This is a genomic window from Kitasatospora sp. Xyl93 (genome assembly GCF_055383135.1).
Map to the genome: position 1 here is coordinate 2,962,501 of NZ_AP029185.1, position 56,913 is coordinate 3,019,413.

Consider the following 56,913-nt stretch of genomic DNA (forward strand, 5'->3'; position numbering starts at 1 on the left):
CGTCCGCAACCCTCCCAGGAGCCGAGGACCAGGCCGGCCACCCCGTCGAGGGCGCCGGAGCGCAGGAGCTGGGTGAGCAGCCGGTCGAGTTGGTAGGGGTGTTCGTTCACGTCCTCGAGCAGCAGTATGTCGCCCTCGTACGAGGGCCGGGCCGCCGGCGTGCCGCGCTCGGCGGTGAGGACGTGGAGGCAGCCGCCGGCCGTGACGCCGCGGGCCCGGCCGGGGATCAGCGGGGCGGCGGTGGGTGAGGTGAGGACGGTGACGGCGGCGGGGTCGAAGAGGGTGCGGCGCAGGTGCTCGGCGGTCGGGCCGTCGGAGACGAAGGAGGCCCCGGCGGCCAGCGGTCCGTACAGGGTGGCGAGGCCGAGCCGCTGGGCGAAGGCCTCGTGCAGGGAGCTGACGTCGCTGAAGCCGATGAAGGGCTTGGGCCGGGCGGTGCGCATCGCGGTCCAGTCGAGCAGGTCGACGATGCGGTGCACGCCGTACCCGCCGCGGGCGCAGATGACGGCGTCGACGGTGGGGTCGACCCAGGCGGACCGGAGGTCGTCGGCACGGTCGGCGTCGGTGCCGGCCAGGTAGCCGAGGGCGGGGTGGGTGTCGAGGACGTGCGGGGCGACGGTGACGCGCAGTCCCCAGGAGCGGAGGATCGCGCACCCGGCGGCGAGGCGTTCGGCGTCGACGGGGCCGCTGGGGGCGACGACGGCGATGTGGTCGCCGGGGCTCAGGTGCGACGGGCGGGTCAGCCCCTGGCCGAGTGTGGTCGGGTGCTGGTCCATGGCCGGGCCGCCTTTCGGGCGCGGGAGCGGGATGCGGGCGGTCGCGCCGTGGCCGCGACCGCCCGGTGACGATATGCCCCTGGGTCGACCGGCCGATGTGCGCGGGTGGCGGTCCGCTGTTCGGCCGGTTCCCGCGGGAGGCGTCCTGCAGGAGCGCGGGAAACGCGGCAGGGCCGTCCGGGATGGACGGCCCTGCGCAGGCCCGTGCTGGTGGCCGTTCCGGGACGGCCGGCAGCACAGGCCGACAACCGCTTCACGCGCCCGCCGGTCGTGGCGTCACTCCTCCACGACCAGCGCCTGGGTGTCCTTGCGCAGCGTCTCGCCGCGGAAGAACTCCGGCCGGACGAAGCCGTACCAGGTCATCAGCCCGGCGCCGAGCAGCAGGATGCCGACGCCGATCACGAAGACCGAGCCGATGCCGAGGACCGAACCGCTGCCGTAGTCGGGGGACCAGGCATCGGTGAGGGTCTGCAGGAAGACCGCGCTGAGCAGCACACCGCCGAGGAGCGGGGCGACGCCCTTGAGCAGCAGGTCGCGGGCACCGGTGCGCAGCGACCGGCGGAAGTGCCAGACGCAGGCGAAGGCGGTCAGCGCGTAGTAGAAGCAGATCATCAGACCGAGCGCCAGGATGGTGTCCTGGACGACGTTCTCGCTGATCAGACTCATGCCGACGTAGAAGACCGCGGTGGCGATGCCCGCCGCGACGGTGGCGTAGCCGGGGGTGCGGTAGCGCGGGTGGACCGCGCCGAAGCGCGGCGGCACGGCGCGGTAGGCGCTCATCGCGAGCAGGGTGCGGGCCACCGGGATGAAGGTGGTCTGCAGGCTGGCGGCGGCGCTGGCGACGACGGCCAGGAAGAGCAGGATGCTCCACGGCGAGCCGAGCACCGGGCGGGCCAGCGCGGCGAAGACGTTGTCGGCGGTGGCCGGGTTGCCGAGGCCGTTGCCGGTGCTGCCGACGCCCGCGAACATCTGGGAGGCGATCGCGACCAGCAGGTACGAGCCGACCAGGGTGACCATGGAGATCATCGCGGCGCGGCCGGGCGTCTTGGCGCTGCCCTGGGTCTCCTCGTTCATGGTCAGGCAGGTGTCCCAGCCCCAGTACATGAAGATCGACAGCGACAGTCCGGCGGTGAACGCGCTGAACGAGCTGACCTCGAGCGGATTGAGCCAGGAGAAGGAGAAGCCGACCGAGTCGGGCAGGTCGCCGGCGGCCGCCTTGCCGATGGCGATGACGGAGAAGAGCACCAGGACGGCCAGCTGGAGGCCGACCAGGCCGTACTGGAACCACTTGGTGGCGGTCATCCCCCGGTAGCTCATCGCGGTGGCGCCGGCGATCAGCAGGACCACCGTGAGCAGGTGGACGGCCTTGTTCTGGTCGAGTTCGGTGACCCAGTCGCTGCCGGTCATCTCCCCGAGCATCAGGTACAGGAAGTCGGTCGCGACCCCGGCCAGGTTGGAGAGCACGATGATGGTCGCCACCGTCAGGCCCCAGCCGGCCATCCAGCCGACCCGGGGGCCGAAGGCCCGGACGCCCCAGGTGAAGGACGTGCCGCAGTCCGGGAAGTCCTTGTTCAGCTCCTTGTACGCGAACGCGACGAGCAGCATGGGCAGGAAGCCCGCGAGGAACACCGCGGGCATCTGGACGCCGACCGCGGTGACGGTCGGGCCGAGTGTGGCGGTCAGGCAGTAGACCGGGGCGACCGTCGAGACGCCCAGCACCACACTGCTCAACAGGCCGACGGAACCGCCCCGTAGGCCCTTGTCCCCCGCTCCCCCAGCGGTCCCCTGATCCGCGGGGACTCCACCACTGGTGCCACTGACCGGGGCACCCTGCGGAGCGCCGGGCGCCATTGCCCGGCCGCTGCTCGTGTGCTCTGAGAGCTGCTGATCAAACACCAGCGCACCCTAGATGCGGGTACGGAAGGTTGAGTAGACCAACCCTTGGTGATCTGAGCCACGTGCTTCGATTCCTCCCCATGGAGGGCGAGCCGGCTGACGTATTAGCGGCCGCTCAACGCAGGTACCTTTGTTTCAAAGGGGTCGGGTCAAGAGAATTTCTCCGTTTTGCCAAGGTTCGACACGGTTTGCCCTTGCGCCGCGGGCAGGGCCGGCAGTTCACCACCGCCGGAATCGGATAGGTTTGCCTAACCTAATCTCAACCCGTGAACGGAGCGTCGCGTGTCCCCCACCTCCGACGACCTGGCCCTCTCATCCCGCACCTCCGGCCGCCGCCGGTTCCTCACCACGGCGATCGCCGGCGGGGCGGTGCTCGGCCTGGGCGGACTGCTCACCGCCTGCGGCAGCTCGGGCGGATCCGGTGGATCCGGCGGCGGCGGCGGTTCGACCCCGGCCGGCGGCGGCGCCTCGCCGAACCAGAAGTCGGTCAAGCAGGGCGGCGACGACTACGCGACCGTGGTCGAGAAGATGAAGGGCTTCGGCACCGACGCCGCCCCCGGCGTCTACCCGCGCACCCTCAGGCACGCGATGGGCGAGACCGTCATCCCGGCCAGGCCCACCCGGGTCGTGGTGCTGGACACCGGCGAGCTCGACAACGTCGTCGCCCTCGGCGTCCAGCCGGTCGGGGTCGTGCACACCGACGGTTCCAAGTCCCTGCCGTCGTACCTCAAGGACAAGGCCGGCAGCCCCGCCGCCGTCGGCACCATCAACAGCCTCAACCTGGAGGCCATCGCCGCGCTCAAGCCGGACCTGATCCTCGGCAGCCAGCTGCGCGCCCAGGACCAGTACGCGCAGCTTTCCAAGATCGCGCCGACCGTCTTCTCGCTGCGCCCCGGCTACCCCTGGAAGCAGAACTTCCTGCTCAACGCGAGCGTGTTCGGCCTGGAGGCGGAGGCCAAGGCGCAGCTCGACGCGTACCAGGCGGCGGCCGCGGCGATCGGCGCGAAGCTCGGCGACAAGCGGCCCACCATCACGCCGCTGCGCTTCATGCCGGGCCGGACCCGGCTCTACGCCGAGCTCTCCTTCATCGGGACCATCCTCACCGACGTGCCGCTGCCGCAGCCCAAGATCGAGCAGGTCCAGGAGCTCGCGGTGGAGGTCAGCCCGGAACAGATCGACAAGGCCGACGCCGACTGGATCTTCTACGGCGTGTACGGCAGCCCCAGCTCGACCAACCAGGACGCGGTGCTGGGCGGCGCGCTCTGGAAGACCCTCGGTGCGGTCAAGTCCGGTCAGGCCCGGCCGGTTTCGGACGAGACCTGGTTCCTCGGGCTCGGTGTCATGGCGGCGAACGCGGTGCTCTCCGACCTCAAGGGCTTCGTCGCGCCCGGTAGTTGATCCCACCCGGCGGCGTGGGGCCGGTGTTGAGGGCGGGGTCGACGGGCGGTACCGGGCGTCGACCCCCGCCGGGGGCAACGGTGTTCGCCGGACGCTGTCCTGGACGATCCGGGGGTGGTTCCGCGAGGGTCCCGCAGGGGTGTCGCAGCCTTCTCGCGGTGGTATCGCGCACTCCGTCGGGTCCGACGCTTGGAGCTGATCGCCTGGTGCGGGAGGATCGTCGGGACCATTCCCCGAAGGGCCCGCAGATGACCTCGCTCCATCCCGCCGTAACCGACCCGTCCCTGCCCGGTCCGCCCGGGGACAGCGCCGGATCGTCGCCCCCGTCCGCCGCGACCGGCCCGATGTGCTCGATCGCGACCGCCGCCGAGCCCGGTGCGGCCGCACCCGCCGCCCCGGACGGGGCGGCGCGCCAGGGCGGTGCGACGCGCCACGACTCGGTGCCGCGGCCGCGCAGCCGGTACGACGCGGAGGCGCCGCCCGTCCTGCCCGCGCCCGGCCCGGAGGCCGACGGCGACCCGGCCGACGGCGATCCGACCACCGAGCGGCTGCGGGCGGCGTTCGCCGACCGGCTGCGGACCGCGCGCGCCCAGGGCCGATCCGTCGCCGAGCTGGCGGAGGCGTGCCACCGACCGGTCGCCGAGGTGCGGGCCCTGCTCGGCGCGGACGTGGACACGGAGGAAGGCACGGACGCGGAGGCCGAGGAGGCCGAGGACGGTCCCGCCGCGCCCGGTGCTTCCACCGACCGCGCTGCCGCGGCACCCGAGGCCCTCGACGGACCGACCGGGAGCGGGGCCAGGGCCGGGTTCGTCCGGTTCGGGTCCGTCGCCGCGCCGGCCGAGGGCTCCCTGTCCGTGCCGGGCCCGCGTCCGGTGCGCGAGGAGCCGCGGATCCTGGTGTCCCGGCGGCCGTCGCCCTCACGGCGACTGCGCCGGATGCACCCGCAGGCCGACCAGACCGGGCAGGGGGCGACCGCACGGGAGACGGCCGCGTCCGGCCCGACCGGAACGGGCCTGCCGGGTGCCGCCGGCTGGACGGACGGACCCGGCGGCGCGGCGGGAGCGGTGGCGCAGGTGCCGCCGCTCGGAGCCGGAGTTCGAGCCGATGCCGGGGGCTCCGGCGCGGCCGGCTCCTTCGTCGTCGGTCCCGGTGCCGGTCCCGCTACCGGTCCCGGTGCCAGTCCCGCCGCCCGCCCGTCCGCCGGGGCCTCGTGGGCCGAACCGCCGCTCGGCATCCTGATCGGCGGCAGCCCCGGGCCCGCCGAGGCGCCCGGTCGGCCGGAGGAACGCGAGCCGGTCCGGGTGGCGGCCCGGCCGATCCGGGTCGGCCTCGGCACCTGCCTGGTCGTGCTGCCGTCCTGGCGGCCCGCCATCGCCGTCTCGGTGTCGACCGACCAGCTGCTGTCCGCCACCGGGCTCGGCTTCGAGCAACTGGCCGACGCCCGGCTGACGGTGCTGATGAACCCGGCCGCGCTGCACGACCGGGAACTTGAACTGCACGGCTGGGAGCCCGCTCCGGCCGGGCGGGCCCGGCGCGGCGGGCGCGCGTAGTCCTGCTCCGCCGGGCCCCGTTCAGCCCCGCTCAGCCCCGTTCAGCCGCGTTCGGCCACGTCCAAGCGCGGTCAGCGGCGTTCAGCCGTCCTCGGACGAGCGGGCCGGGCGGGCCTGGCGGGTGACCGGGGCGTTCGGGACGTACCCGAGGTCCACGGGCACCGGCGGCCGCCCGTCCACGGCCCAGCCGGCGCGGACCGCGTCCAGCAGTTCCGGCAGCGCGGGCGGCCAGAGCGCGTCGGCGTTCTCGTCGGCGAGGTCGGCCGGGGTCCACCAGCGCCAGTCCAGGATCCGGTCGAGGGCGTGCACCGCGCTGACGTCGCCGACCGGGCCGCGGTGCGGTCCGCCGGTGAGGTAGATGTGCTCGTGCTGGCGGACCGGAGTGCCGTGCCAGGTGAAGTCGTGCTCCCAGGTGCAGAGCAACGGGCCGGGTTCGAGGTCGGTCCAGCCCGTCTCCTCCCACAGCTCGCGCCGGGCGCCGTCCCACGGCGTCTCGCCCGGTTCCAGTCCGCCTCCCGGCATGGTCCAGTGCACGCCGATCTCGTCGTTGTCCGAACGGAGCAGGAAGACCGAGCCGTCCTCGTCCAGGACCACCGTGCGGGCGGCCTGCCTCGGCCGGCGTCTGGGGGAACGCAGCAGATTTCGCATCGGGTCACTCTCGCAGCGGTCGCCCGGAGGCGTCGAGCGGATTCGGCACTCCGGTCGGGTGCTCGATCCGGCCGGTCCGTCGTGGCGGGCGCGGGACCCGCCGGGCGGCCGTACTCTGACGGCCATGCCCGTACCCGCGATCATCTTTCCCGCCGATCCGCTCAACCCGCGCCGGCCCGACCCGCATTTCGCCTGGGAGGCCAGGATGCTGCGGGAGTTGGGCGGCGACCACCACCTGGTCGACCACGACGGGCTGCTCGCCGGCCGGGCCGAGGAGGCCGTCCGGCGGGTGCCGCGGGACAGCGGCCCGCTCTGGTACCGGGGTTGGATGCTGCCCTCCGCCCGGTACGCCGACTTCGCCGCCGCGCTCGCCGCCCGTGGCGGCAACCTGCTGACCAGCGCGCCCGGTTACGCGACGGCCCACGAACTGCCCGGCTGGTACGACGTGTTCGAGGGCGCGACGCCGGCCAGTGCGTGGATCCCGTCCGCCGGACCGGTGGTGCCCGGCCCGGCCGAGCTGGCGCAGGCCGCGGCCCGGCTCGGCGGGCAGGGGCCGGCGATCGTCAAGGACTACGTGAAGTCGCGCAAGCACGAGTGGCACGAGGCCTGCTACGTGCCCGAGTTGGCCGACCTCGCGGCCGTCGGCCGGGTGGTGGAACGGTTCGTCGAACTGCAGGGCGAGTTCCTGGCGGGCGGCGTGGTGCTGCGGCGGTACGAGGAGTTCGAAGGCGCGGGCGTCCCAGCGGAAGGGCCGGTCATGGAACCGGACACGGCACCGGACACGGCACCGGTCATGGACGGCGCTGACCGCGTTGCCGGCGCTGACGCCGTTGCCGGCGACGAACGGGCCGTGGAGGCCCGGGTGTGGTGGCTCGACGGCCGGCCCGTCCTGGTCGGGCCGCACCCGGACGCCCCGCGCCGGGCCGTCGAGCCCGACCTCACCGACGTCCCGGCGCTGGTCCGCAGGCTCGGCTGCCGCTTCGTCACCACCGACCTCGCCAGCCGGGCGGACGGCTCCGGCTGGCGGGTGGTCGAGGTCGGGGACGGCCAGGTGAGCGACCTGCCGCGCGGGATCGACGCCTCGGGTCTGCTGGCCGCGCTGATCGCCGCCTGACGGCCCGTGCGTGACGGGCCGCCAGGCGGTTCGCAGGCCGGCGGTGGGAGGGTCTATCCGGCGGCGACGGCCTTGACCGCCGGGTGGCCGTCGGCGATGAACGCCTGCCAGAGCCGGGCGTAGGTGCCGCCCCGGGCGAGCAGTTCGGTGTGGGTGCCGTCCTCGACCACCCGGCCGTGGTCCAGCACGATCACCCGGTCGGCGCGCTCGGCGGTGGTGAGGCGGTGGGCGATGACCAGGGTGGTCCGGCCGCCGCTGAGCCGGTCCGCGGCCTGGTTGACCATCGCCTCGGTGGCCAGGTCGAGGGCCGCGGTGGCCTCGTCGAGCAGCAGGATGTCCGGGTCGACCAGCTCGGCCCGGGCCAGCGCGATCAGCTGGCGCTGGCCTGCCGAGAGGTTGCGCCCGCGGCCGGCCACCTCGTGGTCGTAGCCGCCCGAGAGCCGGACGATCATGTCGTGCGCGCCGACCGCCCGGGCCGCCGCCTCGACCTCGGCCGCCGAGGCGTCCGGCCGGCCGTACGCGATCGCCTCGCGGACCGTGCCCGCGAACAGGTACGCCTCCTGCGGCACCACGCCCAGGCGGTGGCGGTACTGCGCCAGGTCGTAGCGGGTGAGGTCGACCCCGTCCACCCGGACGGTGCCCTCCGTCGCGTCGTAGAACCGGGCGACCAGCTTCACCAGCGTCGACTTGCCGGCTCCGGTCTCACCGACCAGCGCCACCGTCTGCCCCGCCGGGATGCGCAGGTCCACGCCGCTCAGCACCGTCGGGGCGCCGTCCGCACCGCCGTTGTAGGCGAAGCCGACCCCCTCGAAGGAGATCTCGCCGCGCAGCCCCTTGGCCACCGGCACCGGGTCGGCCGCCTCGGCGGTGGTGGTCCGGGTGCGCAGCAGCTCGCGGATGCGGCCGAGGCCCACCGAGGCCTGCTGGTAGCCGTCGAAGACCTGGGACAGCTGGTTGACCGGCGCGAAGAACAGGTCGATGTACAGCAGGTACGCGACCAGCGCACCGACCGTCAGCGTCCCGGCGTCGACCCGGGCGGCGCCGACTATCAGCACCAGCGCGGCGGCCAGGCTGGAGAGGAACTGGACGAACGGGAAGTACAGCGAGATGTAGAGCTGGGCCCGGACCCGGGCGTCGCGGTAGGCGATGCCGCGGGCCACGAAACGGTCGGTGTTGGTGTCCAGGCGGCGGAAGGCCTGGACGATCCGCATGCCGGCCACGTTCTCCTGGAGGTCGGCGTTGACGGCGCTGATCAGGTCGCGGGAGCGCTCGTACTGGTCCCTGGACTTCTTGCGGAACACCAGGGTGGCGATCACCAGCAGCGGCAGGACGGCGAAGACCACCAGGGCCAGGCCGGCGTCGATGATCAGCAGGGCGGCGAAGATCCCGGCGAAGGTCAGCAGGCTGACCACGGCGGTGACCATGCCGGTCTGGAGGAAGGAGGTCAGCGAGTCCAGGTCGGTGGTCATCCGGGTCATGATCCGGCCGGTCAGCTCGCGCTCGTAGTAGTCCAGGCCGAGCCGGTTGAGGTGGGCGAAGATCTTGAGCCGGAGCGTGTAGAGGACGCGCTCGCCGGTACGGCCGCTGACCCGGTTCTCGGCGCCCTGCACCGCCCAGTCCAGCAGGACCACGACGAGGGCGGTGAGCGAGGCCACCGCGACGCCGCCCATCAGGCCCTTGCGGACGCCCTCGTCGATGCCGTGCCGGATCAGCACCGGCAGCACCAGCCCGGCGGCCGCGTCCAGGGCGACCAGCAGGAGGGCGATGAGCAGCGGGGCGCGGAAGGCGCGCAGCAGGCGCCAGAGGGTGAAGTCGGGGTCGCCGGCCTCGGCCTCGGCGCGGGGCACGGCCGGGGTGTCGGAGGCGGGCGGGAGGGCCGCGACCTTGTCCAGCAGGTCGGCGTCGGCGGTGCGGGCGGCCTTGGCCAGGGCGGGGGTGGGGAGGGTGGGGGCGGCCTGGGTTCCGCCGGTTCCGGCGGCGGCCTGCTGCTCGGTTTCCCGCCCGGACGCCGTTGCGGACGCCGTTGCGGACGCCGTTGCGGGCTCCGTTGCGGGCTCCGTAGCGGGCGCCGCTTCGTCGGCTGCCTCCTCGGGGGCTGCCTCTTCGGAGGTGGACTGCCGGCCGGTGCGACCGGCCTCGGGGTCGGTGATCAGGGCCCGGTACTGGGGACATCGGGCTTCGAGTTCCTCGTGGGTTCCGAGGTCCAGCAGCCGGCCGCGTTCCAGGACGGCGATCCGGTCGGCGAGTTGGAGGGTCGAACGGCGGTGGGCGATCAGCAGCGTGGTGCGGCCGGTCATCACCGAGCGCAGCGCGTCGTGGATCTCCGCCTCGATCTGCGGGTCCACCGCCGAGGTGGCGTCGTCCAGCAGCAGGATCCGGGGGTCGGTGAGGATCGCCCGGGCCAGTGCGATGCGCTGGCGCTGACCGCCGGAGAGGGTCAGGCCCTGCTCGCCGACCTTGGTGTCGTAGCCGTCCGGCAGCGCACGGACGAACTCGTCGGCCTGGGCGGCGCGGGCAGCGGCGAACACCTGCTCGTCCGTGGCGTCCGGGCGGCCGTAGGCGATGTTGGTGCGGACCGACTCGGAGAAGAGGAAGCTCTCCTCGGGGACGATGCCGACCGTCGCGCGGACCGAGTCCAGGGTGAGGTCGCGCAGGTCGTGGCCGTACAGGCGGACGGTGCCGGCGGCGGGGTCGTAGAAGCGGGGCACCAGCTGGGCCACCGTCGACTTGCCGGAGCCGGAGGCGCCGACCAGGGCGAGGGTCTCGCCGGGGGCCAGCTTCAGGCTGAGGCCGTGCAGGACGGGGGCGGGGTGCTCGGGGTCGTAGCGGAACTCGACCTGGTCGAACTCCAGGGCGACGTCGGGGGTCAGGGCTCCGACGGGGGTCAGGGCTCCGACGGGGGTGCCGCTCGCCGAGGTGGCGCCGCTCGCCGGGCTGTCGCCGTGCGCGAGGTCCAGGGTGCGGGCGTCCGGGCGCTCCTGGACCAGGGGGCGCTCGTCGACCAGCTGCAGCACGCGCTCGACGCCGGCCCGGGCCTGCTGGCCGACGGTGATGACCATGGTCAGCATCCGCACCGGGCCGGTCATCTGGGCGACGTAGGTGGAGAAGGCGACGAAGGTCCCGAGCGTGATCCGGCCGTCGACGGCCAGCCAGCCGCCGAAGGCCAGGACGCCGACCTGGGCGAGCGCCGGGATCGCCTGCATCGCCGGGTTGTAGCGGGCGTTCAGCCGGATCGACCGGAGCCGGGCCGCGAAGAGGTTGCGGGAGGCCGTCTCCAGCTTGTCGAGCTCCTGCGCCTCCTGGCCGAAGCCCTTGACCACGCGGACGCCGCCGATCGCGCCGTCCACCACGCCCGCGACGGCGGCCGCCTCCTGCTGGGCGGCCCAGGTGGCGGGGAAGAGACGCTTGCGGCTGAGCACCGAGACCCACCACAGCGCGGGGGCCATGACCAGGGCGATCAGGGTGAGCGGCGGGGACAGCCAGACCATCACGACCAGCGACATGACGAACATCAGCAGGTAGCCGGTCATCATCGGCAGCATCGAGAGCAGGCCGTTGACCAACTGGAGGTCGGAGGTCGCGCGCCCGACCACCTGGCCGGTGTCCAGCCGGTCCTGGCGGTGGCCGTCGAGCCGGCCGAGCGAGCGGAACAGGTCGCTGCGCATGTCGTGCTGGACGTCGAGCGCGAGCTGGCCGCCGTAGTAGCGGCGGACCTGGGTGCAGCCGAAGACCACGAGGGCGGCGAGCAGCAGCACCACCGCCCAGGGGGCCAGCGAACGGGTGTGGGCGACGATGACGTCGTCGATGATCAGCTTGGTGACCAGCGGCACCAGCGCGGTGACGGCCATGCCGAGGAGCGAGGCACCGAAGGCGAGCAGCAGGCTGCGACGGGATCGCCAGCTGTAGCCGACCAGGCGGCGCAGCCAGCCGGCCGACTCGGTGTTCTCGGCGGCGGGCTCGGCGTCTTCGGCGGCCGCTCCGGCGTTCTCGGCGGCGCCCTGCGGACTGGCGACGGGGACCTCCGGGGTCGGGCCGGGGGCCGGGGGGCCGCTCGGGGATTGCTCCACCGTGGATCCGTGAGTCTCAGGCATATTTAGGGATGCTAACCATTTCGTCGGGTGGCCGCCACGCCGCTTCCGATCCGGGCGAGGTCGGGGCGGGCCGGGGCAGCCCGGATCGTCCGGTCCGGCGGACAGGCCAACAGCCTGCGGCCTGCGCTGATTCCCGATCGAACACGCGCAGGGCCGGTTCGCCTCCCGGCCGCTTCCAGGGTCACCGACGGCACGCACCGCGCCCAGCGGCCCGGGGACGGGCGGGCGCCATCCCTTGGGACTAGGCCTAGGGACGGGCCGCCTGCCGAGGCGCGCGGGGTCCACAGGACTCAGGACCCGGCGGGCGCCGCATCGTCGCGAGGGCCGTCGCCGGGGCCGGCGGCGGAGTCCGCGGCCGCCGCGAACGCGCCGTGGGCGAGGGTGTGGAGCAGCGCGGCCATGCCGTCCCGCTGGAGGGCGGTGCGCTCCCCCTGGTCCGGGTTCGAGCCGAGGCTGTGCGGGGTGGAGTTGATCAGGCCGAAGACGGCGTGCACGGTGGCGCGCGCCACCGGCTCGGCGGCGGGGTCGGCCAGTGGCGGGTAGGCCTGCCGGACCACGTCCACCCACAGTTCGACGTAGCCGCGCTGGAGGCGGCGGACGGTGCGCCGGTCCTCCTCCTTGAGGTTCAGCAGCTCGCGGTCGTGCAGGGTGATCAGGTCCCGGTCGTCCAGGGCGAAGTCGACGTGGCCGCCGATCAGCGCGTCCAGTGCGGCGACCGGGCCTTCGCCGCCGCCCGCCCGGCGGCGCCCTTCGTCCAGCAGGCGCTCGCTGATGCCGATCAGCAGGTCCGCGAGCATCGCGTCCTTGCCGGCGAAGTGGCGGTAGAGGCCCGGCCCGCTGATCCCGACGGCCTTGCCGATCTCGTCCACGCCCACCCCGAGGAAGCCGCGGGCGGCGAACAGCCTCGCCGCCTCCCGGCGGATCTGGTCGCGGCGGGGGAGCGCGGAGGCGGCGGGGACGTTCGGCATGCCGCCCATCGTAGACAGTCGGGTTATCGGCCGTTAACCTGGCCGCGTAAGTTAACGTTAATTAACGTGGCGATCACGGGCGGACCGCACCCGGCTGCCCACCTGGTGCCGAGGGCAAGGGAGCTCTTGGGAATGGTCATCTCAACCACCGGTACACCCCCCGGTGTCCGGCTCAGCGCAGCGACCGGCACGGCGGCGCCCGGCGCCGCACCGTCCGCGGCCGCCGCACCGGCCCCCCGGCTCGGCAGCTCGGTCGACCCCGGCTCGGAGGCCTACCGCGCCAACACCGAGGCGCACCGGGCCCTGGTCGCCGAGCTGCGCGCGAAGCTCGACGCGGCCGCCCTGGGCGGCGGTGCCAAGGCCCGCGCCCGGCACACCGCCCGCGGCAAGCTGCTGCCCCGCGACCGGGTGGACACCCTGCTCGACCCGGCGTCCCCCTTCCTGGAGCTGGCCCCGCTGGCCGCCGACGGGATGTACGACGGCGCCGCCCCCGCGGCCGGTGTGATCGCCGGCATCGGCCGGGTCGCCGGACGCGAGGTGGTGGTGGTCGCCAACGACGCCACCGTCAAGGGCGGCACCTACTACCCGATGACGGTGAAGAAGCACCTGCGCGCCCAGGAGGTCGCGCTGGAGAACCGGCTGCCCTGCGTCTACCTGGTGGACTCCGGCGGCGCCTTCCTCCCGATGCAGGACGAGGTCTTCCCGGACCGCGACCACTTCGGCCGGATCTTCTACAACCAGGCCAGGCTCTCCGCCGCGGGCATCCCGCAGATCGCCGCCGTGCTCGGCTCGTGCACGGCCGGCGGCGCCTACGTCCCGGCGATGAGCGACCAGGCCGTGATCGTCCGCAACCAGGGCACGATCTTCCTGGGCGGGCCGCCGCTGGTGAAGGCCGCCACCGGCGAGGTGGTCACCGCCGAGGAGCTGGGCGGCGGCGACCTGCACTCCCGAACTTCGGGCGTGACGGACCACCTGGCCGAGGACGACGCCCACGCCCTCTCCATCGTCCGCAACATCGTCGCCGGGCTCGGCCCGCGCGAGGCCAGGCCGTGGCCGCTCACCCCGGTCGAGCCGCCGGCCGTCGACCCGGCGGGCCTGTACGGGGCCGTGCCGGTCGACCCGCGCACGCCCTACGACGTGCGCGAGGTGATCGCCCGCCTGGTGGACGGCAGCCGGTTCGCCGAGTTCAAGGCCGAGTACGGCTCGACCCTGGTCACCGGCTTCGCTCGGATCCACGGCCACCCGGTCGGCATCGTCGCCAACAACGGCGTGCTGTTCTCCGAGTCGGCCCTCAAGGGCGCCCACTTCATCGAGTTGTGCGACCAGCGCGGTATCCCCCTCCTCTTCCTCCAGAACATCACCGGGTTCATGGTCGGCCGGCAGTACGAGGCGGGCGGCATCGCCAAGAACGGCGCCAAGATGGTCAACGCCGTCGCCTGCACCCGCGTCCCGAAGCTGACCGTGGTGATCGGCGGCTCGTACGGAGCCGGCAACTACTCGATGTGCGGCCGGGCCTACTCACCCCGCTTCCTGTGGATGTGGCCGGGCGCCAAGATCTCCGTGATGGGCGGCGAGCAGGCGGCCTCCGTCCTCGCCACCGTCCGCCGCGACCAGCTGGAGGCGCACGGCGAGCAGTGGCCGGCCGAGGCGGAGGAGGAGTTCAAGCGCCCCGTCCGCGAGCAGTACGAGCGCCAGGGCAACGCCTACTACGCCACCGCCCGGCTCTGGGACGACGGCGTGATCGACCCGATGGACACCCGCACCGTCGTCGGTCTCGCCCTCACCGCCTGCGCCAACGCCCCGCTGGCACCGCCCGCTCCGTACGGGGTCTTCCGCATGTGACCCCGTCCCGTCCGGCTCGTGTCACCCCTGCGTCCGTGATCCCTCCCTTCCGGGTGTGACTCCCCGCAGCGCCGGCCCACCCGGGCCGGCGCCCCGACCGCCCACCGCCACCTCCTTCGTACGGCTCCCCTCGACCCGGAGGAACGCCTCCCATGTTCGACACAGTTCTGGTCGCCAACCGCGGCGAGATCGCCCTGCGGGTGATCCGCACCCTGCGGCGACTCGGCGTCCGCTCGGTCGCCGTGTTCAGCGACGCGGACGCCGACGCGCCGCACGTCCGCGAGGCCGACGTCGCGGTCCGGCTCGGCCCGACCGACCGCAGCGACAGCTCGGCGGCCGAGACCTACCTGCGGACCGACCAGATCCTCGCCGCCGCCCGCCGCACCGGCGCCCAGGCCGTCCACCCCGGCTACGGCTTCCTCGCCGAGAACCCCGGCTTCGCCCGCGCCTGCGCCGACGCGGGCCTCGTCTTCATCGGACCACCTCCCGGTGCGGTCGAGCTGATGGGTGACAAGATCAACGCCAAGGAGGCCGTCCGGGCCGCCGGTGTCCCGGTGGTCCCCGGCAGCCAGGCCACCGCCCCCACCGACGAGCAACTCGTCGCCGCCGCCGCCGAGATCGGCTACCCGGTGCTGCTCAAGCCGTCCGCCGGTGGCGGCGGCAAGGGCATGCGCCTGGTACGGGACCCCGCCGACCTGCCCACCGAGATCGCCGCGGCCCGCCGCGTCGCCCGCACCGCCTTCGGCGACGACACCCTGCTGCTGGAGCGCTGGATCGACCGGCCGCGCCACATCGAGGTGCAGGTGCTCGCCGACGCCCACGGCACCACCGTCCACCTCGGCGAGCGCGAGTGCAGCCTCCAGCGCCGCCACCAGAAACTGATCGAAGAGGCTCCCTCCGTTCTCCTCAATGCCGAGACCCGCGCCGCGATGGGCGCCGCGGCCGTCCGCGCCGCGGAGTCCTGCGGCTACACCGGCGCCGGCACCGTGGAGTTCATCGTCCCCGGCATCGACCCGGACGCCCCCGCCTCCGCCGCCGAGGGGGTGCGGGACTTCTTCTTCATGGAGATGAACACCCGTCTCCAGGTGGAACACCCCGTCACCGAACTCGCCGTCGCGGTCGGCGCGGACTCGGCCAGGCTCGACCTGGTCGAGTGGCAGCTGCGCGTCGCCGCCGGTGAATCGCTCTCATTCGCCCAGTCGGACATCTCCTTCCAGGGCCACGCCATCGAGGCCCGCATCTGCGCCGAGGACCCGGAACGGGACTTCCTGCCCACCGGCGGCCGCATCCTCACCCTGGACGAGCCCCGGGGCGAGGGCATCCGGGTCGACTCCGGGGTGGCCCCCGGAACCGTCGTCACCAGCGCCTACGACCCCATGCTCGCCAAGGTCATCGCGTACGGGCCCGACCGCCCGACCGCACTGCGTCGGCTCCGCGCGGCGCTGGCCGACACCCGCATCCTGGGTGTCACCACCAACACCGGCTTCCTGCGCCGACTGCTCGCACACCCCGAGGTCGCCGCCGGCCGGCTGGACACCGGCCTGGTGGAGCGGACGGCGCAGGAGCAGCCGGCCCTGCTCACCGCGCCGTACTCCCCCACGAACGCGACCACCCCGGACGCGCCCGCAGCGGCCGAACCGCCGGCTCCCGCTCACCTCCTCTACTACGCGGCCGCGCTGGCGCGGCACCTGGAACTCGCCCCGGCCGCCGACCCCGATGGCTGGACCGACCCGTTCTCCCTTCCCTCCGGCTGGCGCCTGGGCGGCACCCCCGCCTGGACCACCCACCGACTCCGGACCCCCGGCCAGGACCCGATGGCGGTGCGCATCCGTCCGATCACTGCGGGCAACGTAGCCGATGCCACTGACAATTCCGCCGGCCCCACCCGCGAGGTGGAACTCCGGCTCGGCGACGGCCCCGCGCACCGCGCCCGCGCGACCCTGGCCGGGGACCGGCTGCACCTGACCGTCGACGGCCTCCGGACCACGTTCTCGCTGGCCACCGACGCCACCCCCGGCCTCGCCGCCGGACCGGTGACCTGGCTCGGCACCGAAGGCGACGCCTGGCCGCTGCACGTCTACGACCCCGTCGTCGAGAGCGCCGCCGGGGCCGGCGCGCACCACGGCGCCCTGACCGCCCCGATGCCCGGCACCGTCACCGTCGTCAAGACCACGACGGGCGAGACGGTCCGCAAGGGACAGCCGCTGCTCGTGCTGGAGGCCATGAAGATGGAGCACGTGATCGCCGCGCCGCACGACGGCGTGGTGGCCGAACTGCGGGCCACGGCCGGCGCCACCGTCGCGATGGAGGACCTGCTCGTCGTGGTCGCCCCGGTCGAGGACCCGGCGGCCGGGGACGCCCCGGCCGAGCCGGCGGCCGCCCCCGCCGAGCCCGCGGAGGTCCGGTCGTGACCGCCCCCGCCCGCGAGCCCGACGCCCTCGACCTGGGCCTGCCCGCCCCGGTCCGCGCCCCCGGCCTGCCCGAGGAGGTCCGGATCCACGAGGTCGGACCGCGCGACGGCCTGCAGAACGAGAAGTCCCTGGTGCCGGTCGAGGTGAAGGCCGAGTTCATCGCCCGGCTCGCCGCCGCCGGTCTGCGCACCGTCGAGGCCACCAGCTTCGTTCACCCGAAATGGGTACCTCAGCTGGCCGACGCCGAGGAGCTGGTCCCCAGGATCGCCGACCTGCCGGAGCGCCACCCCGGCCTGCGGCTGCCGGTGCTGGTGCCCAACGAGCGCGGCCTGGACCGCGCGCTCGCCCACCGCACCGCCGACATCGCGGTGTTCGCCAGCGCCACCGAGACCTTCGCCCGCCGCAACCTCAACCGCTCGGCGGACGAGGCCATGGCGATGTTCCGCCCGGTCGTGGCCCGGGCCACCGAGGCCGGGGTCGCGGTCCGCGGCTACCTGTCGATGTGCTTCGGCGACCCGTGGGAGGGCCCGGTCCCGGTCGACCAGGTGGTCCGGTACGGCGCGCAGCTGCTGGAGCTGGGCTGTGCGGAGCTGAGCCTCGGCGACACCATCGGCGTCGCCACCCCGGGCCAGGTCGGCGCCCTGCTGGCGGGCTTCGCCCGGGCCGGCGTCCCGGTCGACCGGCTCGCCGTGCACTTCCACGACACCTACGGCCAGGCGCTCAGCAACACCCTGGCGGCGCTGCGCGAGGGCGTCACCACGGTGGACGCCTCCGCGGGCGGCCTCGGCGGCTGCCCGTACGCGAAGAGCGCCACCGGCAACCTGGCCACCGAGGACCTGGTCTGGATGCTGCACGGCCTCGGCATCCGGACCGGCGTCGACCTGCGCTCCCTCGTCGCGACCAGCGGCTGGATGGCCGAGCGCCTCGGCCGCCCGAGCCCGTCCCGCACCGTCCAGGCACTGCTCGGCTCCACCGGGGGCTGACCTTCCGCCCCGTCCCGGCGCCGGCCGTCCGCACCACCCGGCCGGCGCCGCGCTCCATCCGCACCGCTCGACATCCGTCCGTCCATCACATCGTGCGTCCGTCACACCGTCCGACGGACGCCGGTCACCCCGCTCACGTCCGCGGCCGACCCGGCCGGGCGCCAGGAGGATCACCATGCTCGACCACAGGCTCAGCAGCGAGTACGAGGAACTGCGGCGCACGGTCGCCGAGTTCGCCCAGGACGTGGTGGCGCCGAAGATCGGCGAGTTCTACGAGCGCGAGGAGTTCCCCTACGAGATCGTCCGGGAGATGGGGCGGATGGGGCTCTTCGGCCTGCCCTTCCCGGAGGAGTACGGCGGCATGGGCGGCGACTACTTCGCCCTCGGCCTCGCCCTGGAGGAACTCGCCCGCGTCGACTCCTCGGTGGCGATCACCCTGGAGGCCGCCGTCTCGCTCGGCGCGATGCCGATCCACCGCTTCGGCACCGAGGAGCAGAAGCGCGAGTGGCTGCCCCGGCTGACCTCGGGCGAACTCCTCGGCGCCTTCGGCCTCACCGAGCCGGAGGGCGGCTCGGACGCGGGGGCCACCCGCACCACGGCGCGCTACGACGAGGCCACCGACGAGTGGGTCATCAACGGCACCAAGTGCTTCATCACCAACTCCGGCACCGACATCACCGGACTGGTCACCGTCACCGCGCTCACCGAACCGATCGCTCGTTCGAGTGAAGAGGGCGAATTCCGCTCGCCAGTGCGGGAGATCTCGTCCATCATCGTGCCCACCGGGACCCCCGGCTTCCAGGTCTCGAAGAAGTACTCGAAGGTCGGGTGGAACGCATCCGACACCCGCGAACTGTCCTTTACCGACTGCCGCGTTCCCGCGGCCAACCTGCTGGGCGAGCGTGGCCGAGGCTACGCCCAGTTCCTGCGGATCCTCGACGAGGGCCGCATCGCGATCGCGGCCCTGGCCACCGGCCTGGCCCAGGGCTGCGTCGACGAGTCCGTGAAGTACTCCGGCGAGCGCCGGGCCTTCGGCCGGCCGATCGGCGCCAACCAGGCCATCCAGTTCAAGCTTGCCGACATGGAGCTGCGCGCCCACACCTCCCGCCTGGCCTGGCGGGACGCCGCTTCCCGGCTGCTGCACGGCGAACCGTTCAAGAAGGAGGCCGCGATCGCGAAGCTGTACTCGTCCGAGGCCGCCGTCGACAACGCCCGCGAGGCGACCCAGATCCACGGCGGGTACGGCTTCATGAACGAATTCCCGGTCGCCCGTTTCTGGCGCGACTGCAAGATCCTGGAAATCGGGGAGGGCACGTCTGAGGTCCAGCGCATGCTCATCGCCCGGGAGCTCGGCGTCGGTTCGTGACGACCATGTCCTGATCGTCACCTCCTGAGCCCCGCCCACCGGGTCTGAACACCACTCAACATGCGGCGCCACGGCGGGAGTCGGTGTACCCGAACAGTGGAGGAGGCATCAGGAGGAGACCGGGGAGAGGCGTCGGGAGGCGCCTCGCCGACGAGGCCTCAGGGGATCACGATCACCGGGCGGTTGGCCCGCCGCGCCAGCCGCCCGGAGACCGAGCCGAAGATCTTGCCGAGCAGGCCGTGCGTCGTGCCGACGACGATCGCGTCGGCGGCGTACTCACGGCCGACCTCCTCGATCTCGTGGCAGATGTCCCCGCCGCGCTCGACCAGGATCCACGGCACCCCGGCGAGGAAGTCCGCACAGGCGAGTTCCAGGCCGAGCACCTCCGTCCGGTGGTCGGGGAGGTCGACGAAGACGGGCGGCTCGCAGCCAGCCCAGACCGTGGCGGGCAGGCGGTTGGCGACGTGCACGATCACCAGGCCGCACTGCGAACGGCGGGCCATGCCGACGGCGTAGGCGAGGGCGCGCTCGCTCGACAGCGAGCCGTCGAAGCCGACCACCACGCCGTGCTGGAACACCGGGTCGAGGGACGGTGCCGACGCGTCCTGCCCGGACGGCTCGGCGTGTCCGCCCAGCGGGTCGGCCGAACCGAAGGGCGCCTGCGGGCGCTCTGCGCCCGGGCCCGGGCGGCCCGTCACCGGAGACCCCGCGGGGTCGGCCGGGGGCCCGCCACGCCGCTGGCGAGGCCCTGGGCGGTCACGGCGGGCGAGGCTGCCCCGACGGGCGAGGCCGCGCAGAGCGCGCGCGAAGCCCGGAGAACCGTCGCGCCCCGGGGCGGGCTCCCCTGGCTCCGTCGGTGGCGCGGCGTCGGCCGACCGGGCCTCGCCGGCCGCTCCGGACGTCCCGGCCTCCTCGGCGGCGTCGGCCGGCTCGCGCTCCGTCCGCCCGCCCGGGACGCGGCCCGAGGCCTCGGTGGGTTGCGCGTCGGCTCGTCCGGGGGCACGTCCGTCGGCAGGCCCGCCCGCGCGGTCGCCGCCCGCGCTGCGGTCACCTCCACTGCCGCCGTGCCGACTGCCGTCCCGGCCGCCGTCGTGGTCGTCCCGGAGGTGGTCGACGCGGTCGTCATCGCGGTGGTCGACGCGGTCGTCACCGCGCTGGTCGGCACGCACCTCGGCCCGGCCGTCGGAGCGGTCGGAGGCAGGCCCGCCGTCCGGGCCCACGCTGCGGGGCGTGTCCGGTTCAACCGGTCGGGGAGGCTCAAAACCAGCCATGGCTCACGGCTCTTCGATGGAGAGGGGCCGACAGGAGAGGAGGACAACGCTGCCCGGGCAGCAGGCCCGCCCACGGGATGACGTCGGTCTGCGCCGCGCAGCACCGTATGTGACCTGTTCCTTTCAGAGTACGACGGGCAGGGGGCCCCGCCCAACGGGGAAGCCCCGGAGCGGCGTTGTTCCCGCGAAAGGGGGATGCGCCCGCCGAGGCAGTGCGCCCCGCCGAGAGGCGATCGCGCCCCCTCCGGAAAGGAGGTTCCCTGGAGCTTGACTGAGCGGACCGGGCGGCGCAACAGCCCCACGGGACACCGTGACCGGACTGTCATGGATCGGCGACGATCCGTTGCGGCGCGTCGCGAACCGTGACGTCAGACCTGCCCCGACAGCCCCGGCCGCCCCACAGGCCACCACCCGCCACGGGCCCTCGGAGGCCGTTTCGGCCACTCCGTACGGCTTCGCGACGCCGTCTGGCATTTGCCAGGTGCATAGGCGTGGGCGCTGGCACCATGCTTGGCATGCCCCTGCTCCTGTTCGACCTCGACAACACCCTGCTGCCCCGGGACGCCGCGTACCGGGCCTGGGCGCAGGACCTCCTGTCCGAACACGATCTCCCACCGGGCGACCTCGACTGGTTCGTCACCCTCGACGGCGGCGGCTACGTACCGCGCAGCACCGTACTGTCGGCGGTCCGGCGCCGCTACGGGCTGGACGTCTCCGCCGACTTCCTGATTGCCCACTACCGACGCGGCATCAACTCCCACATCCACTGCCCGCCCCGGCACATCGAGGCGCTGCGTGCCGCCCGGGCCGCCGGGTGGACGCTAGGGATCGTCAGCAACGGCGGCACCCGGCCGCAGTTGGAGAAGATCCGGCGGACCGGACTGGGCCCGCTGGTCGACGGCTGGGTGATCTCCGAGGAGGCCGACTGCGTCAAGCCGGATCCGTTGATCTTCGAGCTGGCCGCCCAACGGTGCGGCATCGCCCCCACCGGGGACTGGGCCGAACACACCTGGATGATCGGGGACCACGCGCCCGCCGACATCGCCGGTGCCGAACTGGCCGGGCTGCGCAGCGTCTGGCTGCACCACGGCCGGCCGTGGGCGGAGAGCGGCTACCGGCCGACGCTGAAGGCGGCCGGTCTGCCGGAGGCCGTCGGCCAGGTGCTGGCCGCGCGGAACGCGCCATCGCCCCGGCCGGGCGTCCGCTCCGACGGGCCGCTCCGGAAGGCGGCAGCGGGGATGCCGGTACGCGCGACGGCGCTGGTCGGCGCACGGTCCGGCGCACGTCCCGCGGTGGCCGCTCAGGAGGGTCCGAGTGCATCCGTCCCCGCCACCGCCGGGACGGTCGGCGAACCCGTCGCCGCAGGCGGGCCGGGTGTCCGAAACCGATCCAGCGGGTTTGCCGTGATCGCCGAAGCCCGCACGGAGGCCGGAGCGGGTGCCGGCTGCCGAGCGGGTGGCGGACCGGGCCGGGCCGCGGACGCCCTCCGCCCCGCACCGGTCCCGGCCGCAGCCATCCGCCCGACGCCCCTCGTCCCCCGTTCCGGGGCCGGTAGCGCCGCATCCGCCGCCACACCCGCCACACCCGCCACCGTGGCGGCCGCCCAGTAGCGCCCCGCCCCTCCCCTCCCCGTCCCCGAGGCCTAGCCCACCCCGCCCGCCAGCCGTCGGCCGCCGTCGTCAGCCGCCGCCTGCCCCGCCCGCTCCCCTTGCCCCACCCGCCCCGGCTGCTCCGTCGGCTCCACCGACGTACTGGTCCACCAGCAGGTGCGGGCCCGCTCGACGAACCCGAGCTTGCGGTAGAGCGGTTCGCCGAGCGAGGTGGCGACCAGGGTGGCCGGGCGGTCGGGGTGCGCGTGGGCCAGGGCGGTCTGGAGGACGGCGCGGGCCACCCCCCGGCCGCGCCAGTCGGGCAGGGTGGTGACCCAGTACACGCCGGTGGCCCGGCCGTCGTCGTAGGTGAGGCAGGTGCCCGCCACCGCGCCGTCGACGCGGCCGAGCCAGCCCCGCCAGCCGGGCACGTCCAGCAGTCGTTCCGGGAGCGCCTCGCCCCGGACCCAGGGCTGTCGGGCGGGCAGCGGGAAGCCCTCCACCACCGCCCGCTCGACCATCGCGAAGCCGTCGCCGTCCCTCGCCTCATCGACCGTCAGCACCCCGCCCCCGTGGGCCTCCGAGACCGCGGGCAGGACGGCGGTGGCTCCCTCGACCGGTCCGGGGTCCCGGACCATCACCGGCATGACCGGCATCCGGGTGGCCCCGAGGCCGCTGAGGTCGAGCCCGTCGTACGGGTCCTCCACGGTGCAGCGCATGGTCGACCACTCGGTCATCAGGTCCGCCAACTCCTGCTCCAGTGCGCCCGGTTCGGCGTAGGGCCGGGTCACCACGAAGCGGTGGGCGTCGTCCGGGGTGCGGGCGCACCGGACCGCGGTCAGCCCCGGACGGGTGCGGGACCGCCAGCCGTGGACGCGGGCTTGGGCGAGCCAGAAGGCGGCGGCGTTGTCGTTGGCCCGTTCGAGCCGGCTGTCGGTGTTCACGGCAGGACCGTAACCCGGCGGTCCGGTTGCCGGTTCCGCCGTCCTGGGCTTGGCCGGATGAAGCCTGGGAGGCGCACGACTTCTCCCCGTGCGCCCCCTCGTGCACCGCCGATTTTCGGTCAATTTCGCGCCGATCCCTCCCGCTTGGGCAAATCCGCAGCCCAGACCTGCCGGCCGGGCGCACCGGAGCCGGACGCCCCAGGAACCGTCCCGCGACAACCAGCCACCGTTACCCCGGCCCTCTTCCCAGAAAGGTCGACGGGTGCCACGCTTCGTGATCGAATGCATCACGCCAAATTGCCATGTCGACATAGCGTCGGATGGTGAACTTGTCACAACGGCAATGGTCCGCCCGATAGATTTCGATCTTGGCTAGCAGTGCCGCACCACCCACACCACACCACCGAGGGGGCTTGAGCGCCTTGAGCAGGGTGAGCAGGAGCGACGCGGGTCCTGACAGCGGCCAGGAGGCGGCGGGGAACGCGGGTCGGTCCGCGAGAAGCACCGGCACCGCCTCGATCGCCACCACCCGCACCTCCGGCACTCCGGGCAGCTCGGGCGCCGCCTCGCACTCCCCGTACTCCGCGGTGCCCTCCCCCGGGACGGGCGGTGGCATCGGCCCCGGTGCGGCGCCGGGCGCCGCGGACCACGGCGCGACGGCGCCCTACGGCGGCCAACCCGCCTTCGGCGGCCAGTCGTCCTTCGGTGGACCGCCCTACGGCGGACAGCCCGTCAGCCGAGGATCCGTCAATCCCGGCCCGGCCTACGGCAGCGAACACCCGAACCATTCCGGCCATCCCGGACACCTCGCCCACCCGGGCCACCCCAACCATTCCGGCCACCCCGGCTACGGCGGCCACCCCGGCTACTCCGGCTACGGCGGCGGCACCCCGAGCCCGAACGGCGCCTCCGCCGCGGCCCCCGGCCCGGGCGGCGCCCCGCTCGGCGGCCTCGCGCTCGGCGCCGGCTCCGGCCACGGCTCCGGCCACGGACACGGGCACGCCCCGCTGGGGCACGGCGGCCCCGGTGCGAACGGCTCCCCGACCTCCGTGACGGCCTCCGCCCCGCGCAAGCTGTCCGGCCGGCGCCGCCGGGAGACCGTCGCGGTGCTGATCTTCGGCGGCGCCCCGATCTTCGAGAGCTCCATCCCGCTCTCCGTCTTCGGTGTGGACCGCCAGGACGCCGGGGTGCCCCGCTACCGCCTGCTGGTCTGCGCCGGGGAGGAGGGCCCGCTGGCCACCACCGGCGGCCTGACCCTCTCCGCCCCGTACGGCCTGGAGGCGCTCGCCCGGGCCGGCACGATCGTCGTACCGGCCTGGCGCTCGATCTCCCAGCCCCCGCCGGTCGAGGCGATCACCGCCCTGCGCAAGGCCCACCACGAGGGCGCCCGGATCATCGGGCTCTGCACCGGCGCCTTCGTCCTGGCCGCCGCCGGCCTGCTCGACGGCCGCCCGGCGACCACCCACTGGATGTACGCGCCGACGCTCGCCAAGCGCTACCCGCGGGTCCACGTCGACCCGCGCGAGCTGTTCGTCGACGACGGCGACGTGCTCACCTCGGCCGGCACCGCCGCCGGCATCGACCTCTGCCTGCACGTGGTGCGCAGCGACCACGGCGCCGAGGCGGCCAACGCGCTGGCCCGCCGACTGGTGGTGCCGAGCCGCCGCGGCGGCGGAGGACAGGCCCAGTACATCGATCAGTCTTTACCGGAGGAGATCGGCAACGACCCGCTGGCCGAGGTGGTCACGTGGGCGCTGGAGAACCTCAACCAGCAGTTCGACGTCGAAGTGCTGGCGGCTCGCGCGTACATGAGCCGGCGCACCTTCGACCGGCGGTTCCGCACGCTCACCGGCAGCGCGCCGTTGCAGTGGCTGATCACCCAGCGGGTGCTCCAGGCGCAGCGGCTGCTGGAGACCTCGGAACTGTCGGTGGACGACGTCGCGCGCCGGTGCGGGTTCCGTTCGCCGGTGGCGCTGCGCGGACACTTCCGCCGCCAGCTCGGGGTCTCCCCGGCCGCGTACCGGACCAGCTACCGGGCCCGTCGGCCCGGTCAGCAGCCGTCCGCGTCGACCGGTCCGCTCGGCGACCTCCGGCTGCCCGGAGCGCTGCCCCATCCGGCGGGCGCGGTCGCCCCGGCGGGCGGGCCGGTGTTCGGCGGGGCGCACGGCGTGCCGTCGGCGCAGCCGTACCCGGCCGGGCCGGGGGCGCCGGTGCCGGTCGGTCCGCACGGCCAGCAGGTGGCCCACGGCCAGCAGCTCGGGCACGGGCAGTCGGGAGCGCACGGCCAGCCCGGCGGGTTCGGTCCGGGCCAGGTCGGGACGCCGGCCGGCCAGCCCTTCCACGCCCGCGCCGGTCAGCCGTACCCGCACCAGCAGTCCGCGCAGCAGCCGCACCCCGGGCAGCAGGGTGCGGCGGGCCGCGGCCCGCTGCGGCCTCCGGTCGTGCCGCCGCAGGCCGGACCGGGCGCGGGGACCGGACGTCCGCCGCGCACCGCCGAACACGCTGCGGCGGAGGACGGCCTCCCGCAGCCGGGGGCCCGCGGCCAGGGCCAGGGGCACCGCAGCGCGGCCGAGCGGCCCGCGGACGAGCCCGGTGCGGCCGGGCGCGGTCACGGCGCGGCCGCCGGACGGATGCCGGCCCCGGCCGGGCAGCCGGGCTCCGGGGCGGGCGAGCTCCGCGGTCGCCAGGCCCGGGCTCCGCAGGCCCGTGGCCAGGCCGGCCGGCCCGCGGCCGAGGGTGCCCGGGCGGCGCGCGAGGCCCGGACCGGACGGGACGGCCATGCGGTCCGGACCGGCCGGGAGGGCGAGCACCCGGACGGCCACGGCGCGCACGACGGGCCGGAGGAGCACCAGGCCGAGGCGCCCCGCTCGGCTCCATCGGTCCCCGCGGCGCGTGATCGCGCCGTAGGGTGAGTTGCGTGAATGACCGTTTGGTATGGATCGACTGTGAAATGACCGGCCTCGACCTCGTCCAGGACGCCCTGGTCGAGGTCGCGGTGCTGGTGACGGACTCCGAGCTGAACATCCTCGGCGAGGGCGTGGACGTCATCATCCGGCCGCCGGCGGAGGCGCTGGCGAACATGCCCGAGGTGGTGCGCACGATGCACACCGCCTCCGGGCTGCTGGAGGAGCTGGAGCAGGGCGTGACCCTGGCCGAGGCCGAGGCCCGGGTGCTCGCCTACGTGCGCGCGCACGTGCCGGAGGCCGGGAAGACCCCGCTGTGCGGCAACTCGGTGGCCACCGACCGCGGCTTCCTGGCCCGGGACATGCCGACCCTGGAGAAGCACCTGCACTACCGGATCGTGGACGTCTCCTCGATCAAGGAGCTGGCCCGCCGCTGGTACCCGAAGGCGTACTACAACAGCCCGCGGAAGGGCGGCAACCACCGGGCGCTCGCCGACATCCGGGAGAGCATCAACGAACTGCGGTACTACCGCGAGGCGGTGTTCGTCCCGCAGCCCGGCCCGGACGCCGACACCGCGCGGGCGATCGCCGGGAAGTACCAGGCCCCGGCGGGCTGAGCCCGGGCCCGCCCGGCAGGCCGAGCCAGGGTCCCGCCCGGCGAACTGGGCCCGGAACCGTCCGGCGAGCCGGGCCCGGCCGCCCGGCGGAACCCCGCCGGAGGGCCGGAGAGGGTGCCCGCGTCCGTCCGAACGGAACCCTGGCGCGAGCACCCTCTCGGATCCTGTAGAGTTCTTCCTGTCGGAACGGGAACGCGAGAGCGGGAACGGACCGGACAGATGGTGGGTGTAGCTCAGTTGGTAGAGCACCTGGTTGTGGTCCAGGTGGCCGCGGGTTCGAGTCCCGTCACTCACCCCAGAGCCTGAGGGGCCGATCTCTTCAAGAGATCGGCCCCTCAGGCGTTTTCGCGCCCCCTCAGCCGTGCACGGCCTCAGTTGCCCGCTCCCCCACCGGTATGTGCGCCCCGTCACACCCGTCCCACGGGTCGAGTTCCGCCCGGCCCCTGCCGCCGGTAGCTACTGACTAGTAACATCGCGGCCATGACCACACCGACGATCGGCAAGATGCTCGACGACACCGTGCCGATGGCGCACACCCTGAACCTGAAGTACCTGGAGACCTCCCCGGAGCGCGCCGTGCTCCAACTCCCGGACCAGCCCGCGTACCACAACCACCTCGGCGGCCCGCACGCCGGCGCGATGTTCACGCTGGCCGAGTCCGCCAGCGGCTGCATCGTGCTCGCCGCCTTCGGCGCCCAGCTGTCCCGGGCCGTGCCGCTCGCCGTGAACGCCGAGATCGCGTACAAGAAGCTCGCCATGGGCGAGGTCACCGCCACCGCCGTGCTCGGCCGCCCGGCCGCCGAGGTCGTCGCCGAGCTGGACGCCGGCGGCCGCCCCGAGTTCCCGGTCACCGTCGAGATCACCCGCGCCGACGGCGCCGTCACCGGAGTGATGACGGTCACCTGGACCCTGCGTCCCAACTCCTGACCGCCACGCGGTCGGTGGCCCCGGGAGCGCCGGCCCCGGGGCCACTCGTACGATGACTGTCCGTGACGGCGGGCGTGACCTCACCGCCCGGCCGCTCGTTCTCGACTCACGTGCGAGCCAATCACGCGACCGAGCCCCCGGCACCCGCCCCCCGCGGCGTCGCGGGTGCCCGCCTCGGGATCGCCCGGTGGCTGCCCCGCCCCCGTGCCGTCGCGGCCGCCGGGGCCCTGCTCGCACAGCTCTGGGGCTTCGGCGCCCCCGGCGCGTACGCGGCCGCCGTCGACCCGCCCCCGGATCCGACCCGGCCCGCCGTCCGCCGCGCGCTTCCCGGCGCCCCGGTGCTCGACCGCCCGGTGCTCGACGGGCAGTCAGCCGAACGTCCCGTCGGGTCCGGACCGTCGGCGGCCGGGCCGCCGGACCGCTGCCCCGGACCCGCCGGGGAACCGGCCGGCGACGGCCCGACCGACGGGACCACCGGGGCTGCCGGTGCGGTCGGCGGCGCCCTCCGGGAACGCATCCGGGCCGGCGGACTGCCCCTGCCCGGTCAGCGGGCGGCCGTCCCCGACGCCTTCGCACTCGCCTCCGGCCTGCTCGGCACCGCCCCCGCCCGGCCCCGGCCCGGCGGATCGCACGCCTCCCGCGAGGGCGGTCCCGCCGACCCGCCCGCCGCCGCCCGGCGCCGCGCCGACGCCGCCCGCCCCGACGTTCCCCGGCACCGCGAGGCGGCGGGGGAACCGCTGCTCCAGGAGGCGGCGGCCACCACCGCCGACGGGGCCGGGCCCGCCACCGCGCTCGGCAGGACGGCGGTCTCCGCCGCTCCCCCCGCATCGGACGACGGCAGGACGCCCGACCCGGTGGCCATCGCCGACACCGCCGCGGCGACCACCTCCGGCGACGGTTCCGCCACCCTGACCGCCGTCCTCGCCCCCATCGCCGCCGGGTTGCTGCTCACCGGTGCCGCCATGTGCAAGCACCGCGGACTGCCGCGCGGCCACTGAGCCGGACCGGGCGGGCCCGGGCCTCCGACCGCACCGCGAGCACGGCCGGAACAAGCAGCGGCGCTCCGATCCCCGCCTAGGCCGCGGCCGGCTCCAGGACCAGCTGCGGGAGTTCGCGCCCCGGGATCGAGCCGGACGGGACGCTGCCGATCCGGATCGCCCCCATCGCCAGGTAGAACGGCTCCGCGTTCGGGTCGGAGTCGATGGTGAGCCGGCGCAGACCTAGCGCCACGGCGAGGGTCCGGGCCCGTTCGAACAGCGCGCGGCCGACCCCGCGGCCGATCCACTCGGGCTCGACGAAGAGCTGGTCCAGCGATCCGGTCGGCGGCACTCCGGAGAGCGAGACGAACCCCAGCACCCGCCCGCCGTCCTCGGCCACCACGGTGGCCGAGCGCTCGATCACGCCGGCGTCCATGGTCAGCTCCTCCCGGCAGGCGTCCATGAACGCCTCGTCGTAGCCCCAGTACGCCTTGGACCGCAGCGCGATGCCGGTGAGCAGCGCGGCGTCCTCCGGCCGGGCCGGTCTGATCCGCATGGCGCTCCCCGAGGTCGACGGCCGGACGGCAGCGTCATTGTCGGCCCCGGTTCGGTCGTCCGCCAACGGTTTTACGGTCGGCGGCGCGGCGCGGAGGAGGACGGCGGTACGCACACGGCTGCGCAGGCCGGGCGCCGACGAGCGGGCCGTCAGCGGAAGACCCCCGGCGGGGGTTCCGGGGACGGGGCCGCCGTGGCGTCCGTGGCCGGGGTGGCGCCGGCGGCGAAGTCGGTGAGGGCGCGGCCGTGTTCGACCCGGGCGTGGGCGGAGTCGGAGGCGGCGCGGCGGGTGAGGTCGGCGATCGGGAGCGGGGTGTGGGCCGCGGCCAGGACGAGGTTGCCGAAGCGCTTGCCGCGCAGCACGGCGGGGTCGGCGATCAGGCACAGCTCGGGGAAGACCGCCCCGAGGGTGGCGACCTGGGAGCGGGCGAAGGGCAGGGCGCCGCCGTCGGCGATGTTGGCGGCGTACCAGCCGCCGGGGGCGAGGGTCCGGGCGGCGAGGGTGGTGAACTCGACGGTGGTGCAGTGGGCCGGGGTGCGGGCACCGGAGAAGACGTCGGTGATCACCAAATCGACGCCGCCCTCGGGGGTGCGCTCCAGCACGCTACGGGCGTCCGCGCCGCGCACCTTGATCTGCCAGCCGCGTTCCAACGGCAGTTCGGCGCGGACGAGTTCGGTGAGCGCGGTGTCGATCTCGGCGACCTGCTGGCGGGAGCGCGGCCGGGTCGCCGCGGTGTAGCGGGCGAGGGTGAGGGCGCCGCCGCCGAGGTGCAGGACGGTGATCGGGCGGCCGGGCGGGGCGACCAGGTCGATCAGGTGGCCGAGCCGGCGCTGGTACTCGAAGCCGAGGTGGGTGGGGTCGGCGAGGTCGACCAGGGACTGCGGGGCGCCGTCGATCAGCAGCGACCAGGCGGCGGGGCGGTCGCGGTCGGGGCGCAGCTCGGCGAGGCCGGAGCCGACGGGACGGCTGAGCGGGCCCTGGGCGTGGGTGCGTCCGCCCGGTCCGGTGGTGGCCGCCGGTTCCGGGGTGCGCGCGGCTCTGCTGCTTCGTCCCATGGCGGCCATTATCGCCGCCGGGGCGGCACACCCACAGGGCAGGGGCGTGTCGCGGGGGCTCCACCGGAGGCTGACGGGCCCGGCGGGATCCGCGCGGCACGCCCGCTAGAACGGGCCGAGGCCGCCGGCGGTGAGCGTGCAGGCGGCCTCGCAGAGGGCGGAACGGAGCACCCAGGCGTCGGTGGGGCGGGCGGTGCGGCCGACGCCGGAGGGCGGGATCACCCAGCGCGGGTCGGTGGCGGCGGGCACGAACGCGCCCGCGGTACAGGTGCTGCCGGGCAGGTGCCAGGTCTCCCAGGTGCCGGCCGGGACGAGGAAGGAGACGGTGCTGCCGTTGCGGCTCTGCAGGACGGCTCCGCAGGCGCGGCGCAGTCTCAGGATGTCGACGGCCTCCAGACCGTGCCGCAGCGCGACGGTCACGGTGTCGCAGGTGCCGGCGAGCACTCCCCCGGGGACGGGTCGGTGCTGCGGCAGTCCGGTGGCCGTCATGGGACCTCCTGTACCTCGTCGGGTCCGGAAGCACAGCCGCTGGGAGGGGTCGCCGGGCTTGGGACGGGCCGGGCGACGGCATGGGCTTTCCGCGTACCAGGAGAACGCGGCGGGTGCGGCGCAGGCCACGGGGCGCATTACAGCAAGGCATGGCATTTCATGGCGGATATCCCGCAACATCGCCCCTTTTGCCCCGGATTGATGACCGATGCCCCACCAACCGAATGTGTCCGACCGGTGACTCCGAGTACTCTCGGCGCCATGGCAGCCACCCCACCGGCCGAGCCGAACCGACCGTCCCCCAACCTCGTGATGCGCGCACTGCGCGGCGACCGCTCTCCCGGCGAGTTCGCCACGGCCGTCCGCAGAGCCGCCCGCGAGATCGGCGAGCACGTGTCCTGCGACGCCCGCTACGTCGGACGGGTCGAGTCCGGTGAGATCCGCTGCCCCAACTACGCCTACGAGCGGGTGTTCCGGCACATGTGGCCGGACCGCACGCTCACCGACCTCGGCTTCGCCTCCCGGACCTCCGTCCGCCGCCGCTCGGCGGACGGGCCCGGCGGGCGGAGCGAACCGCCTCCGCTCCACCCGACGTTCCCGCCCCTGCCCGCCCCGCGCTCACCACTCTCCACTCAACTCCCGTACGCTGCCTCGCCGTACGCGGATCCAACCGCACCGGACGGGCCCGCGTGGCCGAGTCCCGGCACGGTGCCCCGGGGGCCCGATGGATCGCCCTATCTCGACGAGGAGAACGACGACGTGCGTCGCCGTACGTTCCTGGCCGGCGGCACCACCGCGCTGGCCGCCGTGGTCGGCATCGACCGACCGGCCGCGGCCGCCGGCCGGCAGGCCGGCGCCGACCACGCCTCCCGTGCGCCCGCCGGCCGAACCGCCCTCCCCGGTACGGAGTTCACCGCGCCGTCGCTGCTCGGCGGCGAACCGCCGGTGCCCGGCCGACCGGGGCCGGTGGCGCCGCTGCGCCGGGTCGGCACCGCCGAGGTGCTCCGCGTCGAACAGGCCGTCCGGGAGATCCGGCTGGCCGACGACGCGCACGGCGCCGACGCCCTGTACGAGCTCGCCGGGCAGTCGCTGCGCAACGCGTACGTGCTGCTCAACGAGTGCGACCACAGCGCCGAGACGGAGCGCCGGCTCCAGGCCGGGGCCGGCGAACTCGCCATCTCCGTCGGCTGGTTGGCCCATGACTCGAACCGGCTCGCGGACGCCCGCTCGTTCTACTCCGAGGCGCTCGCCACCGCCCGGATGGCCGGGGACTCCGCCCTGGAGGCGCACGTCTTCTGCAACAGCGCCTTCCTCGCCCGGGACGCCGGCCGTCCGCGCGAGGCGCTGCGCGCCGCCCAGGCCGGGCAGGCCGCCGCCCGGGAGCTGGACTCCGACCGGCTGCTCGCCCTGCTGGCCATGCGCGAGGCCGGTGCCTGGGCCCTGCTGCAGGACCGCGCCTCCTGCGAGCGGGCGCTCGGCCGGGCGTACACCCTGTTCGACCGCGGCCCCGGCGAGCAGGACCCGGAGTGGATGTCCTTCTTCAGCGAGGCCGAGATCGCCGGCCTCGAGTCGCAGTGCTGGTCGGCGCTCGGCGACTGGGACCGCGCCAGCGAGCAGGCCGGGCTGGCGATAACGCTCCAGAAGCCGCACTTCGTCCGCAACCGGGTGCTGTACACCGCCGAACTGGCCCACGACCGGCTCGGCCGCGGGGACCTGGCGGGCGCGGCGCACCACGGATCGGCCGCCGTCGCGCTGTTCGGCGACGTGCGCTCGGCCCGGATCCGGAGCATGCTCGCGGACACCGCCGGACGGCTGCGCCCGCACGTCGCGGTACCCGAGGTGCGCCGGTTCCTGGCCGACTACGACCGGGCGGCGGCCGCCTAGCGGAAGGAGGCCGGCCCTCGCCCGGACCGCGGCCGGCCCGGGCGCACCGGCGCCGCCCGACGGGGCCGGGAAGTGCGCGGAGCCCGGAGCGGTGACCGGCAGCGGAGCCGGGAGCAACCGGCAGCGGTCCGGCGGTCAGGGCGTCAGTGCCCGGCGGTCAGGCCCTCCAGGTGGGACAGGTCGTTCCAGACCTCCACCGCCGGAGCCCCGTACTCCCACGACAGCACGCAGAGCGCGGCCGTACCGAGCTTGAACCGCTGGGCGAACTCCGGCGGCAGGCCCAGCCAGCGGGCGGTCAGGATGCGCAGCAGGTGGCCGTGCGCGAACAGGACGACGTCCTGGTCGGCGCAGTGCATCACGGTGGTGTCCTGCTCCGGGACGCCGTGCTCCTCGTTGAGGCCCGCCAGGAAGGCGTCCACCCGGGCGGCCACCTCGGAGAGCTTCTCGCCGCCCGGCACCCCGTCGCGCCAGATCAGCCAGCCGGGGTGGTCGGTGGCCCGGATGTCCGCGCCGGTGCGGCCCTCGTACTGGCCGTAGTCCCACTCCAGCAGCTCCGGGCGTTCCACCGCGCGGTCGCCGAAGCCGGCCAGCTCGCAGGTCTCCTTGGCCCGGCCGAGCGGGCTGGTGTAGACGAGCGCGTCCGGCAGCCCGTTCCAGGGGGCCTTGGCGAGGCGGGCGCCGAGGGCCCGGGCCATCGCCCGGCCCTCCTCGGTCAGCGGGATGTCGGTGCGGCCGGTGTGGCGGCCGGTGGCGGACCACTCGGTCTCGCCGTGGCGGACCAGCACGATTCGGGCGGGCATGGGGGCTCCTCGGAACGGGGCGGTGGCAACGGTCGGTCTCACCCTTGAGCACCGGGCTCCATGATCCCCCACCCGGACGGCGGCCACGATCGCGGGGGCCGTCGCCGGCGGTGACGGTCGCCGGGGCCGGCGGCCCGCGACGTGCCGGGCATCCGGCCAGGGCCGCCCGGCAGGTCGCGAACGGCCCGTCCGCGCCGCGTTGTCGGACCCGGATGCGACACTGGGCCGCACCATGAACGTCTCGACGAACGTCCCGCCCCGCGGGCACGCTGAGCCGCTCGCCCAGCGGCTCGCGGAGCTGCGCGGACCGGCCCCGCAGCGCAGTCTGAACGCCCGCTCCCTCGCCGCGCTCGCCGCCAACCCGGGCTGCCACCGCCGCGCCGTGCTCGACGCGGCCGGGGTGGACAAGTCGGCGCTGGCGGCCCGGCTCGGCCGCCCCGCCCCCTTCGGCCAGTCCCCCTTCGCCATCGCCCGCGGCGTGATCTTCGAGTCCCGGCTGAAGGCCGACGGCTACGCGCCGCTGCTGGAGCCGCTCCGCCACCACCTCGGCGTCCCGGCGGACGGCCACGCCCCGCTCCACGTGCCGGACCTGCTGCACCGCTCCGGCCCGGCCGTGCGCGCCGACCGGACGGCCGAGGCACTGGCCCGGGCGGCCGCCGACCCGGAGGCCTGGACGCTGCTGGACCACCCGATGCTGCGCCTGGGGGTGGCCGGCAGCACCGCCTACCTGGAACCGGACGCGCTGGTGGTGCACGGCGGGCGGTGCACGGTGGTCGAGATCAAGTCCTTCCCGGTGCTGGACGGCAGCGCGGACCCGGCCAAGGTCGGCGCGGCCGCCCGGCAGGCGGCCGTGTACGTGCTGGCGCTCCAGCAGGCCGCCGCCGCGGCGGCCGGGCAGCCGCTCGCCGAGGACCCGTACACCGAGCAGCGGCTTCCGGGCAGTCCGCGCACCAGCGTGCTGCTGGTCTGCCCGAAGGACTTCGGCAACCGGCCGACCGCGGTCGCCGTGGACGTCCGCCGCGAACTGGCCACCACCCGCCGCCAGCTGAGCCGGATGACCGGCATCGGCCGGCTGCTGGCGGTGCTGCCGCCGGACGCCGACTTCGACCTGGCCGCCGACGAGGACGGCACGCCGGCCCGGACCGCCGAACAGCTGACCGCCTCGGTCGAGGCGGTGCCCGCCGCCTACAGCCCGGACTGCCTCTCCACCTGCGAACTCGGCTTCCACTGCCGTGCCCGGGCCCGCTGCGACGACCGGGTCGAGCAGCTCGGCCGGGGGGTGCGCGGCGAGCTGGGCAGCATCCGTACGGTCGCCGAGGCGCTGGCCGCCGCCGGCACGAAGAGCGGCGACCTGGACGGCGCGGACGAAGCCGCCGAGCGCCTGGCCTACGCGGCCGCCCTGCGCGCCGAAGCGCTGGGGACGGGCGCATGAGCGAGCGAACCGTCGAGAGGCGCGTGTGGGCGAATGCCCCTGCCGAGCGGAGCGGGGCGGGCGCATGAGCGAGCGCAGCGAGCGAATCATCGAGAGGCGCGTGTGGGCGAATGCCCCTGCCGAGCGGAGCGAGGCGGGCGCATGAGTCTTCTCACCACCCTCGCCCGGCTGGAGGCCGTCCGCAGCGGCCGGGCCGAGCCGCTGGCCACCGTCCGGCACCGGCACCTGTCGGACCGCCCGATGGTGCTGGTCCCGCTGACCGCCGCCGGCGAGTCCGGCGCGCCGCTCGCGGTGATGCTCGGCACCGACCGGGACGCGCCCCGGCTGCACCTGGTGCCGCAGCCGCTCAACCGCACCCTGCGGTTCGACTTCCTGGCCGAGCTGGCCGCCGACCTGCTGCCCTACCTGGAGTCCTTCGCCGAGGACGTCGAGCAGATCGAGGGCTCCGAGAAGGACCCGGAGACCGGCGAGAAGACCCAGGTGTTCCGCGAGCTGTGCGCGGACGCCCCGCAGCTGATCGTGCCGAACAGCGCGGGCGTGCACCACCTCGCCCTGATCGGCCGCTCGACCCGCTTCCGCCGCACCGCCGAGGACGAGGAGCCGGGCCCGTACCCGGCGCCGGCCCGGGTGCCGCTGCTCGGCCGCTGGCTGACCCACCTCACCGACCGTGCCCAGGTGCCCGGCTCCTCGCTGCTGCTGCCGATGACCGGGCTGCTGGCCCGGCACTGGGCGACCGGCCAGAGCCACCTGGAGGACCAGCACCTGGCGGCCCGGCTCGCCTGGCACCGCCCGCCGCCCGGCCTGACCGGCGCGCAGGCGGCCGAGCTGGCCGAGTCCGCCCGGGACGACCGGGGGCAGCTGCTGCACCCGCCGGCCGGCCCGGCCACCGACCCCCGCTTCGACGAGGTCGTGCTCGCCCCGGCGATCGCCCGCTACGACTCCGCCGTGAGCGCCCTGCGGCACAGCACCGAGCAGCGCGACGAGGCCGCCGCCGCGCGCGCCCGGACGGCCGTACGGGCCGCGGTGACGGCGCTGGAAGAGGCGCTGACGTCCGTCCTGCTGCCCACCTGGCGAGACGTCTGGCACGGCCTGGACCTGCTGCGCGCCCTGCCGCCGGCGGGCCACCTGGCGGAGCGCTGGACCGGCGACCGCTGGTCCTACACCGGCCACCGGGACCGGCTGGCGGCCGGCGAGCCGCCGCAGCCCCGGCAGGACGACGCCGTCACCGCCGCCCGCAAGCTCGCCCAGCGCGAGCGCGAGCAGGCCCGGCTCGACGTCCAGGAGGCGCTGGACGACCCGCTGGCGATGGCCGAGCACCGGCTGGCCGGCGAGGCGTTCAGCGGGGTGGTCACGGAGGTGGTGCCGGACTGGGACACCACCGGGCGCTCCCCCAAGCCGCGCCCGCTGGTCACCCTGCGCACCGTCGACCGTCCGCACGCGGACCTCGGCCGGGAGGTGCACCGGGTCTGGGCGTCCCCCCGGCCGGAGGGCGGGGCGGCGCCGTCGGCGCAGAAGGCCGAGATCGTGGCGGTGGACACCGCCGAGGGCACCCTCACCCTGCGGGTGCTCTCCGGCATGGGCCGCAGGAAGGAGCCGGAGCCGGGCAGCCTGCCCGAGCCCGGCGAGTCGGTCACCTTCACCCTGTTCGAGCTGACCGTGCGCCAGTCCGCGCCGCTGCCCGAGCCGGACGACACCCCGTGGACCCACGGCGGCCCGCCCGGCGCCGCTCCCGTGCCCGCCCCGTCCGCCTCCGAGGAGTGGGAATGAGCCGTCCGACGACCCCCGACCAGGCCCCGGGCGCGGCCGCCGACGCCGCGGTGGCCCGGATCCTGGCGGCCACCGTCCACCCGCCCGCCGGCGCCCCGCGCGGCGTGGTGGTGGACTCCCCGCCCGGCGCCGGGAAGTCGACGCTCGTGGTGCGGGCCGCCCGCGAGCTGGTCGGGGCCGGCGAGCGGCTGATGATCGTCGCCCAGACCAACGGCCAGGTGGACGACCTGGTCGGCCGACTGGCCGAGAAGGCGCCGGACCTGACGATCGGCCGGCTGCACGCCGCGGACTCCCGGCCCGCCCCGGAGGTGCTGAAGCACGCCAACGTCACGCCCTCCGACAAGGTCGCCGACCTGGTCGAGCAGGACGTGGTGATCTCCACCTCGGCCAAGTGGCAGTGGGTGCGGGCCGAGGCCCCGTGGCGGCACGCGATCGTCGACGAGGCGTACCAGATGCGCTCGGACGCCCTGCTCGCGGTGGCCCGGCTGTTCGAGCGGGCGCTGTTCGTCGGCGACCCGGGCCAGCTGGACCCGTTCACCGTGGTCGGCACCGAGCAGTGGGCCGGGCTGTCGTACGACCCGTCCAGCAGCGCGGTGGTCACCATGCTGGCGCACAACCCGGAGATCGAGCCGCACCGGCTGCCGGTCTCCTGGCGGCTGCCCGCCAGCGCCGCGCCGCTGATCTCGCGCGCCTTCTACCCGTACACGCCGTTCCGCTCCGGCACCGGCCCGGCGGACCGCCGGCTGACGGCCGCCGTGCGCCCGGACGGCTCGGCCCTGGACGCGGCGATCGACCGGGCCGCCGAGCACGGCTGGGCCCTGCTGGAGCTGCCCGCCCGGCACACCGTACGGACCGACCCGCAGGCCGTGGCGGCCGTCGCGGCGGCCGTCCGCCGGCTGCTGGAGCGCGGGCTGACCGCCCACTCCGAACAGGGCGAGGCCCCGCTCACCGCGGACCGGATCGCCGTCGGCACCGCTCACCGGGACCAGGCGGCGGCCGTGCGCGCGGCACTGCTCAGGGCGGGCGTGCCGGTGGACGGGGCGGCCGGCCCGGCCGTCACGGTGGACACCGCCAACCGTCTGCAGGGCCGCGAGTACGACGTCACCGTGGTGCTGCACCCGCTCTCCGGGCGGCCCGACGCGACCGCCTTCCACCTGGAGACCGGCCGGCTCTGCGTGCTCGCCTCCCGGCACCGCCACGCCTGCATCGTGGTGGCCCGGGCCGGGATCGCCGAGCTGCTGGACGAGCACCCCGCGACCGAGCCGGTGCAGCTGGGCGTGCCGGTGGCCTTCCCGGACGGCTGGGAGGCCAACCACCAGGTGCTGCACCACCTGAGCGGCCACCGGGTGCACCTGCGGTAGGGCTCGGTCCTCGGTAGGGGTCGGTCCTCGGTAGGGCTCAGTCCTCGGTCTCGCAGACGGCGAAGGCCCGGACGGACTCGTTCTTGGCCCGCACCCACCAGGTGGTCGGGGGCTCCTGGTCGGGCGCGGGCCCGTTGTAGACCACGGTGGTGGGCTCCTCGTGCATGAGGACGTACCCGCCACCGGTCAGGTGGGTACCGCTCGGACAGGTCGCCGACGACCAGCCGTCCGGGGCGCTCGGCTCTCCGACCACCACCTTCGCCGTCTCCGCGGCGACCGCCGGCGTCGCCGCGGCCAGGCCGAGCAGGGCGGAGGCGGCCGGCAGGACGCCGACGGAGCGGATCTTTCGCCTGTACATGGGGATCTCCCGGTTCTGTGACTGGTCGGTACGTCCGCGACGCCCTGCCAACCGGTTCGCATGCGACCAGGACACTGGGAGCGCGATGCGCACGCCCGGCGCGCGCCGGGGAATAGCGCTTGCGTGCGCACCGTTCCGCTACCGGCCACCGCCGCGAGACAATGGACGGCGGCCACGACCGGGCGGCGCAGCCCGGAGCAGATTCCCCTCCCCCACCCGAGACCCGGAGGTGTCCGTCCATGCCCGACTCCCCAGAGTCGTCCGAGCCCACCAGGCGCGTACGTCCGGTGCAGCTGCTGTTCGAGCCGCAGTCCGCCGAACCCGAGCCGGAACGATTCTTCGACCTGGAGTCGATCGAGGACCCGGCGGAGCTGCTGCGCCGCTCCACGGAACTGGCCCTGGCCTTCCGGGCCGCCGCCGAGCGGGCCACGGACTTCCAGGCGGTCGCCGCCGCGCAGCTCGCCGACCCGCGCCGGTTCGACGCGCTGTCCGACGCCGAGGTCGGCCGGCGGGCCGACTGGACCCCGGACTACGCCGCCAAGATGATCGAGTACGGCCGCACCCTGCTCCAGCCGCGCCGGCACGAGGACTGAGCCCCCGCGCGTAGTCCCGGGCAAGGGCCCCTGGCATATGCGCGGCGGGGAAGGGTACGCCGTCCCCCGCCGCGCTGTCCGGCGAACCGCGCTTTCCGTCCCGCCGGGGGCACCCGCCGCGCAGGCTGCTCCCGTGGAGATCTGGACACAGCAGTCGGTGACGCGGCAGTCGGTGGTGTACCCCTCGGTGGTGCACCCGTCGGTGGAGTACGTCGGCGCGGCCGGGGAGGCCTGGCTCGCCTCCGCCAGCGAGTACCCGCGCAGCATGCGCGCCCTGTGGGAGAGCCGCCCCTGGGCGGCCTCGGTGCTGCCCTGCGGGCGCGCCTTCGACGTGATCAGCATGCCGGCGCTGTTCGGCCGCCGGGTGCTGGACGAGCTGTGGGCGTCCGGGCCGGGCTGCGGGCCGGTGGCCGCCCACCGCGGGCGGCTGCTGCTGTTCGTCCAGCCGGGCGCGGCGCCCCGGCTGCGCCGGCTGCTGGCCTGGGAGGAGTGGGCCCGGGACGTGCCGCCGCTGCTGTGCCACGGCAAGGGCGACGCGGTGACCGTGCCGCCCCTGCAGCGGATGGTGAACAGCCCGGACTCCCCGGGGCAGGGCGCCGGCCGGTGGATCGTCGCGCCGGAGGGGCGGGAGCCCCGGCTGCCCGGCGCCGCGGTGGTGCTCTGGGCCTGCGTACGGGCGGCGCGCGAGCCGGTCCCGGCCGGGGCGGCCCCGGTGACCGGGGAGTGAACGCGGGGCGACCGGTATTCGATTTTGGCTCGGCCGCACGGCGCTGCTAGAGTCTTCTCTGTCAGCAGGCGCCGCTAGCTCAGTTGGTTAGAGCAGCTGACTCTTAATCAGCGGGTCCGGGGTTCGAGTCCCTGGCGGCGCACAGACAGCCGGAAGGCCCTTCGCGAGAGCGAGGGGCCTTCCGGCGTTTTCCGGTCCGGGCCTTCGAGGACCGACGCAACGGGGCTCCGGCCCCGGGTGCCGGGCCGCCCGCCGGAGCGGACGGCCCGGTCGGGCCCGGCTCAGCGGCCGCGCAGCGCTCGGTAGCGGGCCACCAGCTCGGCGGTGGAGCTGTCCAGTTGCTCGGCGCCCTCACCGGTGAGCAGCACCGGCTCGATCCGCTTGGCGAGCACCTTGCCCAGCTCGACGCCCCACTGGTCGAAGGAGTCGATGTTCCAGACCGCGCCCTGGACGAACACCTTGTGCTCGTAGAGCGCGACCAGCTGGCCGAGCACCGAGGGGGTCAGCTCGCCGGCCAGGATGGTGGTGGTCGGGTGGTTGCCCTTGAAGGTCTTGTGCGGGACGAGCTCGGCGGGCACGCCCTCGGCGACGACCTCCTCCGGGGTCTTGCCGAAGGCCAGCGCCTGGGTCTGGGCGAAGAAGTTGGCCAGCAGCAGGTCGTGCTGGGCGACCAGGCCGGGGAGCAGGTCGGCGACCGGCTTGGCGAAGCCGATGAAGTCGGCCGGGATGACCTTGGTGCCCTGGTGCAGCAGCTGGTAGTAGGCGTGCTGGCCGTTGGTGCCGGGGGTGCCCCAGACCACCGGGCCGGTCTGCCAGTCCACCGGGGTGCCGTCGCGGGTCACCGACTTGCCGTTGGACTCCATGTCCAGCTGCTGGAGGTAGGCGGTGAACTTGGACAGGTAGTGCGAGTAGGGCAGCACCGCGTGCGCCTGGGCGTCGAAGAACGCGCCGTACCAGATGCCGAGCAGGCCGAGCAGCAGCGGGACGTTCCGCTCCGCCGGGGCGGTGCGGAAGTGCTCGTCGACCAGGTGGAAGCCGTCCAGCATCTCGCGGAAGGCGTCCGGTCCGATGGCGATCATCAGCGAGAGGCCGATCGCCGAGTCGTAGGAGTAGCGGCCGCCGACCCAGTCCCAGAACTCGAACATGTTGGCGGTGTCGATGCCGAAGTCCTGCACGCCCTGGGCGTTGGTGGACAGCGCGACGAAGTGCTTGGCGACCGCGTCGTTGCCGGCGCGCAGCCCGGTGAGCAGCCAGTCGCGGGCGGAGACCGCGTTGGTGATGGTCTCGATGGTGGTGAAGGTCTTCGAGGCGACGATGAACAGCGTCTCGGCCGGGTCGAGGTCGCGGACCGCCTCGTGCAGGTCGGCGCCGTCCACGTTGGAGACGAAGCGGACGTCGAGGTCGCGCTTGGCGTACGAGCGGAGCACCTCGTAGGCCATCGCCGGGCCGAGGTCGGAGCCGCCGATGCCGATGTTGACGACGGTGCGGATCGGCTTGCCGGTGTGGCCCTTCCACTCGCCGCCGCGGACCCGGTCGGCGAAGTCGGCCATCCTGTCGAGGACGGCGTGCACCGCGGGCACCACGTTCTCGCCGTCGACCTCGATCACGGCGTCGCGCGGGGCGCGCAGCGCGGTGTGCAGGACGGCCCGGTGCTCGGTGTTGTTGATCTTCTCGCCGCGGAACATCGCGTCCCGCAGCTCGGCGACGCCGGTGGCGGCGGCCAGCTCGCGCAGCAGCTCCAGCGTCTCGTCGGTGACCAGGTGCTTGGCGTAGTCCACGTGCAGGTCGCCGACCTGCAGGGTGTAGCGGCGGCCGCGCTCCGGGTCGGCGGCGAACAGCTCACGCAGGTGGGTGTCGCCCAGTTCGGCCCGGTGCTTGGCCAGGGCGGCCCACTGCGGGGTGCGGTCCAGCGGGGTACGGGCGTCGGCGCGGGTCTCCGACATCGGTGGGTCCTCGATTCATCTGGGTGCAGAAACCGGCAGGGCCAGGCGTGAGGGTTCGCCGAGGTCGTGCGGGTACTGGTGGTGCGCCGACTCCGTTGACGGCCTGCCCGGGTTCAGCCTATGCAACCCCGGGGCCGGTCACGCACATTCCGCCCGGCGGGGGCGGACAGTCCGTCACTTCCGTTCGGAGCGCAGGTCCAGTCCGCGCAGCACCTGGTCGACCAGCTCCGGATCGGCGCCGGGCTCGCTGCGGGCGGCGAGCATCTCGCGCCGGGAGGCGGCGATCATCTCCTGCTCGACGTCCCGGGCGGCCCGCCACTGGGCGATCCGCACCCTGGCCTCGGCGGCCTCCTCCTCGGCGTAGTTCTCCGGGCAGAGGCGGGCCAGCCGGTCGTGCTGACGGTCCCGCAGGCGGTCGGCGACCTCGGCGGGCAGCCGGTCCTGCTCCTCCAGCTCGCCGAGGCGCCGGAGCCCGGCCTTGGCGGCCCGCCACCAGAGCTGGCGCACGGCCTGTTCGTGCCCGTCCCGGTCGATGTCCAGTTCGAACCGCTTGGCCAGCCAGGGCAGGGTGAGGCCCTGCACCAGCAGGGTGAAGAGCACCACGCTGAAGGCGATGAAGACCAGCCGGCCGCGCTCGGGGAAGTCCTCGCCGGAGTGCAGGGTGAGCGGGATGGCGAGCGCCAGGGCGACGGTGGCCACGCCGCGCATGCCGGACCACCAGAGGATCACGCTCTCCTGCCAGCTGAACGGCGTGTCCTCCTCGTCGCCGGAGCGCAGCCTCTTCGACAGCCAGCCGGCCGGCAGCAGCCAGAGCAGCCGGACCCCGACGACCACCGCGATGACCACGGCGGCGTCGCCGAGGAAGCCGGTCCAGCCGCGGCCGGCCTCCTTGAGCACGGTGGCCAGCTCCAGGCCGATCAGGCCGAAGGCGACCCCGGTGATCAGGATCTCGACCACCTCCCAGAAGGCGTTGCCGACCAGCCGGTAGGAGACGGCGTCCGCGTCGGAGGCCCGCTCGGCGAGGTACAGCGCGCAGACCACGACGGCGAGCACGCCGGAGCCGTGGATCTCCTCGGCCAGGGCGTAGGCGGCGAAGGGCACCAGGAGGTTGAGCGCGACCTGCTGGGTCGGGTCGTCCAGCCGTTCGGCGAGCTTGGTGTTGAGCCAGCCGAGCGCGACGCCGACCACCACCGCCAGCACCGCGGACAGCACGAAGCGCAGCACCGCGTGCCCGGCCGAGAAGTCGCCGCTGACCACGGCCTCGATGGACAGCGTGTAGATGACGATCGCGGTGACGTCGTTGAACAGCCCCTCGCTCTCCAGGATCGACACCAGGCGGCGGGGCAGTCCGATGCTGCCGGCCACCGCGACGGCGGCCACCGGGTCGGGCGGGGAGACCAGCGCGCCGAGCGCGATGGCGGCGGCCAGCGGCAGGGTCGGCAGCAGCCAGTGCACGGTGCCGGCCACGGCGACCGTGGTGACCACCACCAGGGCGACCGCCAGCAGCAGGATCGAGCGGGCGTTGGCCTTGAAGTAGCGCACCGAGGAGCGCCGGGCCACCGCGAAGATCAGCGGCGGCAGGACCAGCGGCAGGATCAGCTCCGGCTCGATGGTGACGTCCGGGATCTGCGGGACGAGCGCCATGACGATGCCGAGCAGGGTCATCAGCACCGGTTGCGGCACTCCGGTCCGCCGCCCGAGCGGCATGGTCACCACGGAGGCGAGCAGCACCAGGAAGAACAGGGGCAGCTGGCCCACGGGGAGGTTCCTCTCGACGACGGACGGCTGAGCGCCGCCCAGGATAAATCTGACAATGCGCTCAATAATGTCGACACGCTGAACAGCGGCTTGACCTCAAGCGCACTTCAGGTCCGAGGATCGTCGGCATCGGAAGGATCGACGAGGGGCGGGAACAGGCATGAAGGCGGTCACCGTGACGGGCAGCGGCGGTCCGGAGGTCCTCCGGGTCGGCGAGGTGCCTGACCCGGAGCCCGGGCCGGGCGAGGTGCGGGTGCGGGTGTACGCGGCCGGGGTGCAGCCGGTGGACCTCGCGATCCGCGAGGGCTTCCGGCCGCCGGGGCTGGCGGTCGAGCCGCCGTTCGTCCTCGGCAACGAGTTCGCCGGGGTGGTGGAGGCCCTCGGCCCGGACGCAGGGGACCGGCGGGTCGGGGACGAGGTGCTGGGCTTCCGGGTGCTGGGCTGCCAGGCCGAACTGGTCACCGTGGACGCCGCCCGACTGGTGGCCAAGCCCGCCGGGATGCCGTGGGAGCAGGCCGGCTCGCTCTCCGCCTCCGGCCAGACCGCGCACCTGGCGCTCACCGCGCTGGGCGTCGGCCCGGGCGACACCGTGCTGGTGCACGGCGCCGCGGGCGGGGTCGGCACGGTCGCCGTCCAGCTGGCCCGGGCCTGGGGCGCCACGGTGGTCGGCACCGCGAGCGAGCGCAACCACGGGTACCTGCGGGAGCTCGGCGCGGTGCCGGTCACGTACGGCGAGGGGCTGGTCGAGCGGGTCCGGGCGGTGGCGCCGCAGGGGGTGACCGCCGCCTTCGACGCCGCCGGCCGGGGCGCCCTGGAGGCCTCCGTCGAACTGGTCGCCGACCGGGACCGGATCGGCACCGTGGTCGACTACCCGGGCGCCGAGCGGCTGGGCGTCCGGGGACTGCGCGGCGAGCGGACGGCCGAGCGGCTGGCCGAGCTGGTGAAGCTCTGGGAGGCCGGCGGGCTGCGGCTGGAGGTCGAGGAGACGTTCCCGATGGAGCGGGTCGCCGAGGCGCACCGGCTGGTCGCCGCCGGGCACGTCCGGGGCAAGGTGGTGCTGACCGTCTGAGCGCGGCCGGGCTCCCGACCCGGGCCGATTGTGAGTTTCGGCTGCTGACCAGGTAATGTTCTCCACGTCAGCAGGCGCCGCTAGCTCAGTTGGTTAGAGCAGCTGACTCTTAATCAGCGGGTCCGGGGTTCGAGTCCCTGGCGGCGCACAGACAGCCGGAAGGCCCTTCGCGAGAGCGGGGGGCCTTCCGGCGTTTCCGCGTACGCCCGCGGCGCGTGGCAGGAAAGGTGGGAAGCAGGTCATTGCTGCCACCACGGCCCGCTGACAGGCTGGTCGCATGACAGGACGCAGCGTGCTCGTCGTCCTCTACGAGGGCGTGCAGAGCCTCGATGTGACCGGCCCGGTGGAGGTCTTCACGGGGGCGTGCTCCGCCTCCGGGCGGCCGGACGCGTACCGGGTGACCACCGCCGCACCGGGCGGCGGGCCGGTGCGGGCCTCCAGTGGACTGCGGCTGCTGCCGGACGCCGACCTCGCCGGAGCCGGACCGGTGCACACCCTGCTGGTTCCCGGCGGGGAGGGCACCAGGCACCCGGACCCTGCCCTGGTGGCACGGATCCGGGAACTGGCCGGACGGGCCGAGCGGGTGGTGTCGGTGTGCACCGGGGCCTTCCTGCTCGCCGAGGCCGGGCTGCTGTCCGGTCGCCGGGCGACCACCCACTGGGCGCACTGCGAGGCGCTGGCCCGGCGGTTCCCGGACGTCGAGGTGGACCCGGACCCGATCCACGTCCGGGACGGCCCGATCGCCACCTCGGCCGGGGTCACCGCCGGGATCGACCTGGCGCTCGCCCTGGTGGAGGAGGACCTCGGACGGGACACCGCCCTGGTGGTCGCCCGTCATCTGGTGGTCTTCCTGCGCCGGCCGGGCAACCAGGCCCAGTTCAGCGCCCAGCTGGCCGCCCAGGTGGCGGCCCGGCAGCCGCTGCGCGAGGTGCAGCGGTGGATCACCGAGCACCCGGAGGCCGACCTCTCGGTCGGGGAGCTGGCCCGCCGCTCGGCGCTGTCGCCGCGGCACTTCGCCCGCGCCTTCGCCGCCGAGATCGGGGTGCCCCCGGGCCGGTACGTGGACGGGGTCCGGCTGGAGGCCGCCCGGCGCCGGCTGGAGGACACCGACGACGGGATCGAGGAGGTCGCCCGTCACTGCGGCTACGGCACCCCGGAGGCGATGCGGCGCGCCTTCGTCCGGGCCCTGGCCGCCCCGCCCGCCGAGTACCGACGCCGTTTCCGACCCGAACCCACCGGAGGCCACTGATGCGCATCGCCATCCTGCTCTACCCCGAGTTCACCACGCTGGACGCGGTCGGCCCGTACGAGGTGCTGTCCCGGATCCCCGGCGCCGAGGTCGTGTTCACCGCCGCCGAACGGGGGCCGGTGCGCAACGACGTCGGCAGCCTGGCGGTCACCGCGGACGCCGCCCTGGACGAGGTCGACTCGGCCGACCTGCTGCTGGTGCCCGGCGGGCCCGGGACGCAGGCCCAGCTCGGGAACGAGGCGCTGCTCGACTGGCTGCGCCGGGTGGACGCGACCACCACCTGGACCACCTCGGTCTGCTCGGGCTCGCTGCTGCTGGGCGCCGCCGGGCTGCTCAAGGGCCGCCGGGCCACCTCGCACTGGGGCGTGCTGGACCGGCTGACCGGGTACGGGGCGGAACCGACCGGGACCGAGCGGGTCGTCATCGACGGCAAGTACGCCGTCGCCGCCGGGGTCTCGGCCGGGATCGACCTCGCCCTGACGCTGGCCGGCCGGATCAGCGGGGACACCACCGCGCAGGCGATCCAGCTGCTGATCGAGTACGACCCGCAGCCGCCGTACGCGTCGGGCGCCCTGGCGAAGGCGTCTCCCGAGGTGGTCGAGGCGGTGAACCGGCTGATGGTCCGCTAGCCGGGCGAGGCCGGGCAGGACGGTCCCGGCGCCGGGCTGTCCCGGCGCCGAGACCGTCTCGGCACAGACGGTCTCGGCACCGGGCGGTCTCAGCGCCGGGGCGGGAAGGCGTGGCGGCGGGCGGCGGTGGCCACCGCGAGGACGGGGAGCATCAGCGCGAGCACCGTCCAGGGCAGGGCGCCGGTGCCCAGGCCGCTCAGGACCAGGCCGCCGACCACGCCGCCGCCCGCCATCGCCGCGTTCCACAGGGTCACCAGCACGGCCTGGGCGGCGTCCGCCCGCTCCCCGCCCGCGTCGCCGAGGGCGGTCTGGAGCAGGGTCGGGGCGCCGCCCCAGCCCAGGCCCCAGAACAGCGCCGCGACGTACACCGGCGGCGCGCTGCCGGACCACACCGCGAGGACGGCCGCCGTCAGCGCGACCAGCAGCGCGCCGCCGATCGTCAGCTGCCGCAGCCGGCGGTGGATGTGGACGCCGATCAGCCAGACGCTCAGCAGCGAGGCCGCCCCGAAGACCAGCAGCACGCTGCCGGTGGCGCCGCCGAGGCCGGCCCGGTCCAGGAAGGGCGCGATGTAGGTGAACAGGATGGTGTGCGCGAGCACGTAGAGCACCGTCACGGCGAGCACCGGCCGTACGCCGGGCACGGTGAGCGCCCGGCGGACCGCTACCCGCTCACCGGCCGGCTGCCCCGGCTGGTCCGGCAGCAGCGCCGCGATCCAGCCGATCACGCCGACGGCCAGTGCCGTCATGGCCAGGAACGGCACCCACCAGGCGAGCACCTGCCCGAGGAAGGTGCCGACCGGCACTCCCAGCGACAGCGCCACCGGCACGCCCGCCATCGCCACCGCCATCGCCCGACCCTGCTGCCCGACCGGCACCAGCCGGCGCGCGTACCCCGCCAGCAGGGCCCAGGCGAGGCCGGCCGCGACGCCCGCGAGGAAGCGGGCGGCCAGCGTGAGCGGGTAGCTGGTGGACGCCGCGGTGACGGTGTTGGCCACCGCGAAGCCCGCCATCGCGGTGAGCAGCAGCCGCTTGCGGCCCCAGCCGGTGGTGGCCGCGGCGAGCGGGATCGCCGTGACGGCGGAGCCGATCGCGTAGACGGTGACGGTCTGCCCGGCCGCCGACTCGCTGACCCCGAGCGCCTCGCTCATCCCGGGCAGCACGCCCGCGGGCAGGTTCTCGGTGAGACCGGTGACGAAGACGGCGGTGGCCAGCGCGAGCAGGGCCGACAGGGGAAAGGGCTTGTGGGGTACCGGGGTCGTGAGCTGTGTGGTCGCCATGGGGACCATGCTTGGACCTCACACCGGTGTCAGGTTCAAGCACGGTCCCGCGGGCGGGCCGTCCGGCCGTCGGGTCGGCCGGGCCCCCGGCTCAGCGGCCGAAGTAGCCGTTGAAGTTCCTGGAGAACTCCTGGCCACCGAACCGGTCCCAGTTGATCGACCAGGTCATCAGCCCGCGCAGGTTCGGCTGCGCGCCCGAACGCGGCACGTACGTCCCGCAGTTGGCCAGCTTGGTGAGGCAGTCCAGTGCCTTGTTCACCTCCGCCGGGGCGACGTAGCCGTTGCCCGCGTTGGTGGTGGCCGGCATGCCGATGGCGACCTTGGCGGCGGGCAGCGCCGGGAACACCCTGTCGGCGTTGCCCGCCACCGGGAAGCCCTTGAGCAGCATGTCGGTCATCGCGACGTGGAAGTCGGCGCCGCCCATCGAGTGGTACTGGTTGTCCAGGCCCATGATGGAGCCGGAGTTGTAGTCCTGGACGTGCAGCAGGGTGAGGTCGTCGCGCAGCGCGTGGATGACCGGCAGGTACGCCCCGGCGCGCGGGTCCTGGCCGCCCCAGGGGCCGGATCCGTAGTACTGGTAGCCGAGTTGGACGAAGAAGGTCTCCGGCGCCATGGTCAGCACGAAGCCCGGTCCGTACTTGGCCTTGAGGGTCTTCAGCGCGGAGATCAGGTTGACGATGACCGGGCTGGTCGGGTTCCGGAAGTCGGTGTCACCGGTGTTGAGGGAGAGCGAGTGCCCCTCGAAGTCGATGTCCAGGCCGTCCAGGCCCCACTTGTCGATGATCGCCGAGACCGAGCCGACGAAGGCGTCCCGGGCGGCGGTGCTGGTCAGCTGGACCTGGCCGTTCTGGCCGCCGATCGAGATCAGCACCTTCTTGCCCTGGGCCCGCTTGGCGGCGATGGCGGCCTTGAACTCGTCGTCCGACTCGACGCCCGGACACTCTGCGGCCGGGCAGCGGTTGAAGCGGATGTCGCCGGAGGTGACGGAGGTGGGCTCGCCGAAGGACAGGTTGATGAAGTCCCAGGAGTTCGGGACGTCGGCCATCCGGGTGTAGCCGGCGCCGTTGGCGAAGCTCGCGTGCAGGTAGCCGACCAGGGCGTGGCTGCCGGCCGGCTGGCCGGTGGGCGTGCCCGTCGGGGTTCCGGTGGGCGTCCCGGTCGGGGTGCCCGTCGGGGTCGCGGTCGGGGTGCCCGTCGGCGTCGCGGTGGGCGAGGCGGTCGCGGTCGGCGAGACGGTGGGCGTGGGCGTCGGGCTGGGGGCGCCCGGGCCGTCCAGCGAGACGTCGTCCGCGTAGTAGGTGCCCTGGCCGTACCAGCCGTGGGTGTAGACGGTGGCACTGGTCTGGTTCGCCCCCGTGGTGAAGCTGAGGCTGAGCTTCTGGTACCCGCCGCCGGTGCCCGGCGTCCAGGTGCTCGGGCCACCGCCGTCCACGCCCAGGTAGACGTACGAGCCGTTGACGAAGGCGCTGAGCGTGTAGGTGGTGTTCGGGGCGACGGTGACGGTCTGGCCGCAGCGGGCGGTGTCGCCGGCCGTGGCGGCCGCGGCGAGCGCCCGGCCGCCGCTGTGCACCGGGGCGGTGACGACGCTGCCGGAGCCGGCGGCGCAGCTCCAGGGGCCGAGCGAGCCGGACTCGAAGCCGCCGTTGGTCAGGAACTCGCCGGCCGAGGCGGCGGGCGCCAGGCCCAGCGTCACGCCGACCAGGGCGGCCGCGGCGACGGCGGAGGCGGTACCGGCGGCGACGGCCGCGCGGCGGCCCTTGGCCGGGGTTCCGGGGATGGGTGTTCTGCGCATGCGGGTGCTCCTGCGATGGCGCGGTCGTGGGGGACGTCCGAGGGCACGCCGGAGCACGCGCCAGTGGGGGGAACGGCCCGGCCTGGCACCCAAGTTGGACTAGACCACTGAAGTGGATCCGGCCGTACGGTGTCAATGGTCCAGACCGGTTCCCGCTCTCCTCCGGTTGCCGGGGGTGACGCCCCGTCGAAGGATGGAGGAGTGATCCCGCCCGGCTACCTCCGCCACCCCCACCTGCACGGCGGCCTGCTCACCTTCACCGCCGAGGACGACGTCTGGGTCGCTCCGCTGGACGCCGACGGCACCGGCACCGGCCGGGCCTGGCGGGTCGGCTGCGACCGCACCCGGGTCAGCCACCCCCGCTTCTCCCCCGACGGCACCACCCTCGCCTGGACCAGCTGGTTCGCCCTGACCCCCGAGGTGTGGACCGCCCCGGTCGAGGGCGGCCAGGCGAGCCGGCTCAGCTTCTGGGGCAGTCAGGACACCCGGGTGCGCGGCTGGCTGCCGGACGGCGAGGTGCTGGCCGTCACCTCCTACCACGAGCCCTTCGGCCACTACACCTGGGCGCACGCCCTGCCGCCGGACGGCTCCCCCGGCCGCCGGATGCCCTGGGGGCCGGTCGGCGACGCCCAGATGAGCCGGGAGCGGACCGTGCTGCTCACCGGCGCCGCCCCGCACGAGCCGGCCGCCTGGAAGCGGTACCGGGGCGGGGCCACCGGCCGGCTCTGGGTGGACGGCGAGCGGATCCTGCCCGGACACACCGGACACCTCGCCGCCCCGATGCCGGTCGGCGGGCGGATCGCCTTCCTCTCCGACCACGAGGGCATCGGCAACGTCTACTCCTGCCGCCCGGACGGCACCGACCTGCGCCGGCACACCGACCACGCCTCCTACTACGCCCGCGAGGCCGCCACCGACGGCACCCGGATCGTCTACCAGCACGCCGGCGACCTCTGGCTGCTGGACGGTCTGGACGCCCCCGCCCCGCGCCGGCTGCGCGTCCCGCTCGGCGGCGCCCGGGCCGGCCGCCGCCCGTACCAGGTCAACGCCGCGAACCAGGTCAAGGACCTCGCCTGCGACCAGACCGGCCGGGCCGGGGTGGTCACCGTGCGCGGCAGCCAGTACTGGCTCACCCACAAGGACGGCCCGGCCCGCGTGCTCGCCGACACCCCCGGGGTGCGCACCCGGCTGCCGGTGGTGCTGGGGCACACCGGCGAGGCGGCCTGGATCACCGACGCCGAGGGCGCCGACGCGATCGAGGTGGTGCCGCTGCCCGGCCGCACCGAGCCGCCGGGCCACCCCGGGGCGGAGAAGCACCGCCACCGGGTGCTCGCCGCCGGGCGGATCGGCCGCGTCCTGGAACTCACCGCCTCCCCCGACGGCACCCGGCTCGCCGCGACCACCTCGGACGGGCGGCTGCTGCTGGTCTCCGCCGCCGACGGCGAGGTGCGCGAACTGGCCGCCTCCGGCTACGGACCGTGCTCCAGCGCCCGCTTCTCCCCCGACTCGCACTGGATCGCCTGGTCCGAGCCGGTCGCCGGGCGCTCGCTGCGCCGCATCCGGCTCACCCGCACCGACGCGCCCGCGGCCACCACCGACGTCACCGACGGCCGGTTCGAGGACGAGCAGCCGGTGTTCACCCGGGACGGCCGCTACCTGGCCTTCCTGTCCTGGCGCGGCTTCGACCCGGTCCACGACGTGCACACCGGCGACCTCTCCTTCCCGGTCGGCTGCCGCCCGTACCTCGTCCCGCTCGCCGACGACACCCCCTCGCCGTTCGCCGCCCCCGCCGAGGACGGCCCCCCGCACGGCGACGGAGGCGGCGACGGCACCGTCCGGGTGGACCCGGAGGGCATCGGCGAGCGGCTGCTCCAGTTCCCGGTGATCGCCTCCAAGTACTCGGCCACCGACGCGGTGCGCGGCGGCCTGGTCTGGCTGCGCTGGCCGATCTCCGGCACCCTCGGACAGACCTTCGCCAGCCCGGAGGACACCTCGGGCCGCCCCTCCCTGGAGCACTTCGACCTGGCCCGGGGCACCCGCAGCACCCTGGTCGACAGGCTGGACGGCTACGCGGTCTCCGGGGACGGCGGCTCGATCGCGGTCTACTCGGCCGGCACGCTGCGGGTGGTGCCGGTCGCCGCCCCCGCCGCCGGCACCACCGTCGACCTGCGCCGGATCACCCACACCGTGCACCCGGCCGCCGAGTGGCGCCAGGCCTACCACGAGGCCGCCCGGATCGTCCGGGACCAGTTCTGGGACGAGCGGATGTCCGGCCTGGACTGGCCCGCGCTGGTCGCCCAGTACGAGCCGCTGCTGGACCGGATCTGCTCCCCCGACGACTTCGCCGACCTGCTGCGCGAACTGCTCGGCGAACTCGGCACCTCGCACGCCTACGTCACCCCCTCCCGGCGCGCCGAGGGCCCGGCCCTCGCCCAGCAGCCGCTCGGCCTGCTCGGCGCCAACGCCCACCGCTCCCCCGAGGGCCGCTGGCTGGTCCACCGGGTACTGCCCGGCGAGAGCTCCGACCCGCGCGCCCGCGCCCCGCTGGCCGCCCAGGGCGTCCGGGACGGCGACGAGCTCCTGGAGGTCGGCGGCCGCCCGGTGGACCCGCTGCGCGGACCGCTGCCGCTGCTGGCCGGCACCGGCGGCACCACCGTGGAACTGGCCCTGCGCAGCGGCCCGGACGGCCCGGTGCGGCGGATCGTGGTCACCCCGCTGACCGACGAGCGGCCCATCCGCTACCAGGACTGGGTGGCCCGACGGCGCACCCTGGTCCGGGAGTTCAGCGACGGGCGGTGCGGCTACCTGCACATCCCGGACCTCGGCGGTTCCGGCTGGGCGCAGTTCAACCGGGACCTGCGGCGCGAGCTGGACAAGCCCGCGCTGGTGCTGGACGTCCGGGGCAACGCCGGCGGCAACGTCTCCGAACTGGTGCTGGAGAAGCTCTCCCGGCACGTCCTGGCCTGGGACTTCACCCGGGACCGCCGGCCGGTGCGCTGGCCCCGGAACGCGCCGCGCGGACCGCTGGTGGCGCTGGCCGACGAGGCCACCAGCTCGGACGGCGACGTGATCATCGCGGCGATCAAGCTGCTCGGGCTCGGCCCGGTGATCGGCACCCGCACCTGGGGCGGGGTGGTCGGGATGAGCGGGCGGCACACCCTCGGCGACGGCACCCAGATCTCGGTGCCGAAGAACGCCTCCTGGTTCGGCGGCGGGCTCGGCTGGTCGGTGGAGAACCGGGGCGTGGAGCCGGACGTGCACATGCTGCGCACCCCGCGCGACTGGGCGCGGGGGCGCCACCCGGAGCTGTTCGCCGCCGTCCGGCTGGCCCTGGAGCTGCTGGAGGACGCGCCCGCGGCGGCGCCTCCGCCGGAGTCCACGCCCCGGCCGGACCTGCGGCGGCCGCCGCTGCCGCCGCGGACGAACTGATCCCCGGGCTCAGTCCCAGGGGTCGCCCTCGGCCGTCATGTTCTCGGCGGCACGCCGGTCGGCCTCCTCCTGGGCGAGCCGTTCCCCCTGGTCCCGGCTGCGCTCGGGGTCGTCGCCGTACGCGTCGGCGGCCTCGTCGTGGGCGAGGGCGGCGCGCTGGGCCGCGTCCTGCCCGGTGGACTCCTGCTGCGGCCGGTGGAACAACCTGTCGAAGATGCCCATGACTCCTCCAAACGGGATGGACGGAAGGTCGGAATACCGGGCTGCCCCTACTCTCACACCGGGTTCCCCCGGACGCACCTTGAGCCCTTGGTCCCTGGTGGACGCGCCGAACGGCCGTAGCCGAGGGCCCCCGGGCGCGCGGACAGTGGGGTCGTCGGCGAAAATCGACGCCACCCTCTGGAGCCCGCTGTGACCGTCGCACATCCCGGAAGCCACGCCCGGCGCACCGCCGAGGACCCGCACGACGGACCGCGCCGGCGGGTCGGCCCGCTGGCCGCGCTGGACGGGCGGCTGCCCGGCACCCACGACCTGCTGCTGATGCAGTGCCCCAGCTCGCTGCGGCCGCTCGCGGGCGGCGAACTGCCGCACTGGGCCCGGGCGGTGCTGCGGGCGCACCCCTGGGTGACGGTCGGCCGGGCGCCCGCCGTGGTCAGCCACCCGGTGGACCTGCCGCACCCGCAGCGCTGCACCCGGGACCCGGAGGCGGCGCCCGAACTGTGGTTCCCGGTGACCGTGCGCGGGCCGCGCCCCGGGCAGCGGCTGGACGCGCTCGCCCCCTGGGCGGCGGTGGCCCGGACGCTGCGGCCCGAGCAGCTCGTCGAACGGCGCGCGCGGCTGGCCCCCGAGCGGCTGGCCGGCATCGCGGCGCTGGCCCTGCTGCCGGAGGTCGACCGGCTGGTGGCGGACCACCGGCTGCCCTGGGGCCCGATCGGCGCGGTCGGCTACGAGCTGGGCAGCGGGGTGCCGGTGGCCGGGCCGCTCAGCCCGCTGCGGCTGGTGCTGCGCTCCCCGCAGCCGATCAGCCGGCGCGACGCGCTGCAGCTGCGGCGGGCGCTGACCAAGCTGCCGCTGCCCGTGCAGGCGGAGCTGGAGACCCGGCACGGCTCGGTGCAGTTGGCCGAGTACGCCTCCGGCGCCCACAGCCTGACCCTGCTGACGCCGGACGGCCCCCGGGAGGTCCACGACCCGTGGTTCCCCCGCGGCCCGGTCGGCTGAGCGGCCCGTGCCTGTGGGCGGGCCGCTCGCGCGGGCGGGCCGTTCGGCTGAGCCGCCGTTCCCGGGCGGCCGGGCGGCGTTCCAGGGCAATCTCGGAGTTGGCGGCCCGGCCCGGCAGCCGTGAGGATGGAGCGTCGTCCGTCCGTCCCAGACGAGGGAGTACCCCGTGCCGCACATCACCATCGACAACGGACTGCCCGGGATCAGCGGCCTGCTGACGCTGCGTCCGGACACCGCGGCCCCGCTGGGCATGCTCGCCGACGCGCTGCTGCGGGCCCCCGCCCCGATGAGTCGGGGCGAGCGCGAGCTGGTCGCCGCCTACGTCTCCCGGCTCAACGGCACCCGCTTCTGCGAGGGCGCCCACAGTGCCTTCGCCGGAGCGCAGTTGGACGGCGGCGACGACCTGGTGAAGGCCGCCCTGGCCGACCCCTCCAGCGCGCCGCTCAGCGAGCGGATGCGCGCCCTGCTGCGGATCGCCGCGGAGGTGCAGGAGAAGGTCGGTCCGGTCTCGCAGGAGGCGGTGGCGGCCGCCCGCGCTGCCGGCGCCGGTGACACCGAGATCCACGACACAGTGCTGATCGCCGCCGCGTTCTGCATGTACAACCGGTACGTCGACGGCCTGGCCACCGAACTCCCCGCGGACCCGGGCTACTACGCCGAGGGAGCGAAGCGGATCGTCGACTCCGGCTACGGCCGGGAGGACTGAACCGCGTCGGACGGCGCCGCCGGGCGGGCAACCGGCGGCGCCGTCCGGCGGCGTGCCGACAGGGCACGATGGAAGAAGCGGCAGATCGGCCGCACCGGCAGGATGTCAGCGCTCGAGCACCGTCCCCTGCCGAAGAGAGACACCGCCATGAGCACTTTCGCGTCGGGTCGGCCGAACTCCCTGGCCGACCCGGATCCACGCCGCCCCGCCCCCCGCACCTCACTGTTCGTCACCGGCGACTTCCCCCGCCGCCGCTGGCTCACCCTGCTGCTCAGTACCGCCGGCGGGCTCCTGCTGGCGTACGCCTGGAACGCCAAGCTGGTCGACGACGAGATCGGCTTCAGCAGCGCCGACGCCCTGCTCGGGCACGACGCCCACCGCACCCCCATCGCCGGAGTGCTCTCCGGCATCCTGTTCGCCTTCGTCACCGGGCTGGCCGGCTCGTTCACCGCCTGCAACATCGCGGCCTTCGGCGCGATCGGCCCGCTGGTCGGGCAGACGCCGTCGCTGCGCGGCAGGCTGCTGCACGTCGCCCGGCCGCTGGGCTGGATCTTCGCGGGCATGGCCCCGGTCTCCGCCGCCTACGGCGCCCTGGTCGGCCTCGTCGGCACGCACATGCCGCAGTTCTCGACGGCCGCGAGCAAGGGTCTGACGCCCCGGTCGATACAGTCGATGACGACCTTCGGCCTGATCGGGCTGGTGATGATCGTGCTCGGCCTGGCCGCCGTCGGCCTGATCCGGGACCCACTGGCCGGCCTCTCCCGCCGCTTCCCGAACGCACCGCTGGTGCTCGTCGGCGTGCTGATCGGCGGCTTCCTGGTGGGCCGGCCGTACCCGCTCTTCCGCGATCTCTTCCGGCACGCCGCCAACACCCACAACCCGCTCTACGGCGCCGGCGCGTTCCTGCTGCAGTCGATCGGCAACATCGTGGTCATGGCGCTGCTGTTCGTGCTGCTCACCTACGGGGTGGGCGGACGGCTGCAGCGCCGGCTGGCGGCCAGGCCCGCCCGGATCAGCGTGCTGACCGCCGCGGCCTTCCTGGTCGCCGGGGTCTTCACCGTCGTGTACTGGGACCTGCGGATCCTGGGCCGGCTCGGCTACATCTGGTTCCCGTCCTCCCCCTGGACGTAGGGCCGCCCCGAGTCGCCGCGGGCCCGGCCGCCCACCCGGGCGGTCGGGCCCGCGCGGCTGGACGGCCGGACTGTGGGGCGGGTTCAGCGGTCCTTGACGTCGATTCCCAGCGCGTGGGCGAACTGGGGTGCCAGCTCCAGTAGTTGGGTGGAGCTGATGACCGCGCCGCGCAGGCCCTGGTGGCCGTCGGCCAGGCCGAGCCGGACGGCGCCGCGCAGGTCGGTCCGGCTCAGCGTCGCGCCGCGCAGCCGGACCTCCTCCAACGTGGAGCCGGGGAAGGAGACCTCGGTCAGCCTGGCCTCCCCGAAGTCCACGTCGCGCAGCAGGCAGTCCTCGAAGACGACGTCCCGCAGGACGGCCGAGCGCAGGTTGACCGCCTCCAGCTTGCAGCCCCGGAAGACCACCCGGCGCAGCGCCGAGCCGTACCCGGCGACCCCGGCGAGCACCCCGCCGACGAAGGAGCTGTCCTGCCACTGCGAGTCGCTGAGGTCGCAGGCGACCCAGCGGCCGGCCCGCACCCACACCTCGTTGAACCGGGCCTGGCGCAGCTTGACGCCGCTGAGCGCGACACCGGTGAAGGCGCACTCCAGGAAGGCCGCCCCGGCACCCGATTCGTCGGTGTGCTCGCCGCCGTCGAAGTGCGCGGTGTCGTACCGCTCGTCGCTGCGCAGCGGCCCGGTGTGCGGGCGCAGCAGCTCGGCGTACGGGAGGTCGGCGAGCCGGTCGGGGACGGCACGGGACATGGCGGTGGCTCCTGGCGGTCGGAGGCGGCGGGGGTCTCGCCCGCATGCTCGCACGCCGCACCGACAACGCCCCGCAGCGACGGCACGGCGACCGGCCGGCGCAGGCGGACGCCCCGCGGGTACGGCGCGGCCGCCCGAACCGGCGAAGCCCCGGACCGACCGCGCCGAGGCGGTCGGTCCGGGGTCGCTCACCGCGAGGAAGGGCCCTCGGTCAGCCGCGCGCCCAGAGCGAGTTGACCCGGCTGCGCTCGGTGCTGTTCGGGTAGGCGTTGGTGCAGGAGGTGCCGGGGCCGCCGCCCGACATCAGCTCGCTGCACGGACCGGTGTAGTGGTCCGGCAGGCCGAGCACGTGCCCGGTCTCGTGCGCCACCACGCGCACCGAGCTGTACTGCTGGTTCTGCCGGTAGTCGAGGAAGACGTAGCCGCGCCCGTGGCCGTCGGTGCTGGCGTACGAGCCGCGGCTGTCGTTGCCCTCGTAGTAGCGGAAGTCGGCGGCCGAGCCGGACTGCAGCTTGACGTTGGCGACCGAGCTGTTCCAGATCTGCGCGGACTGGGATATCTGGTTGCTGAAGGTCGGGGCGGAGCTGGCGTCGTAGGTGACGGTGACGACCGCCAGGCCGGGGTTGGCGGCCTGCTTGGCCTTGGCGGAGGTCATCACGGCCTGGAAGAAGGCCTG

44 protein-coding genes, 3 tRNA genes and 1 pseudogene (2 of these 48 cut by a window edge) are annotated in these 56,913 nt (G+C 74.8%); 29 read left to right on the top strand and 19 right to left on the bottom strand.

The features are described from left to right. Together ACZ5GH_RS13030 and ACZ5GH_RS13035 are read right to left on the bottom strand one after the other, a co-directional pair. Window positions 1-776: the 5' portion of a S66 peptidase family protein gene (locus ACZ5GH_RS13030; RefSeq protein WP_464334320.1), read on the bottom strand. Its footprint begins 181 nt before the window's first position; only the first 776 of its 957 coding nucleotides appear in the window; it begins with the start codon at window positions 774-776; its stop codon lies beyond the left edge, outside the window. Window positions 777-1,052: 276 nt separating this feature from the next. Continuing rightward, window positions 1,053-2,627, bottom strand: coding sequence for an APC family permease (locus ACZ5GH_RS13035; RefSeq protein ID WP_464336820.1), 1,575 nt, complete (start codon window positions 2,625-2,627; stop codon window positions 1,053-1,055). Between the two features lie 327 nt (window positions 2,628-2,954). On the opposite strand from ACZ5GH_RS13035, the gene ACZ5GH_RS13040 reads away from it, so the two are divergent. Both ACZ5GH_RS13040 and ACZ5GH_RS13045 read left to right on the top strand, forming a co-directional pair. Beyond that, a complete protein-coding gene (locus ACZ5GH_RS13040; protein WP_464334321.1) occupies window positions 2,955-4,070 on the top strand; it encodes an ABC transporter substrate-binding protein in 1,116 nt (371 codons plus the stop codon). Between the two features lie 248 nt (window positions 4,071-4,318). Then, the gene (locus tag ACZ5GH_RS13045) at window positions 4,319-5,620 is read left to right on the top strand and encodes a DNA polymerase III subunit gamma/tau domain-containing protein (RefSeq protein ID WP_464334322.1); all 1,302 of its coding nucleotides are present in this window, start codon (window positions 4,319-4,321) and stop codon (window positions 5,618-5,620) included. Window positions 5,621-5,701: 81 nt separating this feature from the next. Here ACZ5GH_RS13045 and ACZ5GH_RS13050 read toward each other — a convergent pair whose 3' ends face one another. Next, window positions 5,702-6,268: an NUDIX hydrolase gene (locus ACZ5GH_RS13050; protein ID WP_387760832.1), complete on the bottom strand. Its 567-nt coding sequence runs from the start codon at window positions 6,266-6,268 to the stop codon at window positions 5,702-5,704. 124 nt (window positions 6,269-6,392) lie between these two features. On the opposite strand from ACZ5GH_RS13050, the gene ACZ5GH_RS13055 reads away from it, so the two are divergent. Then, the gene (locus ACZ5GH_RS13055) at window positions 6,393-7,382 is read left to right on the top strand and encodes an ATP-grasp domain-containing protein (RefSeq protein WP_464334323.1); all 990 of its coding nucleotides are present in this window, start codon (window positions 6,393-6,395) and stop codon (window positions 7,380-7,382) included. A gap of 53 nt (window positions 7,383-7,435) precedes the next feature. On the opposite strand, the gene ACZ5GH_RS13060 is transcribed toward ACZ5GH_RS13055, so the two are convergent. Then, window positions 7,436-11,473 (bottom strand): ABC transporter ATP-binding protein, encoded by a 4,038-nt coding sequence (locus ACZ5GH_RS13060; protein WP_464334324.1) that lies wholly within the window; start codon window positions 11,471-11,473, stop codon window positions 7,436-7,438. A gap of 290 nt (window positions 11,474-11,763) precedes the next feature. Then, the gene (locus ACZ5GH_RS13065; protein ID WP_387757047.1) at window positions 11,764-12,441 is read right to left on the bottom strand and encodes an SACE_7040 family transcriptional regulator; all 678 of its coding nucleotides are present in this window, start codon (window positions 12,439-12,441) and stop codon (window positions 11,764-11,766) included. 132 nt (window positions 12,442-12,573) lie between these two features. On the opposite strand from ACZ5GH_RS13065, the gene ACZ5GH_RS13070 reads away from it, so the two are divergent. The 4 genes from ACZ5GH_RS13070 (at window position 12,574) to ACZ5GH_RS13085 (ending at window position 19,043) form a co-directional block, all read left to right on the top strand. Next, entirely contained in the window at window positions 12,574-14,283 is a 1,710-nt protein-coding gene (locus ACZ5GH_RS13070) for a carboxyl transferase domain-containing protein (protein ID WP_464334325.1), read from the top strand. A 152-nt stretch (window positions 14,284-14,435) separates the two neighbouring features. Beyond that, window positions 14,436-16,694 (top strand): acetyl/propionyl/methylcrotonyl-CoA carboxylase subunit alpha, encoded by a 2,259-nt coding sequence (locus ACZ5GH_RS13075; RefSeq protein ID WP_464334326.1) that lies wholly within the window; start codon window positions 14,436-14,438, stop codon window positions 16,692-16,694. Next, entirely contained in the window at window positions 16,691-17,677 is a 987-nt protein-coding gene (locus ACZ5GH_RS13080) for a hydroxymethylglutaryl-CoA lyase (RefSeq protein WP_464334327.1), read from the top strand. Before ACZ5GH_RS13075 ends, ACZ5GH_RS13080 begins: the two co-directional genes overlap by 4 nt. 175 nt (window positions 17,678-17,852) lie before the next feature. After that, window positions 17,853-19,043, top strand: coding sequence for an acyl-CoA dehydrogenase family protein (locus tag ACZ5GH_RS13085; protein ID WP_380668090.1), 1,191 nt, complete (start codon window positions 17,853-17,855; stop codon window positions 19,041-19,043). A 158-nt stretch (window positions 19,044-19,201) separates the two neighbouring features. On the opposite strand, the gene ACZ5GH_RS13090 is transcribed toward ACZ5GH_RS13085, so the two are convergent. Beyond that, complete coding sequence (locus ACZ5GH_RS13090) at window positions 19,202-19,678, bottom strand: universal stress protein (RefSeq protein ID WP_464336821.1); 477 nt, start codon at window positions 19,676-19,678, stop codon at window positions 19,202-19,204. Window positions 19,679-20,107: 429 nt separating this feature from the next. Here ACZ5GH_RS13090 and ACZ5GH_RS13095 point away from each other — a divergent pair, with 429 nt between their 5' ends. Together ACZ5GH_RS13095 and ACZ5GH_RS13100 are read left to right on the top strand one after the other, a co-directional pair. Then, entirely contained in the window at window positions 20,108-20,395 is a 288-nt protein-coding gene (locus tag ACZ5GH_RS13095; RefSeq protein WP_387757039.1) for a hypothetical protein, read from the top strand. 434 nt (window positions 20,396-20,829) lie between these two features. Further along, window positions 20,830-21,924 carry an HAD family hydrolase gene (locus tag ACZ5GH_RS13100; protein WP_464334328.1) on the top strand — a complete coding sequence of 365 codons (1,095 nt, stop codon included), beginning with the start codon at window positions 20,830-20,832 and terminating at the stop codon, window positions 21,922-21,924. 32 nt (window positions 21,925-21,956) lie between these two features. Here the strand turns inward: ACZ5GH_RS13100 and ACZ5GH_RS13105 are convergent, their stop codons facing one another. Then, on the bottom strand, window positions 21,957-22,847 hold the full coding sequence (locus tag ACZ5GH_RS13105) for a GNAT family N-acetyltransferase (RefSeq protein WP_464334329.1): 891 nt from the start codon (window positions 22,845-22,847) through the stop codon (window positions 21,957-21,959). Window positions 22,848-23,896: 1,049 nt separating this feature from the next. On the opposite strand from ACZ5GH_RS13105, the pseudogene ACZ5GH_RS13110 reads away from it, so the two are divergent. From ACZ5GH_RS13110 to ACZ5GH_RS13130, 5 genes and pseudogenes are all read left to right on the top strand, one after another. Then, a pseudogene (locus ACZ5GH_RS13110) lies at window positions 23,897-24,902 on the top strand (helix-turn-helix domain-containing protein); the annotation flags it as partial. 862 nt (window positions 24,903-25,764) lie between these two features. After that, window positions 25,765-26,367: an oligoribonuclease gene (gene orn, locus ACZ5GH_RS13115; RefSeq protein WP_387757035.1), complete on the top strand. Its 603-nt coding sequence runs from the start codon at window positions 25,765-25,767 to the stop codon at window positions 26,365-26,367. A gap of 222 nt (window positions 26,368-26,589) precedes the next feature. Next, a tRNA-His gene (locus ACZ5GH_RS13120) sits at window positions 26,590-26,665 on the top strand. A 182-nt stretch (window positions 26,666-26,847) separates the two neighbouring features. Continuing rightward, complete coding sequence (locus ACZ5GH_RS13125; RefSeq protein ID WP_401115049.1) at window positions 26,848-27,294, top strand: DUF4442 domain-containing protein; 447 nt, start codon at window positions 26,848-26,850, stop codon at window positions 27,292-27,294. A gap of 110 nt (window positions 27,295-27,404) precedes the next feature. Further along, entirely contained in the window at window positions 27,405-28,292 is an 888-nt protein-coding gene (locus ACZ5GH_RS13130) for a hypothetical protein (RefSeq protein ID WP_464334330.1), read from the top strand. 76 nt (window positions 28,293-28,368) lie between these two features. Here the strand turns inward: ACZ5GH_RS13130 and ACZ5GH_RS13135 are convergent, their stop codons facing one another. The 3 genes from ACZ5GH_RS13135 to ACZ5GH_RS13145 form a co-directional block, all read right to left on the bottom strand. Then, window positions 28,369-28,827, bottom strand: a complete 459-nt coding sequence (locus tag ACZ5GH_RS13135; protein ID WP_387757032.1) for a GNAT family N-acetyltransferase — start codon at window positions 28,825-28,827, stop codon at window positions 28,369-28,371. Between the two features lie 149 nt (window positions 28,828-28,976). Continuing rightward, window positions 28,977-29,882: a spermidine synthase gene (locus ACZ5GH_RS13140; RefSeq protein ID WP_464334331.1), complete on the bottom strand. Its 906-nt coding sequence runs from the start codon at window positions 29,880-29,882 to the stop codon at window positions 28,977-28,979. Between the two features lie 105 nt (window positions 29,883-29,987). After that, complete coding sequence (locus tag ACZ5GH_RS13145) at window positions 29,988-30,371, bottom strand: hypothetical protein (protein ID WP_387757030.1); 384 nt, start codon at window positions 30,369-30,371, stop codon at window positions 29,988-29,990. A 261-nt stretch (window positions 30,372-30,632) separates the two neighbouring features. Between ACZ5GH_RS13145 and ACZ5GH_RS13150 the strand changes: the two genes are divergently transcribed. Further along, window positions 30,633-32,255 carry a tetratricopeptide repeat protein gene (locus tag ACZ5GH_RS13150; protein ID WP_387757029.1) on the top strand — a complete coding sequence of 541 codons (1,623 nt, stop codon included), beginning with the start codon at window positions 30,633-30,635 and terminating at the stop codon, window positions 32,253-32,255. 143 nt (window positions 32,256-32,398) lie between these two features. On the opposite strand, the gene ACZ5GH_RS13155 is transcribed toward ACZ5GH_RS13150, so the two are convergent. Further along, window positions 32,399-33,055 (bottom strand): histidine phosphatase family protein, encoded by a 657-nt coding sequence (locus ACZ5GH_RS13155; protein WP_464334332.1) that lies wholly within the window; start codon window positions 33,053-33,055, stop codon window positions 32,399-32,401. Window positions 33,056-33,287: 232 nt separating this feature from the next. Between ACZ5GH_RS13155 and ACZ5GH_RS13160 the strand changes: the two genes are divergently transcribed. The 3 genes from ACZ5GH_RS13160 (at window position 33,288) to ACZ5GH_RS13170 (ending at window position 37,615) form a co-directional block, all read left to right on the top strand. Continuing rightward, window positions 33,288-34,487, top strand: coding sequence for a hypothetical protein (locus tag ACZ5GH_RS13160; protein WP_464334333.1), 1,200 nt, complete (start codon window positions 33,288-33,290; stop codon window positions 34,485-34,487). Window positions 34,488-34,628: 141 nt separating this feature from the next. Then, window positions 34,629-36,254 (top strand): hypothetical protein, encoded by a 1,626-nt coding sequence (locus tag ACZ5GH_RS13165; RefSeq protein ID WP_387757026.1) that lies wholly within the window; start codon window positions 34,629-34,631, stop codon window positions 36,252-36,254. Continuing rightward, window positions 36,251-37,615: an AAA domain-containing protein gene (locus ACZ5GH_RS13170; protein ID WP_387757025.1), complete on the top strand. Its 1,365-nt coding sequence runs from the start codon at window positions 36,251-36,253 to the stop codon at window positions 37,613-37,615. The genes ACZ5GH_RS13165 and ACZ5GH_RS13170 overlap by 4 nt, the downstream gene beginning before the upstream one ends. Before the next feature lie 37 nt (window positions 37,616-37,652). Here ACZ5GH_RS13170 and ACZ5GH_RS13175 read toward each other — a convergent pair whose 3' ends face one another. Continuing rightward, window positions 37,653-37,973, bottom strand: a complete 321-nt coding sequence (locus ACZ5GH_RS13175; protein WP_464334334.1) for a hypothetical protein — start codon at window positions 37,971-37,973, stop codon at window positions 37,653-37,655. Between the two features lie 239 nt (window positions 37,974-38,212). Here ACZ5GH_RS13175 and ACZ5GH_RS13180 point away from each other — a divergent pair, with 239 nt between their 5' ends. The 3 genes from ACZ5GH_RS13180 to ACZ5GH_RS13190 all read left to right on the top strand — a co-directional run bounded on the left by ACZ5GH_RS13180 (window position 38,213) and on the right by ACZ5GH_RS13190 (window position 39,435). Continuing rightward, a complete protein-coding gene (locus tag ACZ5GH_RS13180) occupies window positions 38,213-38,566 on the top strand; it encodes a hypothetical protein (RefSeq protein ID WP_387757023.1) in 354 nt (117 codons plus the stop codon). A 139-nt stretch (window positions 38,567-38,705) separates the two neighbouring features. Further along, a complete protein-coding gene (locus tag ACZ5GH_RS13185; RefSeq protein ID WP_387757069.1) occupies window positions 38,706-39,293 on the top strand; it encodes a bifunctional DNA primase/polymerase in 588 nt (195 codons plus the stop codon). A gap of 68 nt (window positions 39,294-39,361) precedes the next feature. Continuing rightward, a tRNA-Lys gene (locus ACZ5GH_RS13190) sits at window positions 39,362-39,435 on the top strand. 139 nt (window positions 39,436-39,574) lie between these two features. Here the strand turns inward: ACZ5GH_RS13190 and pgi are convergent. Together pgi and ACZ5GH_RS13200 are read right to left on the bottom strand one after the other, a co-directional pair. Then, complete coding sequence (pgi, locus tag ACZ5GH_RS13195) at window positions 39,575-41,236, bottom strand: glucose-6-phosphate isomerase (RefSeq protein WP_387757022.1); 1,662 nt, start codon at window positions 41,234-41,236, stop codon at window positions 39,575-39,577. Window positions 41,237-41,410: 174 nt separating this feature from the next. Beyond that, entirely contained in the window at window positions 41,411-42,994 is a 1,584-nt protein-coding gene (locus ACZ5GH_RS13200) for a Na+/H+ antiporter (protein WP_464334335.1), read from the bottom strand. Between the two features lie 160 nt (window positions 42,995-43,154). On the opposite strand from ACZ5GH_RS13200, the gene ACZ5GH_RS13205 reads away from it, so the two are divergent. The 4 genes from ACZ5GH_RS13205 (at window position 43,155) to ACZ5GH_RS13220 (ending at window position 45,941) form a co-directional block, all read left to right on the top strand. Further along, on the top strand, window positions 43,155-44,063 hold the full coding sequence (locus tag ACZ5GH_RS13205; RefSeq protein ID WP_464334336.1) for an NADP-dependent oxidoreductase: 909 nt from the start codon (window positions 43,155-43,157) through the stop codon (window positions 44,061-44,063). A 74-nt stretch (window positions 44,064-44,137) separates the two neighbouring features. Continuing rightward, window positions 44,138-44,211: transfer RNA gene (locus tag ACZ5GH_RS13210), tRNA-Lys, on the top strand. Between the two features lie 129 nt (window positions 44,212-44,340). Further along, entirely contained in the window at window positions 44,341-45,312 is a 972-nt protein-coding gene (locus tag ACZ5GH_RS13215; protein WP_464334337.1) for a GlxA family transcriptional regulator, read from the top strand. Further along, window positions 45,312-45,941: a DJ-1/PfpI family protein gene (locus ACZ5GH_RS13220; protein ID WP_464334338.1), complete on the top strand. Its 630-nt coding sequence runs from the start codon at window positions 45,312-45,314 to the stop codon at window positions 45,939-45,941. The genes ACZ5GH_RS13215 and ACZ5GH_RS13220 overlap by 1 nt, the downstream gene beginning before the upstream one ends. 89 nt (window positions 45,942-46,030) lie before the next feature. Here the strand turns inward: ACZ5GH_RS13220 and ACZ5GH_RS13225 are convergent, their stop codons facing one another. Further along, a complete protein-coding gene (locus ACZ5GH_RS13225; protein WP_464334339.1) occupies window positions 46,031-47,218 on the bottom strand; it encodes an MFS transporter in 1,188 nt (395 codons plus the stop codon). A gap of 91 nt (window positions 47,219-47,309) precedes the next feature. Continuing rightward, window positions 47,310-49,010 carry a chitinase gene (locus ACZ5GH_RS13230; protein ID WP_464334340.1) on the bottom strand — a complete coding sequence of 567 codons (1,701 nt, stop codon included), beginning with the start codon at window positions 49,008-49,010 and terminating at the stop codon, window positions 47,310-47,312. A 201-nt stretch (window positions 49,011-49,211) separates the two neighbouring features. On the opposite strand from ACZ5GH_RS13230, the gene ACZ5GH_RS13235 reads away from it, so the two are divergent. Then, window positions 49,212-52,439 carry a S41 family peptidase gene (locus tag ACZ5GH_RS13235; protein ID WP_464334341.1) on the top strand — a complete coding sequence of 1,076 codons (3,228 nt, stop codon included), beginning with the start codon at window positions 49,212-49,214 and terminating at the stop codon, window positions 52,437-52,439. Window positions 52,440-52,448: 9 nt separating this feature from the next. Here the strand turns inward: ACZ5GH_RS13235 and ACZ5GH_RS13240 are convergent, their stop codons facing one another. Beyond that, window positions 52,449-52,661 carry a hypothetical protein gene (locus ACZ5GH_RS13240; protein WP_387757014.1) on the bottom strand — a complete coding sequence of 71 codons (213 nt, stop codon included), beginning with the start codon at window positions 52,659-52,661 and terminating at the stop codon, window positions 52,449-52,451. 189 nt (window positions 52,662-52,850) lie between these two features. Here ACZ5GH_RS13240 and ACZ5GH_RS13245 point away from each other — a divergent pair, with 189 nt between their 5' ends. From ACZ5GH_RS13245 to ACZ5GH_RS13255, 3 genes are all read left to right on the top strand, one after another. Next, window positions 52,851-53,657, top strand: coding sequence for a phosphoribosyl-dephospho-CoA transferase MdcG domain-containing protein (locus ACZ5GH_RS13245; protein ID WP_464334342.1), 807 nt, complete (start codon window positions 52,851-52,853; stop codon window positions 53,655-53,657). Between the two features lie 166 nt (window positions 53,658-53,823). Continuing rightward, a complete protein-coding gene (locus ACZ5GH_RS13250) occupies window positions 53,824-54,363 on the top strand; it encodes a carboxymuconolactone decarboxylase family protein (RefSeq protein ID WP_387757012.1) in 540 nt (179 codons plus the stop codon). Between the two features lie 147 nt (window positions 54,364-54,510). Continuing rightward, window positions 54,511-55,494, top strand: coding sequence for a hypothetical protein (locus ACZ5GH_RS13255; RefSeq protein WP_464334343.1), 984 nt, complete (start codon window positions 54,511-54,513; stop codon window positions 55,492-55,494). 83 nt (window positions 55,495-55,577) lie between these two features. Here ACZ5GH_RS13255 and ACZ5GH_RS13260 read toward each other — a convergent pair whose 3' ends face one another. Both ACZ5GH_RS13260 and snpA read right to left on the bottom strand, forming a co-directional pair. After that, the gene (locus tag ACZ5GH_RS13260) at window positions 55,578-56,237 is read right to left on the bottom strand and encodes a pentapeptide repeat-containing protein (RefSeq protein ID WP_464334344.1); all 660 of its coding nucleotides are present in this window, start codon (window positions 56,235-56,237) and stop codon (window positions 55,578-55,580) included. A 211-nt stretch (window positions 56,238-56,448) separates the two neighbouring features. Beyond that, on the bottom strand, window positions 56,449-56,913 hold the 3' portion of the coding sequence (gene snpA, locus ACZ5GH_RS13265) for a snapalysin (RefSeq protein ID WP_387757009.1). Its footprint extends 159 nt past the window's final position; the window shows 465 of its 624 coding nt (coding positions 160-624); its start codon lies beyond the right edge, outside the window — the gene reads right to left on this strand; its stop codon occupies window positions 56,449-56,451.

Bases quoted from the DNA above. Each gene is read 5' to 3' on its own strand.
- ACZ5GH_RS13035 (WP_464336820.1), bottom strand. From the start codon at position 2,627: ATGGCGCCCGGCGCTCCGCAGGGTGCCCCGGTCAGTGGCACCAGTGGT.
- ACZ5GH_RS13045 (WP_464334322.1), top strand. From the start codon at position 4,319: ATGACCTCGCTCCATCCCGCCGTAACCGACCCGTCCCTGCCCGGTCCG.
- ACZ5GH_RS13050 (WP_387760832.1), bottom strand. From the start codon at position 6,268: ATGCGAAATCTGCTGCGTTCCCCCAGACGCCGGCCGAGGCAGGCCGCC.
- ACZ5GH_RS13055 (WP_464334323.1), top strand. From the start codon at position 6,393: ATGCCCGTACCCGCGATCATCTTTCCCGCCGATCCGCTCAACCCGCGC.
- ACZ5GH_RS13060 (WP_464334324.1), bottom strand. From the start codon at position 11,473: ATGCCTGAGACTCACGGATCCACGGTGGAGCAATCCCCGAGCGGCCCC.
- ACZ5GH_RS13065 (WP_387757047.1), bottom strand. From the start codon at position 12,441: ATGCCGAACGTCCCCGCCGCCTCCGCGCTCCCCCGCCGCGACCAGATC.
- ACZ5GH_RS13070 (WP_464334325.1), top strand. From the start codon at position 12,574: ATGGTCATCTCAACCACCGGTACACCCCCCGGTGTCCGGCTCAGCGCA.
- ACZ5GH_RS13075 (WP_464334326.1), top strand. From the start codon at position 14,436: ATGTTCGACACAGTTCTGGTCGCCAACCGCGGCGAGATCGCCCTGCGG.
- ACZ5GH_RS13085 (WP_380668090.1), top strand. From the start codon at position 17,853: ATGCTCGACCACAGGCTCAGCAGCGAGTACGAGGAACTGCGGCGCACG.
- ACZ5GH_RS13100 (WP_464334328.1), top strand. From the start codon at position 20,830: ATGCCCCTGCTCCTGTTCGACCTCGACAACACCCTGCTGCCCCGGGAC.
- ACZ5GH_RS13125 (WP_401115049.1), top strand. From the start codon at position 26,848: ATGACCACACCGACGATCGGCAAGATGCTCGACGACACCGTGCCGATG.
- ACZ5GH_RS13135 (WP_387757032.1), bottom strand. From the start codon at position 28,827: ATGCGGATCAGACCGGCCCGGCCGGAGGACGCCGCGCTGCTCACCGGC.
- ACZ5GH_RS13140 (WP_464334331.1), bottom strand. From the start codon at position 29,882: ATGGGACGAAGCAGCAGAGCCGCGCGCACCCCGGAACCGGCGGCCACC.
- ACZ5GH_RS13145 (WP_387757030.1), bottom strand. From the start codon at position 30,371: ATGACGGCCACCGGACTGCCGCAGCACCGACCCGTCCCCGGGGGAGTG.
- ACZ5GH_RS13150 (WP_387757029.1), top strand. From the start codon at position 30,633: ATGGCAGCCACCCCACCGGCCGAGCCGAACCGACCGTCCCCCAACCTC.
- ACZ5GH_RS13155 (WP_464334332.1), bottom strand. From the start codon at position 33,055: ATGCCCGCCCGAATCGTGCTGGTCCGCCACGGCGAGACCGAGTGGTCC.
- ACZ5GH_RS13160 (WP_464334333.1), top strand. From the start codon at position 33,288: ATGAACGTCTCGACGAACGTCCCGCCCCGCGGGCACGCTGAGCCGCTC.
- ACZ5GH_RS13165 (WP_387757026.1), top strand. From the start codon at position 34,629: ATGAGTCTTCTCACCACCCTCGCCCGGCTGGAGGCCGTCCGCAGCGGC.
- ACZ5GH_RS13170 (WP_387757025.1), top strand. From the start codon at position 36,251: ATGAGCCGTCCGACGACCCCCGACCAGGCCCCGGGCGCGGCCGCCGAC.
- ACZ5GH_RS13175 (WP_464334334.1), bottom strand. From the start codon at position 37,973: ATGTACAGGCGAAAGATCCGCTCCGTCGGCGTCCTGCCGGCCGCCTCC.
- ACZ5GH_RS13180 (WP_387757023.1), top strand. From the start codon at position 38,213: ATGCCCGACTCCCCAGAGTCGTCCGAGCCCACCAGGCGCGTACGTCCG.
- pgi (WP_387757022.1), bottom strand. From the start codon at position 41,236: ATGTCGGAGACCCGCGCCGACGCCCGTACCCCGCTGGACCGCACCCCG.
- ACZ5GH_RS13205 (WP_464334336.1), top strand. From the start codon at position 43,155: ATGAAGGCGGTCACCGTGACGGGCAGCGGCGGTCCGGAGGTCCTCCGG.
- ACZ5GH_RS13215 (WP_464334337.1), top strand. From the start codon at position 44,341: ATGACAGGACGCAGCGTGCTCGTCGTCCTCTACGAGGGCGTGCAGAGC.
- ACZ5GH_RS13220 (WP_464334338.1), top strand. From the start codon at position 45,312: ATGCGCATCGCCATCCTGCTCTACCCCGAGTTCACCACGCTGGACGCG.
- ACZ5GH_RS13225 (WP_464334339.1), bottom strand. From the start codon at position 47,218: ATGGCGACCACACAGCTCACGACCCCGGTACCCCACAAGCCCTTTCCC.
- ACZ5GH_RS13230 (WP_464334340.1), bottom strand. From the start codon at position 49,010: ATGCGCAGAACACCCATCCCCGGAACCCCGGCCAAGGGCCGCCGCGCG.
- ACZ5GH_RS13240 (WP_387757014.1), bottom strand. From the start codon at position 52,661: ATGGGCATCTTCGACAGGTTGTTCCACCGGCCGCAGCAGGAGTCCACC.
- ACZ5GH_RS13255 (WP_464334343.1), top strand. From the start codon at position 54,511: ATGAGCACTTTCGCGTCGGGTCGGCCGAACTCCCTGGCCGACCCGGAT.
- ACZ5GH_RS13260 (WP_464334344.1), bottom strand. From the start codon at position 56,237: ATGTCCCGTGCCGTCCCCGACCGGCTCGCCGACCTCCCGTACGCCGAG.